A 56013-nucleotide genomic window follows, 5' to 3' on the forward strand; every position below is an offset into this window, starting at 1 on the left:
ATCCTGCGCGCCTTTACCGGCGATCTCACCATTCCGTTCACCGGCGTGGTTCTGATCGAGGCCAAGCTGCTCGGCGTGCTCGCTATGTTCGGCTCCATCCTGCTGTGGTTCATCCTGCCCTGGCTCGACAAGTCGCCGGTGCGCAGCGGCCACTATCGTCCGCTGTTCCGCAAGTTCTTCTGGTTCGGCCTGATCCCCGCGATGATCGTGCTGTTCATCTGCGGCGGCGCTCCGGCGGAAGAGCCCTATGTCATGCTCAGCCAGCTGGCGACGGCTTACTATTTCCTGCACTTCCTCGTCATCCTGCCGATCGTCGGGCAGATCGAGAAGCCGGAGCCGCTACCCTATTCGATTACCGAAGCCGTGCTCGGCTCGGACAAGAAGGCCGTGCTCGGCGAAAATGCTTCGCCGGCCGTCTAAGCGAGTACGAGAAAGATAATGACAAAGCTTCTCAGCATCCGTGTTGTCGCCATCCTGATCGGTATCGGTCTGGCGGTCACCGTCCTGTTCTGGTCGCTGGTTCCCGGGGTGATCGCATTCGTGACCGAGGGTCAGGCGGAGCATCTGCCGTACGAAGAACCGCGCGACTTCGACTTCTCGTTCGATGGTCCCTTTGGCAAATGGGATGTCCAGCAGCTTCAGCGCGGTCTGAAAGTCTATGATGAGGTCTGCTCGGCATGTCACAGCCTGAAATATGTGGCATTCCGCAACCTGTCGGAGCTTGGCTATGACGAGAGCCAGGTGAAAGCCTATGCCGCCGCTAAGCAGGTGCCCGGCATCGACCCGAACACTGGCGAGGCAACGACGCGGCCGGGTCTTCCGACCGATTATTTCCCCTCGCCCTATCCGAACAATGTCGCTGCGGCCGCTGCCAACAACAATGCGATCCCGCCCGATCTTTCGCTGATCACCAAGGCGCGCGGTGATGGGACAAATTACGTGGCTTCGCTTCTTTCGGGCTACCAGGAGCCGAGCGCCGAACTGTTGGCAGAGCATCCCGAAGCAGCTCCGGGACCGGGTCTTTATCACAACCCCTATTTCCCCAATCTCAACCTCGCGATGGCGCCGCCGATCACGATGGACGGGCAGGTGACCTATGACGACGGCACCGAAGCGACGATCGAGCAGATGTCGATCGACGTGGCAGCCTTCCTGACCTGGACGGCCGAGCCGACTCTCATCCAGCGCAAGCAGACCGGCTGGCCGGTCCTGATCTTCCTCCTGTTCGCCACCGTCCTCGCCTATCTGTCGAAAAACCAGATCTGGGCGGCGGTGAAGCCGAAGAAGAACAAGAAGTCGGACTGATCTTCGCCCAAACCACCATTCGAAGCGCCCCTCCATCCCTCGGGATGCGAGGGGCTTTTTCGTTCGGACTATCGAACGCATGACGCCTGACGAACTCAAGGCGCTGGTTCGCACGATCCCTGATTTTCCAAAAAGCGGCATCCAGTTTCGCGACATCACCACCCTTATCGGGCATGGCGCCGGATTTTCAGCCAGCGTGGACTGGCTCGCGAGCCAGGTGGCTGGAAACAGCGCCATCGCCGGGATGGAGGCGCGCGGCTTCATTTTCGGCGCCGCAGTGGCGGCTCGCCTCGGCCTGCCGTTTCTCCCCATCCGCAAGCCGGGCAAGTTACCCTGCGATGTTATCGGGGTCGATTATGAGCTCGAATACGGAATGGACCGGCTGGAGCTCGATCCTGGCGCCATATCGCCGGGCCAGACCGTCGCGATCGTCGACGACCTGCTCGCCACCGGCGGGACTGCGCGCGCCGCGACAGCCCTGTTGCGCAAGGCCGGTGCCGAAGTAGATACAGCCGCCTTCGTCATCGATCTTCCCGACCTTGGCGGCAGCCGTTCGCTCACCGACGAAGCGGTTTCCGTCCGCGCGTTGATGGCCTTTGAGGGAGAGTAGCAAGGGGCCGGCCTGGATATTTTACGCCGCTCGGGCATTCAAGGGTGACACAAAAGCGCGGCACAGGCACGACTAAGGCCGCGGAATTGCGAGGGGCATGGAACAAACACTTGTCATAGCGATGGTCGGCATCCTCGGTATCGGGGCGCAATGGCTTGCCTGGCGGACCGGATGGCCCGCCATCGTGCTCATGCTTGCCGCAGGCTTCATGGCGGGGCCGGTTCTCGGCGTTTTCGATCCCGAGCATGCTTTCGGCAGCCTGCTGGAACCGATGGTGGCAGTAGGGGTCGCACTGATCCTGTTCGAAGGCGGCCTGAGCCTCGATTTTCGCGAATTACGCCACACCGGTCGCGCGGTCATTCGCCTGGCGACAGTCGGCGTAGCCCTTGGCTGGCTGTTTGGTGCGCTCGCTGGCATCTATATTGCCGGCCTTGCCCCGGAAGTCGCGATTCTGTTCGGCGGCATTCTGGTCGTAACCGGGCCCACCGTGGTCATCCCGCTCCTCCGGCAGAGTTCGGTCAAGTCGCGTCCCGCCTCGATCCTCAAATGGGAAGCGATCGTCAACGACCCCACGGGCGCGCTGTGCGCGGTTGTCGCCTATGAGTATTTCCGCAAAGTCGCGGAAAGCCCGAATGCGACCCTGTTCGAAGTGGTGCCACCGCTCATCATTGCGGCCGTGATCGCCGGCCTGATCGGCTATGTCGCGGCGCTGGCGATTGCGTGGTCCTTCCCGCGCGGTGCCGTGCCGGAATATCTGAAGGTCCCGGTACTGCTCACGACCGTCATCTGCGTCTTCGTGATCTCCAATCTCATCGAGCACGAGGCAGGCCTTGTCGCGGTGACAGTGATGGGCGTGGCGCTCGCCAACATGAACGTCTCCAGTTTGAGGAGCATTCATCCGTTCAAGGAGAACGTGGCTGTTCTCCTGGTGTCGGGGATATTCATCCTGCTGTCCGCTTCGCTCGAGCCGGCCGATATCAGATACATGAACTGGCAAATTGGCCTCTTCCTGCTCGCGTTGCTGTTCCTCGTGCGGCCGGCGACCATCCTCCTCAGCCTGCTGGGCACCAGCATTCCGTGGAACGAGCGGCTCTTCCTCGCCTGGATTGCGCCACGCGGTATCGTGTTGGTTGCCATCTCTGGCCTGTTTGCCCTGCGCCTGTCGGAGCTTGGATTCAGCGACGGAAACCTGCTGATCGGCCTCAGCTTCGCGGTCGTCGTGGTCACGATCGTGGCCCACGGTTTCACGATCGACCTTGTCGCCCGCTGGCTGAAGGTAAAAGGCGCGACACGCCCAGGCATATTGATCGTCGGCAGTACACCATGGACGATTGCGCTGGCCGAACAGATGCGCGATCTGAAAGCCCCGGTGCTGATCGTCGATGCCAGCTGGCAACGTCTCGGCCTCGCGCGGCAGAAGGGCGTGCCATTCTATCACGGCGAAATCCTCAATGAGGCAACCGAGCACAATCTTGAACTAGCGCCCTACCAGAACCTTGTCGCGGCAACCGAAAACGAGGCGTATAATGCGCTCGTTTGCAATGAATTTGCCCATGAGATCGGCCGTGACAAGGTATTCCAGCTCGGCGAATCCGCGGATGGCGACGACAAGCACGCGCTGCCCATCGGGTTGCGGGGTCGCGCCCTGTTCGAATCCGGCTTCGGCGTGGAAGACGTCAACCAGCGCCGTGCCCAAGGCTGGGTATTCCGCAAGACGAAGCTGTCCGACGAGTTTGATTTCGAGGCCGCACGCGAGCGACTGCCGGACGCAGCCAATATGCTGCTGCTGATGCGTGAAGACGGCACGATCCGCTTTTTCACTCACGCCGCGAGGCCCGAGCCGCGTGCAGGCGACACGATCATCAGCTTTTCCCCGCCGCAGGACCGCAGCCCTGAAGATGCGGCTGCCAAGCGGGCAAACAAGAAGAAAAAGCCGCGCGAAGACGGCAAGGAGGCTCCGGCATGAGGACTGTAATGGCCATCAAGCAATGGTTCGGCTTGGGGCTTGGCGTGGCGATGCTCGCCGCATGCGGCGACCGGGAGCCCGATCCGGCGCCCCAGCCGACGCCTAGCGATGAACCCCGTTCCATTTTTGTCGACGGATCAGGCACGGAGCCAACCGAGACCGAGGCGGCTCTGGGACCACTTGAGACGACGATCGGCTTCCCTGACAATTCCGGACTTTCGGAAGCGGCACGGGCCGAGCTGGCCACCGTTGTCGAATCCCCGCAAGTTGCTCAGGGCGGCGCGATTATCCTGCGCGGTCACTCCGACTCGGGGGGCGGCGATGAAGCCAATCTGCGCGCATCGCAGGGACGGGCCGAAATTGTCCGCAACTTCATGGTCGAAAACGGTATTGATGAAGAGCGAATCGAGATCATCGCCTTCGGCGAACAAAACCCCGTGGCACCCAATGCGCTGCCCGACGGATCGCCCAATGAGGAGGGCCGTCGCCAAAACCGCAGGGTCGAGATCCTCGTGGAATCCTCGGGCGAGGGTGCCGAAAGCGATACCGCCAGCGGCGAACCCACCATCGCAGAAACAATCGCAGACGAGGTCGAGGCGCAGCGCGGCGAACAGGCTGAGCAGTCGCAATAACGAGGTCTCGGCAGAAGCTCCGTATTGACGAATGGCGCGCTGCGGTGGCAAGGGCCTGCTGCTTGGCGCGACCGACCACGGGCGCGCAGATGCGGGTATAGCATAGTGGTAATGCTCCAGCCTTCCAAGCTGGCTAGAGGGGTTCGATTCCCCTTACCCGCTCCACCCTTTCCGATCGCGATATGAGAAAAAGGCCGGATGCCCGAACGGCTTGCGTGCGGAACACCCGACCCCTTGCGATCCCGGAAGGGCCCGAGGGCTCTTCGCGATGATTCTACGATAGTCCGCAGCGCCGCATCGCGGCAGTCACACAGTCGGGGGACAGGGCGTCAGACAGCCAGCGGCATATTGTCGATCAGGCGCGTTCCGCCGATCCTTGCAGCGACGAACAGGCGCGCATTTCCATTATCCCGATCGAGAGGAGCCAGGCTGTCCGCGTCTCGGATTTCGGCATAATCGACGCTGTCGAAGCCGGCGACGTGAAGGGTCTCGCGCAGATTCCCCAGGGGGCGCTCCACCCCTCCGCCTTCTGCGAGAATTGCGATCGCATCGCGCATCGCCTTGGGCAAGGCAGCCGCTCGCGCGCGGTGGTCCGGCGAAAGATAAGCGTTCCGGCTGCTCATCGCGAGACCGTCCTCCTCGCGCACGATCGGCATCCCGAGGATCGCATCGACATGGGGACGCACGAAGTCGAGATCTCGCGCCATCCGCCGGATCACTGCCAGCTGTTGCCAGTCCTTCTCGCCGAACACCGCGATGTCCGGGCGAACCTGATTGAACAGCTTGCACACGACAGTCGCGACACCATCGAAATGGCCGGGCCGGTTGGCGCCGCACAGCCCGTCGCTCACGCCGGCCACCGAGATGTTGGTTGCATAGCCTTCGGGATAGACTTCGCTAGGCTGCGGTGCCCACAACAGGTCCACACCTTCAGCGATCAACAGCCGGCTATCGCGGTCAAGCTGGCGCGGATAGGCGTCGAGATCCTCTCCCGCGCCGAATTGGCGTGGATTGACGAAAATCGACACGGCGACGTGATCGGCCCGTTGCCGGGCGAAGCGCACGAGCGTCAGATGCCCTTCGTGGAGCGCCCCCATGGTCGGGACGAGAGCAAGAGACCCCTTGCTGCGCAAGGTCGGCGTGGTTTGCCGCAGCTCGGCGAGAGTCGAAATGGTCTTCACGGAAAGGCTCCGGCCAGGGGAGAAGGGACGGTGCCGTGCTTGTGGCTCCGTCCCTTCTCCCCTGCAAGACCCTAGATTTCAGCGCGCCTCGGGCGCTGCTGCGGCCGCATCCACCGGCAGGCCGCCGAGCTGGTAGACGAGGTCGCTGTAGGCATTGAGATAGGCGAGTACGATGATCTGCCCGATGGCGGTATTCTCGTAACTGCCGAAGCCACCCGCTCCGCCGCCTCCGCGGCCGAACAGACCCCCTCCGGCTGCCCAGCCAAGGTCCTTCTTGCGGAAATAGCCTTCCACCAGCGCTTCCTCCACGGTGGTCCGGGCGTTCACAACCGACAAGGTGACGTTTGCTTCCCCTTTCTTGACCGAGATGCCGCCCGCCAGCGCGCCCGCGGCACGGCCGAAAAGACCGCCCACGACGCCTCCGAGCACGCCGCCGCCACCCCCCGAATTGCTGTTCGCGCTGACGATGTCAGGCTGGAGGAAATAATCCGCGGCCTTCACCTGTCCGCCGCCGAGATTGGAGCCTTCCTGCAGTTCCCCCTGCTCCGCGAGGGCACGTTCCATCGCGCGGCTCTGCATGGACCGTCCACGATTGACTAGGGTGAAGCACCCGGAGCGCTGGACGAATACGCGCAGGATTGCCTCTGGGCTGCCAAGATTGAATTCGCGCCACCACTGGTTATCCGGCTCGACGATTGCGACGGTGCCAAGATTACGCGTGCATCGCGGGATCTCCATCGTCGCGCGATCCTGTGCCTGCCGACCTGACGAACGGCCCTGCGCATCGGCCGGCTCGGCTGCGATAGCGAAGCCGGAGATCAATGCCATTGCTGCGAGTGCATGGGCTTTCATACGAACCCCCTTTCCATCTTCGAATGATGCGGCTGGCCGTTGCCAGTGCCGCTCTGCAAGATGCGCCCCTGCCGCCGGGGATAGCATGATCGGTCCGAATGGCTTGTATGTCTGCGCCATGTGTAAAATACACTCGGCCAGATAGCGCCCCCGCGTTGCGGGGCACCGGCAGACTGGTTAGGGACGAAAGACCGATAACAGACCGCAGGTATCCAGCTTTCCATGTCGCGCACGCCGCACCGAATTGTTTTCGCCAATGAGAAGGGCGGCACGGGCAAGTCGACCACCGCGGTCCACGTCGCGGTTGCGCTGGCCTTTCGTGGCGCGCAGGTCGCGGCGTTCGATCTCGACCACCGGCAACGCACCATGTGCCGCTATTTCGAGAACCGGGCTGATACCATGGACCGGCGCGAGATCGCCGTGCCGACCGCGGATTGCCATGTCGTCGACGGGATCGACGAGAGCCAGTTCGAGGCCTTTGTGAAAGGACATGCCCAGGGTGCCGACGTCGTCGTCATCGACACGCCCGGGCGTGATGACCCGCTGGCCCGCCATGCAGCGACCACCGCTGATACTCTGGTCACGCCGATGAACGACAGCTTCGTCGATTTCGACCTAATCGGCCAGGTCGAGGGCGAGAGCTTCAAGGTGAAGCGCCTGTCCTTCTATGCCGAGCTAATCTGGGAGGCACGGCTGAAGCGGAGCCGCGCCACCATCGATGATGCGCGCCCCCAGATGGACTGGGTGGTGGTGCGCAACCGCACCGGCCATACGGAGGCGCGCAACATGGCACGGATCGAGCAGGCACTGGGCGAGCTGTCGCGCCGCGTCGGCTTTCGCGTTGCCAAGGGTCTTTCCGAACGCGTGATCTATCGCGAGCTCTTCCCATCCGGCCTTACGCTGCTGGACAAGGGCCATTTGGGTGATCTCGGCACGAGCCACCTGGTCGCCCGGCAGGAGCTGCGCTCGCTCATCGCCAGCCTCAACCTGCCCGGCGCGGCCTTTCCTCAGCCAGCCGAAAGCGCAGCCTGATGCTGCGTCTGATCGCCCTGGCGCTGCTGTTGAGCGTGCTCTGCCGCTGGCTTCTGGGTCGCTGGCCGTGGGAATATCTGCGCGGTCCGGATTCGCGCTCGCAAGCGCTTTTCCGGGCGCGCAAGCTGCTGGGCGTGGGAGCGCGTGCAGACGCCAGGGAAATTCGGGATGCGCATCGGCGCATGACAGCGATGATCCATCCCGATAGGGGTGGCAACAATGCCCAGATGCAGGACCTTAACGCTGCACGCGACCTGTTGCTGAACGATCTGCCATACGAACCGCCGGAGCATCCCAATGAGCCATGAATTCGACCCCACAGTCCTGCGGGAATACGACATCAGGGGCATCATCGGCGAAACGCTCGGTCCCGACGATGCCCGCGCGATCGGCCGCACCTTCGGCTCCATGCTTGCCGAAGCGGGCGGCAACCGCGTTGCAGTCGGCTATGACGGGCGCGTATCGTCGCCGATCCTCGAACATGCGCTGGTCGAGGGGCTTACCGCGGCGGGTTGCGATGCTGTGCGGGTCGGCATGGGTCCAACTCCCATGCTATACTACGCCGAAGCATCGGATGACGAAATCGATGGCGGTATTCAGATAACCGGCAGCCACAACCCCGCCAATTACAATGGCTTCAAAATGGTATTCCAGGGGCGTCCGTTCTTCGGATTGGACATCCAGGAGCTTGGCCGCCGCTCTGCTGCGGGGAATTGGGCCGACGGGACCGGCGCGGTCGAAACCCGCGACGTGATGGACGCCTATATCGCCAAGATGGTGTCTGCTCTCGAAGGGGTGGACACCGCCCGCCTCGCATCGCTGCGGGTTGGCTGGGATGCGGGCAATGGCGCCGCCGGCCCGGCGCTCGAACAACTTGTCGAGCGGCTGCCGGGCGAGCATCACCTGCTGTTCACAGAAGTCGATGGCAATTTTCCCAATCATCATCCCGATCCGACGGTCGAGGCCAATCTCGAGGACCTGCGCAAACTTGTCGCGGAAAAGTCGCTCGATTTCGGTATCGCTTTCGATGGCGATGGCGACCGGATCGGGGCGATCGACGGCGAGGGACGGGTGATCTGGGGCGATCAATTGCTGATGATCTACGCCGAGGATCTGCTGGCCAGGCGTGATGACGCGCCCGTAATCATTGCCGATGTGAAGGCCAGTCGGGCCCTCTTTGACCACGTCGCGGCCTGTGGCGGCACTCCGCAGATGTGGAAGACCGGCCATTCGCTAATCAAATCCAAAATGAAGGAAACGGGCTCGCCGCTGGCCGGCGAGATGAGCGGGCATGTGTTTTTCGCCGATGAATATTTCGGCTTCGACGACGCGCTTTATGCCGGCGTTCGGCTGCTCGCCGCTTCGGCGCGGCTCGGTAAGTCCGTGACCGAGCTACGTGGTGCAATGCCCGACATGATCAACACGCCCGAAATGCGTTTCCAGGTCGATGAGAGACGCAAGTTCGCAGCAATAGAAGAGGTGAAGGAGCGGCTCAAGGACAGCCCTGACGAGGTCGACGGCACTGATGGCGTGCGCGTGACGAACGCCGATGGCTGGTGGCTGCTGCGCGCCTCGAACACACAGGACGTGCTGGTCGCGCGTGCGGAAAGCGAGACGCAACAGGGGCTTGGCAGGCTGATGGAGCAGATCGACGAGCAGCTCGCGCTCAGCGGCCTCGAACGGGGCGAGAGCGTCGGGCACTAGGCTGGGATCAGGGGAGATGTCGATGAAGAGATTCGTGATGGCCGGTGCGGCTGGCTTGATGTTGCTGGCGTCCGCACCTGCGAGCGCTCAGGCGGAAGACACGGCTGCGGGCGAGGACCTGACGGGCGAGCAGCTCGCGGAATTTGGTGCTCTGATGGGCCAGGTCTTCCAGACCGAACCTCTCACGGCCACGCAGGAGGCCCGGCTCCCGCAGGCGCGAGCGCTTGTCGAAACGATGATGCCCGACGGCTTTTACGGCCAGATGATGGGCGACGTCATGGACAAGATGATGCGTCCGATGATGACCATGTTTTCTACGCCCGATTTCATCCTTGCGGCGCGCCTCTCGCTCGAAGACGGCGCTCTCGACGACCTCGAGGAGAGCGAAAAGGCCGAGCTGCTCGAAATGCTCGATCCCGCCCATGATCGCCGTGTTGACGCCATCATCAATGTGCTGACGGGGCAGATGGCGGGCATGTTCGAGGTAATGGAAGACCCGATGCGCGACGGGCTGTCGAAGGCTTATGCCGTACGGTTCGACCAAGACCAGTTGGCCGATATCGGTGCCTTCTTTGCGACTCCGACGGGCGAGATCTACGCTCGCGAGCAGATGGCGTTGTTCGCCGATCCGCAAGTCATGCAGGCGAGCATGCAGGCGCTGCCGGCAATGATGAGCGGATTCGGCGATATGGAAGCCACGATGAAGGAAGCGATGGCTTCCTTGCCCAAAGAGCGATCATACGAGGACCTCGACACGGCGCAAAGGCGACGGATGGCGCAATTGCTGGGTCTTGATGTCGACAGCCTCGCAGAGGTGGTGCTCCCGCCGAAGCCCGTCGAGAGTGAGGGCGTCGACGCGGGCATGTAGCCCGGGCTACGGCAGCGCGCGGAACGCTTGCGGACGTGTCGCGCTCTAGCCTCATGGTACAGCCTGTTGTCCCTACCGAAATCGCCGACTGGTTTGCCGGTCGGGGTTGGCGCGTGCGGCGCCACCAAATCGAAATGCTCGGTGCGAGCGAGGCGGGCCGGCACGCCCTGCTGGTGGCGGATACCGGGGCAGGCAAAACGCTGGCTGGGTTCCTGCCGACGCTGGCTGCTTTCGCGCCGTCGACGCTCGACGGTGCCGAGCCACCCGAAGGACTGCACACGCTCTATGTCTCGCCGCTCAAGGCATTGGCGCATGATGTGCAGCGCAATCTGCTGACCCCGATCGAGGAAATCGGCCTGCCGATTCGGGTCGAAACGCGCAGCGGTGATACGCCCTCCGATCGCAAGAAGCGCCAGCGCACCCGGCCACCGAATGTTCTGCTGACGACGCCCGAGAGCCTCTCGCTGCTGCTGAGCTACCCGGACAGCTTCGAGCTGTTTGCGGGGCTTCGGCGGATCGTGATCGACGAGGTGCATGCCTTCGCCATAGGCAAGCGGGGAGATCTGCTCGCGCTGGCCCTATCGCGGCTCCAGGCGATCGCACCTGGGCTGCAGCGTGCCGCGCTGTCTGCAACGGTGGCTGAGCCGGAGAAGTTTCGCGAATGGCTTGCGCCACTGACGACCGGAGACACTGCCGAAATCGAAGCGGTCGAGCTTGTCGAGGGCGAACCGGGTGCACCGGCGGAGGTCGAAATCCTGCTGCCCGTGGAAGAGCGCGTCCCTTGGGGCGGGCACGCGGCGACCTGGGCAATCCCCCAACTCTACGAGCAGATCAAGGCGAACCGCACTTCGCTGATCTTCACCAACACCCGTTTTCTGGCGGAGTATATTTTCCAGCACCTGTGGGACGTGAATGAGGACAATCTACCCATCGGGGTTCATCACGGGTCGCTGTCGCGCGAAGCGAGGCGCAAGGTGGAAGGTGCGATGGCACGCGGCGAGCTGCGGGCGCTGGTCGCCACCGCCAGCCTCGATCTGGGTGTCGACTGGGGCGATATCGATCTTGTTGTGCAGATGGGCGCGCCCAAGGGCTCGAGCCGCCTGTTGCAGCGGATCGGCCGAGCCAACCACCGGCTGGACCAGCCAAGCCGCGCGCTACTGGTGCCGGGCAACCGCTTCGAGTTTCTCGAAGCGACCGCCGCGCGCGAGGCGGTCGACGAAGGCAAGCGCGATGGCGAGGATTTTCGCCCCGGCGGACTCGATGTGCTGGCTCAGCATGTCATGGCCTGCGCCTGCGCCGCGCCCTTTCAGGAGAACGCATTGCTCGCCGAAATCCGCTCGAGCATTGCCTATGCCTGGGTAGACGAGGAAGTCTGGCAGCGCGTGCTCTCATTTGTCGAAACCGGCGGCTATGCGCTGAAGGCCTATGACAAATTCAAGCGCATCGTGCGCGACAAAGAGGGCGTTTGGCGGCTCACCCATCCCGAACAGGCGCAGCGGCACCGCATGAATGCGGGCATCATCATCGACAGCGAAATGCTCGAGGTGCGGATCAATTCGGGCCGCGGGCGGGGTGGGCGAAGCCTCGGCAAGATCGAAGAACGCTTCGCCTCATCACTCAGCCCGGGGGATACATTCGCCTTTGCCGGCATGAGCCTCGAGGTGGTGAAGCTGCAGGACATGGAAGTGCTGGTCAGGGCGGCCACGTCGAACGCGATGATCCCCAGCTATGGCGGCGCGCGCATGCCGCTGACCACGCATCTGGCCGATCGCGTGCGCGAGATGCTGGTCGACCGCTCTGGCTGGGCGCGCTTTCCCGACGACGTGCGAGAATGGCTGGAGGTTCAGGACTGGCGCAGCCAGATGCCGGGGCCCGGGAAGTTGCTGGTCGAGAGCTTTCCCCACGCCAAGCGGCACTACAGCGTCTATTACACCTTCGAGGGCTGGAACGCGAACCAGAGCCTCGGCATGCTGATCACGCGGCGAATGGAGGATCGCGGTCTGATGCCTGGCGGCTTCGTGGCGAATGACTACAGCCTCGCCGTGTGGGGGCTGAAACCTGTCACCGATCCTGCGCCCCTGTTGTCGCCCGACATATTGCAGGATGAATTTATCGAGTGGGTGCAGAATTCGCACCTTCTGCGCCGCGCGTTCCGCGAGGTCGCTGTCATCGGCGGCCTTGTCGAGCGCCAGCATCCGGGCAAGCGCAAGACCGGCAAGCAGGTGACCTTCTCGACCGACCTGATCTACGATGTCCTGCGCAAATACGAGCCGGACCATGTGTTGCTGGAGGCCGCCTGGGCGGATGCGCGAACGCGCATGACCGACGTCGGGCGGCTCGGCAATCTGCTCGACCGGTCGGCGGAAGAGCTGGTCCATGTAGAACTTGATCGCGTCAGCCCGCTCGCCGTGCCGGTAATGGTCATGATCGGCCGTGAGGCAACACCGCAGGGGGCCGTCGATGATGAATTGCTGCTGGAGGCCGAAAGCCTCGCCGGCGCCGCGATGAGGGTCGACGGTATGGAGGCTATCGAGGACTAGCGGTACGTGGGCATATCGGGGACTGGCGGTGGGACGAAGCACCTGCGCGGCTGGGCCGGGGCAAGCTCCGCGAAGGTTTCTGGTCGATCATACTGCCCAAATTGCGAGATGTTGCCGAACAGGAAACAGTCTTTCAGGCTGCCGGTGGCCTGAAGCAGACCCAGTATCTCCAGGGTGCGGGGATATGGCACCATGCCATCCGGCTCGAATAGCAGGCTCACCTGTGCCGGACCGCTCGGGCGCGCCATCAGCATGTCATGCAGGTCACGGTCTTGGACTGGCGTGCCGTTGAACCGCACCTGTCCGCCGGGATCGATCGTAATACGATCATAGGCGGGGGACAGCGGGTCAATGTAGCCTGCAGGATAGGGTAGCGGCAGGTCGACGACCAGCGCATGCGTTCGAGCACCATAAGTGGCGAGGATAAGTGTCGCCGCAATCAGGAGGACGCCCGCATGCGGCGCCATGCCGAGCCAGCGGATCGGATCGCCGTGACGACAGCGCTTGTAGCTAACCCGAGTGCAGTGGGACCTATTCGGCATCGAAGGTCCGGTATCGTTCATTCCCGGCGAAAGCGAATGTGTCGATCCCGGCGTCCTTGATCAACGCGATGGTCCTTGCCGAGCGGTCGTAACTCGCCGCCGGGTGCGGTTCGAAGCGGATCAGGGGTTGATCGGGCAGGGCTGCCGCACTGGCCATCTGGTTCAGAAGCTCTTGGCTATTGAGGGCCTGGTCGTTCCAGAGCAGCCGGTCCCGCGTGTCAATGTGCACGGTGTTGGTCGCGGCGATGTCGAAACGGCCTTTGCCGGTGGGAAGAGGCACTTGCAACGCGTGCGTGGCCAGGGGGATCACTACGATGAACATGATGAGCAGGACGAGCATCATGTCTATGAGCGGAGTGATGTTCATCTGAGACATCGGCGAGGCTGCGACGGGTGATCGACGACGCGGATAGGCCATGTCCATCTCCTTATTGCAATGTGATAACATCACAGAGGCGCGAGGGATGCAAGCCTTAGAATGAGAGCGGCAACCCTATGCCCCAATCAAGCTCGGCAGCTGGTTCGACGACCTTCCTTTTGGCCGCACACAACAAAAAGGGGCGGATCGCTCCGCCCCTTCTCATTCTCTTATGCTTGTCTCGCGTCCTTATCCGGCAGTGCCGAAGGTGCGATAGCGTTCATTTCCGACGAAGCCGAACTTGGTTACCCCGCTCGCCTTGATGATCTGCAGCACACGTGCGGCAAGATCGTAGCTGGCGAGAGCCTCGGGTTCGAACTGGAGTTCCGGCTCAACCGCCATCTGGGTCGACTGGGTCAGCAGCGTGCGCAGCTGGCCGTCATTGATGGGGTTCCCGTTCCACAGGATCTCGTCCGTTTGCGTCAGGATGAGCTTGTTTTTCTCCGGCTCGACAATGACATCGGGCGGAGTGGGGCTGGGTGCCGGGAGGTCGATATTGACCGCGTGGGTCGCGACCGGGATCGTGATGATGAACATGATGAGGAGCACGAGCAGGACGTCGATCAACGGCGTCATGTTCATTTCCATCATCGGCGCGCCATCGTCCTTGCCGCCTGACATAGCCATACTGGGGTACTCCTGAGTCTTACTTCGCTACCGGTGTTCCAACGTTAGCCGTTGGGGTCCACGGGGTTCGAGATGAAGCCAACGGTCGGATAACCGGCCGCCTGAACATTGTAGATTGCGCCGGCCACGCAGGACCACGGCGCATTCACGTCGCCGCGAATATGCACCTGCGGGATCGCGTCGGGATCCTCCATGATCGCTTCGGGGCCACCAGCCCGCTGCACGATCGCATCGAGGCGCTCGAAAGCCTGGTCGTAGAGTTCTTCCGAAGTCACCGGCGAGATATTGTTGAAGTAGACGCGGCATTGGCCATTGCGCGCCGCTCCTTCAAAGCCGGGTTCGCCTGCGCTACGTCCTGCGGCATCGGTCGTGCTGACGGTCAGCAGCAAGTTTTCGACCTTGTCCTTCGATTCCACCGATTCGAATACGGGAATCTCGAGCTTCTCGATCGTCTGGATCGCGACCGGGACCGCGATGAGGAAGATGATCAGAAGCACCAGCATCACGTCCACGAGCGGCGTGGTGTTGATGTCCGACATCGGCGTCTCCGCGCCTCCTCCTGTCGAAATCGCCATGGTTCAAATCCTATCGTTTAATTGCGCTAAGTGATTCGATCGGCGCGGCGGGAAGCCCGATGAACTCCCCGCCGCCGGCCGAATTACTTCTTGATCGCGCCGCTGGCACCGGGGTTGGTGGTAGCGGGCTTGGTCGCGGTCGTGCTGGTCGTTGCCGGCTTCGCCGCAGCGGCCGAAGTGCGCGCAGTGGCGGTGGTGGCAACGGGCTTCACGGCGCCGTTCGAGTTGATGTTGGCGAGCAGATCGGTCGAGAAAGCGTTGAGCAGCTCGGCGATGCGCTTGTTACGGCTCTGGAGCCAGTTGTAGGCGAACACGGCCGGAACCGCGACCAGCAGGCCGATGGCGGTCATGATCAGAGCTTCACCAACCGGACCCGCGACCTTGTCGATCGAGGCAGAACCGGCGATGCCGATGTTGATCAGCGCGCGATAAATCCCGATCACGGTGCCAAGCAGGCCGACGAACGGTGCGGTTGCGCCGACGGTAGCGAGGAAGGGCAGACCGCTGGCAAGCTTCGAGTTGATCGAATCCTCCGAACGGGCGAGCGAGCCGTGCATCCAGTCATGCGCTTCGAGCTTGTCGGTCATCTTGGAGTGCTGGTCTTCGGCCAGAATGGCGTCGTCGACGAGCTGGCGCCAGGCGCTGTTCTTGTCCAGCTTGGTGGCACCTTCCTTGAGGCTGTTGGTCTTCCAGAAGTTGGACCGCACAGCCTTGTACTGGTTCATGACCTTGCGCTGTTCGAACATCTTGGTGAACAGGATGTAGAACGAGCCGACCGACATGATGACCATGACGCCGAGGATGAACCAGGCGACGAAGCCGCCCTGTTCCATGGCTTCCAGGAAGCCGAAGGAGTTCTGCGGGGCCGCATCGGCAGCGGCAGCAAGGATTTCAAAGGTCATAGCGAGTAGTCCTCTTACGTAATTCGCAGGGGCCGCCTGTGGCGACGGCTAAACCCTAGTTGAGCTGGTAAACGATCGTCGTGCGGTATGTGTCGGTGATCGGATTGCCCGCCCGGTCGAGCGCCGGGTCGAAACGAGCATACCGTGTCATGCCGTCACATGCGGCGGAATCGAGGTCGCTCGATCCGCTGGAGCTGGTCACCGAGCAGCTTGCCACGCGTCCGTCGGTTCCGACGGTCACGGTTACGCCGACATTGCCCTCGGTCCCTTCGCGCTCGGCGCGACGAGGATAGTTCTGCTGGATACGACGCGCCCAGCCCGACTGACCTTTCGGCGTCGCGCCCTTGGCCTTGGAAGGCGCAGGAGGAGGCGGCGGCGGCGCGGGAGGCGCTGCGGGTGCCGGCGGCGGAATCCGGATCGCAGGCGGTGCCGGCGGCGGAATCGTCTGCTGCGTGCGTATCGGCGGCGGTGCCGGCGCGATGCTGATCGGCGGCGGCGGGGCCACCGGCGGCGGCGGTGCCGTGTCGGGTTCAGGCGGCGGCGGAGGCTCGTCCTCCGGCTCCGGCGGCGGCGGCTCCTCGATATCGATCGTGGTCACGCGCTCCACCACCTGTTGCACCGCATTGTATGCGAGGCCGGTGATGAGGGCATAACCGAGAGCGATATGGATGAGGGCAACAATGATGATCGCGACAATGCGATTGCCGCTCATCTGTTGGTCAGCATATGCCATTCGGTCGCTTCACTCCATCGGTCGTCCCGGCCGTAGCCGGAATCTAGAGGCTTTGCGGGAGGTGCTTCGCACGTGCGACCCGCTGCCTCGTTTTTCATTCAAGACGTCGCTGCGACCCATAAGTCGAAGCGACGCAGAAGACCCGAAGTTCCCGAAAGAAACCCCAAATCCTCTCCCCCAAGCAACATTGTATCACGGCTTGGGCCCGCCTGACCCCTTACCCACGATGACCGTGCTCCGCAAACCATTTGTCGGTTAAGGGCGGATTCAGTGCGTTTGCCTGTAATATGGAAGGGAACCGACCGGTCCTGCGCGTCATTACCGACTCGGGCCTCTGCCCCACGGGCTCAAACTAGCTGGATATCTAGATGTATCGCTCCGCGCTTTTTGCCTCGCTCGCTTTCGCCGCCGCTCTTGCCGCTGTGCCGTCGGCCGCCCAGGAGCCGACCTCGCCAGCGTTGACCTATGCCGACATCGTCGACCTCGCCGATACTGCGCCGCTGGTCGTACGGGCCGAGATTCGCGATCAGGCCACGGTTGAGCCCGAGCGGTCCCCCGGCCTCGAACCGGGACACGTGCGGCTCTATGTCGAAGCGCGGACGACAGCCCTAATCGCGGGAACCGCGCCAGTGGGCGAATCTCTACGCTATCTGGTCGACTTGCCGCTTACCGAGAAGGGCAAGGCACCCAAGCTGAAAAAGCAGGATGTGCTCCTGTTTGCGCGCCCGGTTCCCTCAAGCCCCGGTACTATCCAGCTGGTCGAGCCTGACGCGCAATTCGCTTATTCCGAACCTTTTGCCGACAGCGTGCGCTCGGTGCTTGCGTCGCTCCTGTCGCCGACCGCCCCGCCGCGTGTGACGGGGGTACGCGATGCTCTGGCGGTCGAGGGCACGCTGGTCGGCGAATCGGAGACGCAGCTCTTCCTTGATACCGAGCAGGACGGCCCTGTCTCAGTTACGGTGGTCCGGCGGCCCGATCAGGCTCCGCGCTGGGGCGTTTCTTGGACCGAGATCGTCGATCAGGCGGCCCGGCCGCCACGCCGCGAGACGATCGAATGGTATCGCCTTGCATGTTTCTTGCCGGAGAGCCTGCCGGGTGAGGCAAACCTGTCGACCGACCCGCGCGCCCGGCAACTGGCCGAGCGCGACTATGCCCTGGTGCTCGAGCAACTGGGCGATTGCCCGCGTACGCGCAGCTGAACTGGCCGGGCTGCAATAGGCGAGACTGAGGGCGGTCAAGACAAACTGGTTCCAATCGAACCGGCCGCTGCGCTAGGGCTGCGCCCCATGACCAGATGCTGCGCAGATCGCCGTCGAAAACTTATCGACCGAGGCAACCCCAATGGCTGAGCCCTTGCGCATCGCCATTGCCGGCCTCGGCACCGTTGGCACCGGCGTTATCCGCCTGCTCGATGCCAATCGCGAGGTGCTCGAACGGCGTGCGGGGCGGGCTATCGAAGTCGTCGCGGTCAATGCCCGCGAGCGCGCCAAGGATCGCGGTGTCGATCTTTCGCCATTCGCCTGGGTGGACGACATGCAGGCCATGGCAGCACGCAGCGATGTCGACGTGGTGGTCGAACTGGTCGGCGGGTCGGACGGTCCGGCTCTGACGCTGGCGCGCGCCGCACTTGATGCCGGCAAGGGCTTCGTCACTGCCAACAAGGCAATGGTCGCGCATCACGGCATGGAACTCGCCGAGCTTGCCGCGATCAACTCCGCGCCCTTCGCCTTTGAGGCGGCCGTCGCGGGTGGCATTCCGGTGGTCAAGGGCCTGCGTGAGGGGACCGCGGCCAATGCGCTGACGCGTATTTATGGCATTCTCAACGGCACCTGCAATTACATCCTTTCCGAAATGGAGCGCACCGGCGCCGATTTCGACGACATGTTGCGCGCGGCGCAGGAGCAGGGCTTTGCGGAAGCCGACCCCACTTTCGATATCGAGGGAGTCGATGCGGCCCACAAGCTCGCCATCCTTGCGGCCATCGGTTTCGGGACGCGGATCGATTTCGAAGCCGTGCGCTGTGCCGGGATCACGCAGGTCACGGCAAGCGATATCGCCCAGGCCGATGCGCTGGGCTATGTCGTCCGGTTGGTCGGTATCGCCAGCATGGAGGGCGACGGGCGGCTGCTGCAGCGCGTCCGCCCCTGCCTCGTGCCGTTCCGCCATCCGCTAGCCGCGGTTACCGGCCCGACCAATGCCGTAGTGGCGGAGGGCGATTTTTCAGGCCGCCTCCTGTTCCAGGGCGCCGGGGCAGGCGATCGACCTACGGCAAGCGCGGTGGTCGCCGATCTCATCGATATTGCGCGCGGGCAGGCAGGAGCGCCTTTTTCCGTACCCGTAGATCAGCTGGGCAGCGCGGAACCCGGGGATCCCGGCGAACGCAGGGGGCGTGACTATATCCGCTTCACTGTCGCCGATCGGCCCGGTGTGCTTGCCGAGATCACCGCGGCGATGCGCGATGCCGGAGTGTCGATCGAAAGCCTTATACAGCGCGGCCGCGACCATGATGGCGGTGCGGTCCAGGTCGCCATGGTGACCCACGAGGGGCCGGAGCACTGCGTCACCGAGGCGCTCGCCCTCCTCGAAGGCTCGGCTAACCTTGCGGCTCGTCCCCTGGTGATGCCGATTCTGAAGGATTAATCTCGCCCTGCGGCACCGGCGGCAGTCCGAGTTGCTCGGCCCGCGCCTGCGAAGCGGCCTGCGGCGTCGCGGCATCGCGACCCAGCGGCGGAAGCCCGCGGGCAATGCGATCGGCGTCGGAGCCGGGAGGTGCCTCGGGCAGCGCCTCCACGTCGATGAAATAGGCGGGCGGCGGGGGGCATGGGGGGACGAAACACCCCCGTGCCGCGACAACCCCGTGATCCGGAATGCCGAAAACGTCGGGTGAACGCGGGTCACCCTTGTTCATCGTTTTCCGGGCATAGCGACGCTCTGCAGCCTCCTTGTCGTAGCCATAGCGTGCGGGATCGCCGCGCCGCCGGCACACGATGATTTCGCCGGAAATCGCGGCCGCCTCCTGCTCGGCACTGCAGTCTTCCAGAGGGCCTTCGAAATCTGCCTGATCGATGAGAATGTCGATCCGTTCTGGCGGCGTGCCTTGCTGAGGCTCCAGCGCCTCCTGCGCGGCGAGCGGGCTGGCGAAGGCGACAAGCGCGACGGAGATGAGGATCAGTCTCATCGAGGCTGTTCTCCCCGCGCAATCCGATCGGCGGCGGACCCTGGAGGCGCCTCGGGCAGGGCCGCAAGATCAACGATCACCGCGGGCCCAGGCGGCCCGCCGAACTCAGGGCAGTAAGTCAGCAGGTTGGGAACACAGGGCGGAGCTGCAAAATCGGGAGCCAGGCCAAGGCCCTTGTTCATGGTGCGCTCGGCAAATTGCCGTAAGCCATCACCGTCCGGATCGAGCCGGTGCCGGTCATGATCGGCACGGTCGCCGCACACCACGATCTCTCCGGATATAATCGCCGCATCCTGTCGACGCTGGCAGTCGCGCTCATGGTCCTTCGATAAAGGTCCGATCAGCGCTCGACTGGTTTCCTGAGCAGCCAGCTCCGCCGGAATTGCCCATAGAGCCACCGGCGCTGCGAGAAACAGTCGGCTCGACAATCACTCGCTCCCTGTTTACCGGACTTTCGCGCATACCTATGCAAGCACTCAGGCCCGCGTGCCCACCGGCTGATAGCTGCCAAAGGACTGAACCTCATATGAACTCCCATTCCGTCACCCAGCCTGAAGACAATCCGCTTGACCGGGTCCTGGTCCTCGAAATGGTCCGCGTGACCGAGGCTGCGGCGATCGCGGCGTCAAAGCTGATCGGGCGTGGCGACGAGAAAGCGGCCGATGCCGCCGCGGTCGAGGCAATGCGTAAGACCTTCGACACGCTCTACATGGATGGCACCGTCGTCATCGGCGAAGGCGAGCGCGACGAGGCACCGATGCTCTATATCGGCGAGAAGGTTGGCGGCGCGCCCGGTAAGGGTCCGAAGATCGACATTGCGCTCGATCCGCTCGAGGGCACGACCATTACCGCAAAGGCCGGTCCGAACGCGCTTGCTGTTCTGGCAGCAGCGGAAGAGGGCTGCCTGCTCAACGCGCCCGACGTCTACATGGACAAGCTGGCGGTCGGGCCCGGCTATCCCGATGGCATCATCGACCTCGCCAAGTCGCCGACCGAGAATGTCGAGGCAGTGGCGAAGGCCAAGGGCGTGAAACCTTCCGACATCATCGTCTGCGTGCTCGACCGACCGCGCCATGCCGACCTGATCGCCGAGCTTCGCGACATCGGTTGCGGCGTCGTGCTGATCGGCGACGGCGACGTTGCGGGCGTGATCGCGACGACCGACGAGGACACGACGATCGACATGTACATGGGCCAGGGCGGCGCACCCGAAGGCGTTCTCGCCGCGGCGGCTCTGCGCTGCGTGGGAGGCCAGTTCAACGGCCGCCTCGTCTTTCGCAACGATGACGAGAAAGCCCGTGCGCGCAAATGGGGGATCGAGGACCTCGACCGAATCTACACGCGCGATGATCTGGTGAAGGGCGACTGCATCTTCGCTGCGACCGGCGTGACCTCCGGCTCGCTGCTCGAAGGCGTCAAATATCTTCGCGGCGGCCGGATGACGACCGAAAGCGTGGTGATGCGCGCAAGCTCGGGCACCATCCGTTGGGTGAAGGGCGAGCATAGAAGCAGGTGATCCTTGTCGCGTGCACCTTCGACATCGGTCGAAGGCTTGCGGCTGCTCGGAGCAGCAAGGCCAGGACGGATGTCCTGACCGCAAGCAACAAGGAAATCACCTCTTCAAAACCGTGCCTCCCATGTTGCGTTTCCATGACGCTCGGGTAGGCGGTTGCCACAGCCAGCCGACGGGGATTCGTGCATGAAGATCATGGCCGCCAATTCAAACCTGCCGCTCGCCCGCGCGATTGCGGCCTATCTCGAAATGCCGCTTGTCGATGCGCAGGTGCGCCGCTTCGCCGACGAGGAAATCTTCGTCGAGATCCACGAGAACGTGCGCGGCGAAGACGTCTTCGTCGTCCAGTCGACCAGCTATCCGGCGAACGACAATCTCATGGAACTGCTGATCTGCATCGATGCGCTGAAGCGCGCCTCGGCGCGGCGGATTACAGCGGTCGTCCCCTACTTCGGCTACGCCCGACAGGACCGCAAGCCCGGCCCGCGCACACCGATATCGGCCAAGCTGGTGGCCAACCTGATCACGGAAGCCGGTGCCGATCGCGTCCTCTCGGTCGACCTTCATGCCGGCCAGATCCAGGGCTTTTTCGATATTCCGACCGACAATCTCTATGCCGCGCCGGTCATGGCGGCCGACATCCAGGCGCGCTACGGCGATCAGGATCTCATGGTTGTCTCGCCCGACGTCGGCGGCGTGGTGCGCGCCCGCGCGCTCGCCAAGCGGCTCGACAACGCCCCGCTGGCCATCGTCGACAAGCGCCGCGATCGTCCTGGCGAAAGCGAGGTGATGAACATCATCGGCGAGGTGAAGGGCCGCCACTGCATCCTGATCGACGACATCATCGATTCGGGCGGTACGCTATGCAACGCGGCGCAGGCCCTGCTCGACCAGGGCGCGAGCTCGGTCGCGGCCTATATCACGCACGGCGTGCTTTCGGGCGGCGCGGTGGCCCGCGTCGACGGGTCGGCGCTCAAGGAGCTGGTGATTACCGACACCATTCGCCCGACCGATGCGGCGCAGGATTCCGAGCGGATTCGTATTCTCACCATCGCCCCGCTGATCGGCGAGGCGGTCCGGCGCATCGCCGACGAAAGCTCGGTCAGCTCGTTGTTCGACTAGCCGACCCCGGGACTACCTGCCGCAAGGGCGTCACTTCGCGCGGCCAAAGCCTTCGGGCTCTGCCACCGGGTCGCGCCAGGGCGCAACACCGCTGGCTTCGATTGCTTCCAGTTCTTCCAGCGCCTTCAGCCGCCGCCGCTGCCGCGTCTCGATCGTCATGCGGAGGAAGGGGTGGGCACCATTGACGAGTTCGCCCGGGCGGATGCCGAAGAACCGGCGGATCTCGCGAATGAGATGCGACTGGTCGAAATAGCGCAGGCGCGCCTCCGGCTCATCCTCGGGCCGCGCCACGCCGAGAAGCGTGGCGGCCATGTCGAGCGCTCGCGCGCGGCGTTGCACCAGCTTGGGGGAAATCCCGAAATCCCGTTTTATCGTGCGCTCAACTGTGCGGCACGAAACGCCCAGAGCATCGGCGAAATCGCCGATAATGAAATCGGGCGAGGCGAGGCATTCTCGTTCGAAGCCGACAGAGATGGGATCGGGCAGCTTGCGCGAAGTGGTGGCCAGGAACCTCCGCAATTGCATCTCGACTGCCACGATCCAATCTTCGTAGGGAGCCTGCGTGGGAACCTTGCTGGTCAAGTGGCCATGGCCCACGAGGTCTTCATGGATGACGATACGATCGGTCAGCGCCGCTTGCGACGGTCCCCCCAGTACCGGTGGGGCGCCCGTGGTGAGGTGAATCGTTACGACCTTGTAGGACCCGGTGACACTGATCGGCATGGCGCGGGTCTGAGTGCCGAAGTAAAGCGTGATGCCTTCGTCGCCGGGTACGAAAGTCTGCACTCCGTCCAGCGTCTCTGCTGTCCAGGTTCCGCCCCATAACAGGCGCATGCATGCCTGATCGCCCAGCATCCTGCAGGAAACGGTAGTGTCCGCGGCGATATCCCCTTCGGCAACGCTGATCCAATAGAACCACGGTTCGATATCTTTTGCGGGTTCGCGTGCCAGGGCCAGGGGAGCTCCATCATGCGTCGTCCCCGTTTTCGACCGTATGGGCACGTGGTGTTTCATTGTCGGGGGTGCTCGGGACCATCGGCACGCCAGGGAACATCGCTCAGCCCAAGTTCCTGCATGATGGCAAGCCGCCGCATCTGCCGGATTTCCAGGTCGATCCTGAGAAGATGTGCCTCGCAAGCGGACAGTGTTCCGGGAGACATGCCGAAATAGGTCTTTATCTGCTTGGTCATATGCGCCTGGTCGAAATAGCGCAGCCGGAATTCGGCATCTTCCTCCGGCATGGCGACACCCAGCAGCGCGGCGGCCATATCCAGTGCCCGAGCCCGCCGCAGTGCGGCTTTGGGGCTAATGCCGAAGGCGGCGAAAACGGCGCGCTCCAAGGTCCGGCGGCTGACGGCGTGCCGCTGGGCGAAGTCCTCGAGGTTGAGCGACTGGTCAGCCAGGAGGTGCCGCTCGAAATCGATTATCATCGGTGGCGGCGCCTCGGCGACCAGCGGCAGGAGCACTTGCCGCGCGACAGTCTCGAAAATGTCCAGCCATCGGTCGCGGCCGTCCTCTTCGCGGAAGTATGACCCGCGCTTTTCCTGCGGGACAGCGCCGTCGAAAGGGAGCACCCGATCGACTGCATCGGCCAGCGGAATCGCTGGTTCGGTGCCATTGGTGCCCGGCCGGAACTGCATCTGGATAAAGCGGAAGGGCCCCTCGACGCGCAGCGGCATGATCCGTGTCTGCGGCCCGAAATAGAGGATCCGACTGCTCTCGGCCGCGTCGAACGATAGCGGACCATCGTCGGTTTGAAGGTGCCATCGCCCCTTAAGCAAGACCCGGATGGCAGCATTTTCCGAGAAGAAGGCGCAGGTCTGCGCTTCGCCGGTTGTTTCGACGACATCGGCAACTGCAAGGGAATGGACCCACGGCGCAAGATCGGGCGCGGGGCCGCGGCTGTAGGCGAGCGGCTTGCCGTCGGGCGTACGCCCGGTAAGCGATACCAGCCCCCGGTCGGCCATAGCCTCCGGTTCGCCTATCTGGCGCCTGGTCGCGGACCTGCCTGTCACAATGCTCCCCGTTTCATTGCGACACGAAGGGTGGAGCTATTTTGCGACCCCTTCTTGACCCCGCCGATGCACATGTCAAATGCGCACCATGCCGAATTCGCAGGACATCCGCCTCGCCAACCGCCTGGCAGACGCTGCCGGGGACGCCATTCGCCCATTGTTCCGGGGGGACTGGCGGGCCGAGCAGAAAGAGGATCATTCAGCCGTGACCGAAGCCGACCGTGCCGCCGAAGCGGCTATGCGGCAGCTGCTGGAGAGCGAGCGAGCGGATGACGGGATCATCGGCGAGGAATATGGTGCCACGCGTGAGCATGCCGCCCGGCAATGGGTGCTGGATCCGATCGACGGCACGCAGAGTTTCGTCGCAGGCCGCCCGATCTTCGGCACACTGATCGCTCTGCTGCAAGACGGTTGGCCCGTGCTCGGGATAATCGATCAGCCGATCCTCGGTGAGCGCTGGGTGGGCGTGATCGGTGAGCCGACGATGTTCAATGGCAAGCCAGTAAAGACACGAGCCTGTCGCGCATTGGAAGGCGCATCGGTCGCCACGACGAGCCCGCATGCCTTCGCCGAGGAGGATGTGGATGCCTATTTGCGCGTCGTTGCGAAGGCTTATCCCAAGCGGCCCTGGCCGGTGTATGGTGGCGATTGCTACAATTACGGCCTGCTTGCGTCGGGCCATGTCGACATCGTGATCGAGAGCGGCCTCAAACTGCACGACTTCGCCGCTCTGGTCCCGGTGGTCGAGGGGGCGGGCGGTACCATGAGCGACTGGCAGGGCCACCCGCTCGACGCCAATAGCGACGGCAGGGTGCTGGCGCTGGGCGAGCCGGCGCGGCTGGAGGAAGTGCTCGAAGCCATGGGTGGGATCGACAGTCAGTCTTCCCCTGAGGACCCTGGGCACTGACCCGCGCCACGGTCGTTTGAGCGGCATGAAAACCATATGCATTACCGGCGCGGGTGCGGGCATCGGGCGCGCCACGCTGATGCACTTTCACGGTGCGGGATGGCGCGTGATCGGGCTCGACAAGGATGCCGGCGCGCTTGCCGAACTGCGCAAGGCCCTGCCGGCGGACCGGGCGCTGTTGCTCACCTGCGACGTCGGCATGGAAGGCGAAGTAAAGCGCGCCTTTGCGCGGATCGGTGAGTGGCTGGGCGATGCGCCACTCGATTGCCTCGTCAACAACGCCGGAATTGCCGATCCCTATTGCGGACCGCTCGAAGACCTTGCGCTGGCCGACTGGCAGGCTTGGATCGATGCCAGCCTCACCGCCGCCTTCCTGTGCAGCCGCGCCTCGGTCGCCCTGCTCCGCCGCGCGGACGGCGGGGCAAGCATCGTGAATATCTCGAGCACGCGCGCGGTCATGAGCGAGCCGGAATGCTTTGCCTACGCCTCGGCCAAGGGCGGACTCGACGCGCTGACCCATGCCATGGCGGTCACGCTCGGACCGGACATTCGCGTCAATGCTATCCGCCCGGGCTGGATCGAGACCGGGCCGTGGCAGAAGACGGGCGAGCAGCACGAGCCGGACCATCGTCCGATCGATCGCCGGCAACACCCGGCGGGCCGTGTTGGCACACCGCAAGACATAGCGGAGGCGGTCGAGTACCTCCATCGCGCCGGCTTCGTCACCGGCCAGCACCTCAGCGTCGATGGTGGCATGACCCGCAAGATGATCTACGAAGATTGACATGGACCTGGGGGGCAGACTTCGCGGCCGGGTGGCCCTGGTGACAGGCGCAGCGCGCGGTATGGGGCTGGAGATCGCGCGGCGCCTGGCGGCCGAGGGTGCCATCGTCTGGCTCGGGGGGCGGAACCGGGCTGCGCTTACCGAGGCGGCTTCCTCGATCGAGGGCGATGCGCGGCAGCTCGCTTTCGACATCACTGACGAGGAGGCTTGCATCGCCGCGCTCGAGCGGATCGAACGCGCCACCGGTTTCGACATCCTCGTCAACAATGCCGGCGAGCGCGACCGGCGCAGCTACGCGGAAATCGAGCGGGCCGACATGGAACGGTTGCTGCGGACGAATCTCGTCGCGCCTTTCGACCTTGCGCGCAGGGCCGTGCCGCTGATCCGGGCCCGCGGGCACGGAAGGATCGTCAATGTCACCTCGATCGCCAGCGAGATCGCGAGGGGCGACGCGTCCTATACCGCGAGCAAGGCGGGACTCGACGGCGTGACCCGCTCGCTGGCGGCGGAACTCGGGCCGGAAGGCATCACGGTCAATGCGGTAGCGCCTGGCTTCGTGCTGACCGAGGCAAATGCGGAGTGGTTCGAGGGATCGAGCGACATCGCCGATCACCTTGCGCGCCGAACTTCGCTCGGGCGATGGGCCAGGCCGGACGAGATCGCCGGTGCCGTCGCATTCCTCGTTTCGGACGACGGATCTTATGTCACGGGTCACACTCTGATCGTGGACGGGGGCTACGTCACCCATTTCTGACGGCGCTTGCATTTCGGCGCAGAATCGCTAGATGCGCGGCCTTCACCGACACGTGAATCACCGCCGGTCTGGCCGAAAGGGCTGCCAGGGCTGGTCGGACGTGTCTCTGCAAAGGAGATGAAAATGCCCAAGCTTAAGACCAAGAGCGGTGTGAAGAAGCGCTTCAAGATCACCGCGACCGGCAAGGTCAAGCATGGTGTCGCCGGCAAGCGTCACCGCCTGATCAGCCACAATGCGAAGTACATCCGCCAGAACCGCGGCACCACCGTCCTGTCCGAAAACGACTGGAAAGCGGTGAAGAAGTGGGCCCCCTACGGCCTCGACTGAGCCCGTCTGCGTTTTTAGGAGTACAACAGCATGCCACGTATTAAGCGCGGGGTTACTACCCGCACCAAGCACAAGCGGCTTCTGGACCAGGCCAAGGGCTATCGCGGTCGCCGCAAGAACACCATTCGCGTCGCGCGTCAGGCCGTCGAAAAGGCTGGCCAGTATGCCTATCGCGACCGCAAGGTTAAGAAGCGCAGCTTCCGCGCCCTGTGGATCCAGCGCATCAACGCCGCGGTCCGCGCCGAAGGCCTGACCTATTCGCAGTTCATGCACGGCACCAAGCTGGCCGGCATCGAGCTCGACCGGAAGGTCATGGCCGATCTCGCCATGAACGAAGGCGCTGCCTTCAAGGCGATCATCGAACAGGCCAAGAAAGCACTGCCGGCGTAAACCCGCCGGTAAAGCTGAAATTCTATGAAAAGGGCGTCCGCACCGGGCGCCCTTTTTGCATGGGCCTTTGGCCATCGGGCCAAGCCACGGTAGGATAGTGGCCTTGGGGGAGAGTCGCGTGTCTGGCGAATGCCACATCGAAGTACGCTTTTTCGCGCCTCCGGCGGATATCGCGCCCTGCTTCACGATGATCTATCACATGACGGTCGATGTGCCGGCGGGCGAGACGGTCACCGATTGCCTGGTGCCCGAATGGGCCAACATGCGCTTCTTTTCCGACCAAGGCGACCTCGCCGGCAGCCTCCGGCCCAATGCGGCAGGTGCGCAGCGCTTCCAGGCGACCGGGCCGAGCGCGCAGCCGACCCCGTTCGAGATCGGCCGCGCCCGCATGTGGGGGCTGGCGCTCAGTCCAATCGGCTGGGCGCGCTTCATCGGTCGGCGCGCCGCGGATTACGTGAATGTCGCGAGCGATGGCGAGGAAGAGGCAGCCTTCGCGCCCTTCGTGCCACTGTGCGACATTTTCTGCGCCGGTGCTGCCAATCCCGACGCACAGCTTGCCAAAGCGATGCAGCTACTCCGCGACACCACCAGCATGCCCCGCGATGCCGCGCGCATCGCCGCAGTGCACGACGCGATGGGCGATGCCTTCCTGACCAAGGTCGAGGATTTCGCCGCGCGCGTGCGCATGTCGAAGCGCACGCTGGAGCGAATCTGCCGCCAGCATTTCGGTTTCAGTCCGCGCGTTCTGCTGCGCCGCCAGCGTCTCGTTCGCGTGCTGACGGCCTATATGATCGAACAGCGCAGATGGACCTCGGTCATGGACCTGCACTATCACGATCAGGCTCATTTCGTACGCGAATTCAAACACTTCATGGACATGAGCCCGAGCGAATACGCCGCGATGCCACATCCGGTCATGAGCGCATTTCTGGCGGAAAGGCAGCGCGTGTGGGGATTGCCTGTCCGAAAACGGGACAATATCGCCTAGGCTGCATTCAATCCGTCGCAGTTTGCTATTGTTTGTCGCGATGATCGATCCCGGTCTTCCCGACAGCAAGCACAATGGAGCGCCGCGATGAGCCTCGCTCAGCCTGGCGATGCGGTTCGCCTGCGGTTCTTTTTGCCGCCACGCGACCTCGCACCCTTCGTCACGACGATATACCAGCTCGACATTACCGGTGCGCAAGGCGAACCCATTGAGGATGCGCTACACCCCGAATGGGCGAATATCCGGCTCATCACCGCAGGCGAAATCGAGGCCGGGATCGGCGGCGGGCCGCTCGCCCCGGTACCACGTAGTATTCTCGTCGGCCCTACCAGCCATGCCGTCCGCTTCCGGGCCCAGAGCGCTCGCAGCTGGGGAATCGGGCTTTTGCCACTTGGCTGGGCGCGGCTGGTCGATGCCCCGGCCTGCGAATATGCCGACCGCTTCGTCGATCTGGCGCAAGAACGCGACCTTGCCCGCCTTGGTGCTCTGGCCGCATGTCACGAGCGCGATGGTCAATCGGCGAAGAGCTTTCGCGATCGCCTGGTCGACGTGCTCAGAACCCTGCTGACCGCGCCGCAGCCGCGCGATGCCGAGATCGTGCGGCTGGAACATGCCCTCGTCGATCGCGAAGTGCATAATGTGGCGGCGCTGTCGGAAAAATCGGGCATCGGGACGCGCTCGCTCGAGCGGCTCAGCAAAAACGTGTTCGGCTTTCCGCCCCAACTCCTCCTGCGCCGCCAGCGATTCTTGCGCAGCCTTGCCCAATTCATGCTCGACCCCTCGCTCAAGTGGATCGATGCGCTCGACAGCCACTATCACGATCAGGCGCATTTCGTCCGCGACTTCAAGCAATTCATGGGAACGAGCCCGAGCAAATATGCGCGCCAACCCCACCCGGTGCTGGGTGCCGCCGTCCATGCCCGCAAGGCGATTGCGGGTGAGGCGGTGCAAGTGCTTCACCGGCCGCCGGCCGCCTGAACCTTGCCTGCCGTCTTGAAACGTAGCAGACCCAGCCACTTGATGGGCCGCGCCGCGGCCCGGCGGGGCACTTTCTGACAATGGCGATGGCGGATGCCGATTCACTCACGACGGATTTCGTTTCGGACCGTCTGGTGCTGCGCCTGGTGGCCCCGCCCGCCGATCTCGCGCCCTTCGTCGCGGGACTTTACCGCATGATCGTGCCACCTGGCGCGTCGGTCGAGGACTGGTTGCCACCCGAGGAAGCCAATCTGCGGACCGGAACTGCTACCGAATATTCCGCGGCAATCGGGGATGGGGAGATGGCCGACGTCCCTGCCGCCATTATCTCGGGCCCGACCGACCGGGTGACGCACCTGCGCATCAGCGAAGGCAGTTTCTGGGGCATGGGCCTGACGCCAACCGGATGGGCGCAGCTTGTGGACATGCCGGTCGACAGCTGCGTGAACCGGTTTCAGGACGTGCGCACCGCCGGTATCCCTGACGCGCTGTGCGATATGCTGGACCACCTGCGCGACATCGGCGACGATATCGTCCGGGCGGCAAGCCTCGTCAATGCGACCTTGCGACGGATGCTGGCCCAACGGCCACCGGCAGACGAGAGAATTCTGGCAATCCACCGCGCTCTTCTCACAGATCACGAATCGAGCGTGGCCGCCATTGCCGAGCGCCACGACATGAATGCACGCACTTTCATCCGTTTCTCGCAGAAGCGGTTCGGCTTTCCTCCGCGCATTCTGTTGCGCCGCCAGCGGTTCCTGCGCAGCCTTGGCAAGTTCATGCTCGACCCGTCGCTGAGCTGGATCAATGCGCTCGATACCGCCTATTGGGACCAGGCGCATTTCATTCGCGATTTCCGCGCGACCATGGGCATGACGCCGAGCGACTATGCCCGGCGCGAACACCCTATCGTGGCAGCGGCGGTGGCAGTGACGCACCGCCGCAGCGGCATTACCATGCAGGGCCTTTACGATCCGGCCCGGCCGATCCAGTCCGAAACTGGGCTTTAGCATTTGGCCGCTTCCCGCTAGAGGCAGCCGCGCAAGACACAGCCGAGGATTCAATGACCGAGTTGGCGATGTTGCGGGACAATGCTCTCGCACGGATAGACGATGCGTCCGATGCGGCCGCGCTGGAGGTGCTGCGCGTAGAGTATCTGGGCAAGCAGGGTTCGATCTCGGGCCTGATGAAGACGCTCGGCAAGATGACGCCGGAAGAGCGTCAGACCGAAGCGCCCAGGATTCAGGGTCTGCGCACCGAGGTCGCCGATGCGATCGCGGCGAAGAAGGCGGAGCTCGACGATGCCGAACTCGAAGCCCGGCTTACGCGCGAGGTGCTCGACCTGACCCTGCCCGCGCCGCAAGCGCCGCAAGGCTCGGTTCACCCGGTCAGCCAGGTGATGGACGAGTTGGCCGAAATCTTCGCCGACCTCGGTTTCTCGGTCGCCACCGGGCCGGAGATCGAGGACGACTGGCACAATTTCACCGCGCTCAACATGGCCGAAACGCACCCGGCGCGCGCGATGCATGATACGTTCTATTTCCCTGATGTGGACAGCGACGGCCGCCGCATGCTGCTCCGCACGCATACCTCGCCGGTGCAAATCCGTTCGATGGCCGAGCAGGGCGCGCCCATTCGCATCATCGCGCCGGGCCGCGTCTACCGCTCGGACAGCGATGCGACGCACACGCCGATGTTCCACCAGGTGGAAGGTCTGGTGATCGGCAAGGGCATCCACCTCGGCCACCTCAAGTGGACGCTGGAGACCTTCCTCAAGGCCTTCTTCGAGCGCGACGATATCGTGCTGCGCCTGCGCCCTAGCTATTTCCCCTTCACCGAACCCTCGGTCGAGGTCGATGTGGGGTGGCAGGACGTGAACGGTCGCCGCGTGCTCGGCGGGGACGGCGATGCGCCGGGCCATGGCTGGATGGAACTGCTCGGCAGCGGCATGGTCAATCGCCGCGTGCTTGAATTCGCGGGCGTCGATCCGGACGTCTATTCGGGCTTCGCCTGGGGCCTTGGCGTGGACCGGCTCGCGATGCTGAAATACGGCATGGACGATCTGCGCGCCTTTTTCGACGGCGACTATCGCTGGGCGGAGCATTACGGCTTCTCGCCCTTCGACCAGCCCACCCTGTCTGCCGGCGTAGGAGCGCGCGCATGAAGTTCTCGCTCGAATGGCTGAAGCACTTCCTCGACACCGATGCCTCGGTGGCGGAGATAGCCGCTGCGCTCAACCGGATCGGCCATGAGGTCGAGGGCATCGAGGACCCGGCGGACAGACTGGCAGGTTTCCGCGTCGCCAAGGTGCTGACGGCCGAGAAGCATCCCGATGCCGACAAGCTGCAGGTCCTCAGCGTCGATACCGGTGACGGCCAGCCGCTGCAGGTCGTTTGCGGGGCGCCCAATGCGCGTGCGGGCATGAAGGGTGTGCTCGGCCTGCCCGGCGCGGTGGTCCCCGCTAACGGCATGGAATTGCGCAAGAGCGCGATCCGCGGCGTCGAAAGCAACGGCATGATGTGCTCGGTGCGCGAACTCGAACTCGGCGACGAGCATGACGGCATCATCGAATTGCCCGAGGATGCGCCGGTCGGGGAAAGCTTCGCCGACTATAGCGATGCGTCGCCCGTGTTCGACGTGGCGATCACCCCCAATCGTCCGGACTGCATGGGCGTGATGGGCATCGCACGCGATCTCGCGGCGGCGGGCCTCGGCACGTTCAAGCCGGTCGAGGTACCGGCGATCGATGGCAATGGCGCGTGCCCGGTCGAGATCCGCACCGACGATCCCGACGGCTGTCCGGCTTTCTATGGCCGTGTCATTCGCGGAGTCGACAACAGCAAGCCCTCACCGGAATGGATGCAGCGCCGGCTGAAGGCTGCGGGCCAGCGACCGATCAGCGCGCTGGTGGATTGCACCAACTATCTTATGCTCGCCTGCGGGCGTCCGGCGCATGTCTACGACGTCGCCAAGCTGTCCGGCCCTGTCGTCGCGCGCCGAGCGCAGGATGGCGAGACGATGCAGGCGCTCAATGAAAAGACCTACACGCTCGATGACACGATGACGGTTATCGCCGACGATGCTGGTGTCCATGATATCGGCGGGATCATGGGCGGCGAGCATTCCGGTGCGAGTGAGGGCACGACCGACGTCCTGCTCGAGATCGCCTATTTCGATCCCGAGCGCATCGGCGTGACCGGTCGCAAGCTCGGCCTCGCGTCGGACGCGCGTACGCGGTTCGAGCGCGGTGTCGATCCGGCCTTCCTGGACGATGGCCTTGCGCTTCTGACCGACCTGATCGTGCAGACCTGCGGCGGTACGCCGAGCGAAGCAATTCGCGCGGGCGAGCCACCGGTGGAGCCGATGGTCGTGCCGTTCGATCCCGGACTGACTCTGCGCCTGGGTGGTGTCGAGGTGGCCGAGGACGAGCAGCGCCGCATTCTGACCGAACTCGACTTCGCGGTGGGCCCCGACTGGCAGGTCACCTGCCCGCCGCGCCGTCACGACATCGAAGGCCCTGCGGATCTGGTCGAGGAAGTGGTGCGCATCCACGGGCTCGACAATGTTGAGAGCGTGGCCCTCCCACGTGCCGATGGCGTCGCGCAGCCGACCGCTTCGCCGCAGCAGAAGCTCGAGCGCAAGCTGCGCCGCGCAGCTGCTGCGCGTGGGCTGAACGAGGCAGTGACCTGGTCCTTCCTACCCAGCGCCGACGCCGAGCACTTCGCGGACGGCGCGCAGCTTTGGGTGCTCGACAATCCGATCAGCGAGGACATGAAGGCGATGCGCCCCTCGCTCATTCCCGGCCTGCTCGCCGCGGCCAAGCGCAATGCCGATCGCGGCGCGCCGGGCACGCGCCTGTTCGAAATCGGACGTCGCTATTTCCGCGGCAAGGGCGGCGCGAGCGACGAGAAGCCAACGCTTGGCGTAGTGCTCGCGGGCGAGAAGACCCCGCGCGGCTGGGCGCAGGGCAAGGCTACTGGCTTAGACGCCTATGACGCCAAGGCCGAAGCGCTCGCCCTGCTCGATGCCGCCGGTGCGCCGGTCGACAACCTCATGGTCATGGGTGAGGCGGGCGATCAGTTCCACCCCGGCCAGTCCGCCACGCTGCGGCTCGGCCCGAAGACCGTGCTCGCCCGCTTCGGCGCGCTGCACCCGCGCACGCTCAAGGCCTTCGACGTGGACGGCCCGGTCGTCGCGGTCGAAATTTTCCTCGACGCTATCCCGGCGAAAAAAGGCGGCGGCAGTTTCGCGCGCCCGACCTACACGCCGCCCGCATTGCAGGCGATCACTCGCGACTTCGCCTTTCTCGTCCCCGCCGATCTTGCTGCTGCCGACCTCGTGCGCGCGGTGAAGGGCGCGGACAAGCAAGCTATCGTCTCGGCGCGCGTGTTCGACGTTTTCGCCGGGCAAGGCGTGCCCGAAGGCAAGAAGTCGGTCGCGGTAGAGGTCGTGCTTCAGCCGGGCGAGAAAAGCTTCACCGACGAGGAGATCAAGGCGATCTCGGACAAAGTGGTGGCCGCTGCCGCCAAGCAGGGCGCGGAGTTGCGCGGATGAAGACGGCTTTCGTAACCGGAGCGACCGCGGGCATTGGTGAAGCGACTGTCCGTGCGCTCGTGGCCAAAGGCTGGCGCTGCGTGGCGACGGGACGCCGCAAGGAACGGCTCGATGCGCTGGTCGCGGAGCTGGGGGCAGAGGCAATCCACCCTTGCGTCTTCGACGTGCGCGACGAGGTTGCGATGGATGCCGCCATTGCTGCATTGCCCGAGGACTTCGCCGGGATCGACCTGTTGGTGAACAACGCGGGTCTCGCGCAAGGCCTCTCGCCCGCGCAGGAGGCGAACCTCGACGACTGGCAAACCATGATCGACACCAATGTGACGGCCATGGTCAAGCTGACCCGCAAGCTGCTGCCCGTTCTGATCGAGCGCAAGGGCGCGATCATTGCGATCGGCTCGGTCGCGGGGAGTTATGTCTATCCGGGCGGTAATGTGTATGCAGGCTCCAAGGCCTTCGCGAACCACTTCACGCTGGCCCTGCGCGCCGATCTCCATGGCACCGGCGTGCGCGTGACCAGCATCGAGCCGGGCATGGTCGAGACCGAATTCACGCTGGTCCGCACCGGCAGCCAGCAGGCGAGCGACGACCTTTATCGCGGGTCCGACCCGATGACCGGCAAGGACATTGCGAACACTATCCTGTGGGTGGCCGAACTGCCCCCGCACCTCAACATCAACCGCATCGAGCTGATGCCGGTGAGCCAGGATTTCGCCGGCTTCCGCGTCGCGCGCGACTGAGTATTACATGACTTCCAATCGCCGTACCTTCGCGATCATCTCGCACCCCGACGCGGGCAAGACGACGCTCACCGAAAAGCTGCTGCTGCAGGGCGGGGCCATCCACCTCGCGGGCGAGGTCAAGGCGCGCGGGGCGGCGCGGCGGGCGCGATCGGACTGGATGAAGATCGAGCAGCAGCGCGGTATCTCGGTCACCTCCAGCGTTATGACCTTCGAGAAAGAGATCGACGGCGAACTCATCACCTTCAACCTGCTCGACACGCCGGGCCACGAGGATTTCTCGGAAGACACCTACCGCACGCTGACTGCGGTCGATTCCGCCATCATGGTGATCGACGTCGCCAAGGGGATCGAGAGCCAGACGCGCAAGCTGTTCGAGGTTTGCCGCCTGCGCAACGTGCCGATCATCACCTTCGTCAACAAGGTCGACCGGGAAGGACGCCCGCTGTTCGAGATCCTCGACGAAGTGGCTGACGCGCTCGCGCTCGACGTCAGCCCGCAGAACGCGCCGCTCGGCATGGGCGGGCTGTTCACGGGGGTACTCGATTTCGAGACCGACACGGTCACGCGGCCCGAAGGCGGGAGCAAAGAATTTCTCGGCAAGCGGGAGCCGCTGGGCGACCTGCCGGAGGAACTCGAAGAAGAGATCGAGCTGACCAAGATCGGCTATCCCGAATTCGACCTCGAAGCCTATCGCAATGGCGATCTGACGCCGGTGTTTTTCGGCTCCGCGCTCAAGAATTTCGGCGTCGAGGAGCTGATCGAGGCGATTGCCAAGTGGGCCCCTCCGCCGCGCCCGCAGCCCGCCGGCGAAGAGCAGATCAGCCCCGAGCGCGACGAGGTCACCGGCTTCATCTTCAAGGTGCAGGCCAACATGGACCCCAACCACCGCGACCGGATCGCTTTCATGCGGCAGGTTTCGGGCACCTTCAAACGCGGCATGAAGCTGACGCCATCGGGCCTCGGGAAGCCCATCGCGGTCCACTCGCCGATCCTCTTCTTCGCGCAGGATCGCGAGATCGCCGACACCGCGCTGGCGGGCGACATTATCGGTATCCCCAACCACGGCACGCTGCGCGTCGGGGATACGCTGTCCGAGAAAAACGATGTACGTTTCACCGGCCTGCCGAACTTCGCGCCGGAGATCTTGCGCCGCGTCGTACTGGCCGATCCGACGAAGACCAAGCAGCTCAGGAAAGCGCTCGATGATTTGTCCGAAGAGGGCGTGATCCAGGTCTTCTACCCGGAGATCGGGGCACAACACATAGTCGGCGTGGTTGGTCAGCTGCAGCTGGAAGTGCTGATTTCGCGCATGGAGGCGGAGTACAAGGTGAAGGCCAATCTCGAGCCGTCACCCTTCGCCACCGCGCGCTGGGTCAAGGGCGACGACAAGGCGCTGGATGAGTTCGAGAAATTCAATCGCGCCAACCTTGCCCGCGACCGGGATGGCGATCTCGTCTTCATGGCCAAGAGCCCGTGGGACGTGAATTACCAGGAAGAGAAGAATCCGGACCTGACCTTCTCGGCGACAAAAGAACGGTAGGTTGAATCAATAGTGGAGCCGTTGCAAAGCGCCCCGATGACTATTCCCGGCCCAACCTCCCAGACCTTCATCTCGCAGCGACTGCGGCTCAACTATCTCGACTGGGGCAATCGCGGAAAGCCGCCGCTGGTCCTGGTTCACGGTGGGCGTGACCATGCGCGCAGCTGGGACTGGGTCGCGGAAGAGCTGTGCCAGGATTGGCACGTCGTCGCGATGGACCACCGCGGGCATGGCGACTCCGACTGGGTTTCCGACGGCAATTACTCCTCCAGCGACATGGTCTACGATCTCGCGCAGCTAGTGCATCAGCTCGGCGTCGGTCCGGTGACCATCGTTAGCCATTCCATGGGCGGCAATGTGTCGCTGCGCTACGCCGGGACCTTCCCGAACATGGTCACGAAGATCGTGGCGATCGAAGGTCTGGGTCCAAGTCCGAAGCGACAGAAGGAGATGAGGGCGAAGCCCTATCCCGAACGCTTGAACGAATGGATCGGCAAGAAACGCGCCGCCTCCGCCCGCACGCCGCGCAAGTACGAGAGCATCGAGGCAGCCTTCGCGCGGATGATCGATGAGAACAGCTACCTCACCGAGGAGCAGGCGCGGCATCTTACGCTTCATGGCGTCAATCGTAACGAGGATGGAACCTATAGCTGGAAGTTCGACCCGCATCTCAATGTCTGGCCGGTCGAAGACATCGCCGATGAATTCCTCCACCAGACCTGGGCGGCGATCACGGCGCCGACGCTGTTACTCTATGGCGCGGACAGCTGGGCTTCCAATCCCAAGGGCGACGGCAGGCTTGAACACTTTGCCAATGCCGAGGTGATCGAGTTCGACAATGCCGGCCACTGGTTGCACCATGACCAGTTCGACCGGTTCATGGCGACACTGAGGGATTTCCTTTGACGGCGGCACATATCGTGCAGCGAAAGCGTTGACCGGGGGTGCAGCTTACCTTCGCCAGCTACAACATTCACAAGGCGGTCGGCCTCGACCGCAAGCGCGATCCCGAGCGTATCCTCTCGGTCCTGCACGAGATCGATGCCGATGTCATCGCCTTACAGGAGGCGGATCGGCGCATCGGCGACCGGGCAACGGTGCTTCCGCGTGCCGCCCTCGACGACACGAAATGGCGTGTCATCGAGGTGGCGCGGCGGCCGCGGAGCATCGGCTGGCACGGCAATGCGCTGCTGGTCAGGCGAGATGTCGAGATCGTCGCGTCTCATGCACTCGATATTCCGACACTCGAGCCGCGCGGCGCGGCGTGCGGCGAAATCGTGATCGAGGGTCAATTGCTTCGGATCATCGGGACGCATCTCGACCTGTCCGGCCTGCGCAGGCGCGACCAGATCCGATCGCTCCTCACCTACATCCGGGTCTGCGAGCGCGATCTGCCCTCGGTCATTCTCGGCGATTTCAACCAGTGGGGCAGAAATACGGGTGCGATGCGGGAATTCGGGGAGGAGTGGCAGCTATTAACGCCGGGGCGCAGCTATCCCAGCCGTCAGCCGATCGCGACGCTGGATCGCATTGCCGTGACGCGTCACTGGGAATGCGTCGATAGCAAGGTCCACCACACCTCGCTGGCGGCCGTGGCATCAGACCATCTTCCCGTCGTTGCGCAGCTCAAGCTGCACACGAAATAGGCTGCTGACTATAAATCAGGCAAACTAAGGGCTCGTCAGTCGCGCAGACGACGAATGGTTCGTTCTTGCGGCACTTTGGCACACTTCATGCTGCACCTGCGAAAGCCGGCAACGGGGCCGGCTGACACAAGCAGGGGGTGAACGCTTGAAATTCATCATCGCCGTCATCAAGCCATACAAGCTCGACGAGGTGCGCGAAGCGCTCGGCGCAGTGGGCGTGGCCGGTATGACCGTATCGGAAGTGAAGGGTTTCGGTCGGCAAAAAGGCCAGACCGAGATTTACCGCGGCGCCGAGTATTCGACCAACATGCTGCCGAAAGTGAAGCTGGAGATTGCCACCAGCGACGATCTCGCCCCGCAAGTCGTCGAGACGATCCAGCAGACCGCCAGCAGCGAAGCGATCGGCGACGGGAAGATTTTCGTTCTCGACCTCGCCAGCGCGACCCGCATCCGCACCGGCGAAACCGGCGATACGGCCCTGTGACGATGAAGGATACCAAGATGCTCCGTACCCTTACCCGCGCCGGCGCCACGGCTGCCGCGCTGCTCGTGCCTGCTGCAGCCTATGCGCAGGAAGCTGCAGAGGCTGCCGCCGCCGTGCCTAATCCCGGCAACAATGCCTGGATGATGACCGCCACGGTGCTGGTCATGCTCATGATCCTGCCCGGTCTTGCCCTGTTCTATGGCGGCCTCACCCGCTCGAAGAACATGCTGTCCACCATGACCCAGATCGGCGCGACCGCGTCGCTCGCCATGCTCGTTTGGGTAATGTGGGGCTATTCCACGGCATTCGGCCCCGAAGGCAACGCATTCTTCAGCTGGGGCAACCTGTTCCTTGCGCAGACTGACGCATCCAGCACGGCCGCGACCTTCACCGACGAGGTGATCAGCGAATTCGTCTTCATCAGCTTCCAGATGACCTTTGCGGCCATCACCGCCGCGCTGATCCTCGGCGCGACGGCGGAGCGCATGAAGTTCAATGCCGTCATGCTGTTCGTACCGCTGTGGCTGACGGTCGTCTATTTCCCGATAGCCCACATGGTCTGGGCAGGGGGCGGCCTGCTGTTCGAGGACGGCGCACTCGACTTCGCTGGCGGCACAGTCGTGCACATCAACGCCGGTGTTTCGGGCCTCGTGCTCGCCTATCTGCTGGGCAAGCGCCGCGGCTATCCCGCGGAGCCCATGCCCCCGCACAGCCTGACGCTGACCATGGTCGGAACCGGCTTGCTGTGGGTGGGCTGGTTCGGTTTCAACGCCGGCAGTGCGCTGGAAGCCGATGCATCGGCAGGTCTCGCGATGATCAACACCTTTGTCGCGACCGCGGCCGGTGCGCTGACCTGGATGGTGATCGAGCGGATGGCTGGTCACAAGGGAAGTGCGCTGGGCTTCTGCTCGGGCGTAATCGCCGGCTTGGTCGCGGTGACCCCCGCAGCCGGAAACAGCGGCCCGTTCGGTGCGATCCTGCTGGGCATCGTCAGCGCTGCCGTGTGCTATCTCTTCGTCGCCAAAATCAAGGCAAAGCTCGGCTACGACGATAGCCTCGACGCCTTCGGCATCCACGGCATCGGCGGGATTGTCGGCGCGATCGGCACCGCGATCGTGTACCAGCCCTTCCTGGCCGGACCGGGAGACGGTTCGGTGGCGCTGGGCGCACAGCTCTGGGTCCAGATTTTCAGCGTCCTCGTCACCATCGCCTGGGCCGGTATCGGCACGCTCATCGTGGGCTTCATCGTCAAGGCGGTGGTCGGCCTCCGGGTGACCGAAGAAGCCGAAGTCGATGGGCTCGACATCACCGAACACGGGGAGCGCGCATATAACTGAACGCTGACCCAAACCGTTCGGCGGGGGCGCCGACACTCTCTCCTCTCTCTCAAACGGCGCCCTCGCCCACCCATGTTCCTCCTGCGAACATCCAACCTCTCGAAGGGCCGGGCACTCCCCGGCCCTCTTTTTTCGCTGAATTGCTGATGTGACTCGAATGCTACGCGCAATGACCAAAATATTTCACAAGCATTGTCAGCCCTTGCAATTTTGTGACTCCGGCGGGATTTGTGCTCGTGTTGACAGGGCGCAAAGCCCTGCGTGGAGGAGAGAAATCATGAAAAACCTACACCAGAGGCGCACCGCGCGACTGGCGGCCTTGCTGGCCGGTTGCGGGCTTTCCGCACTGGCAGCCCCGGTGGCCGCGCAGGTCGCGGAACAGGTCGAAGGCGACACCGACGTCATCATCGTGACCGCGACCAAACGGGACTCCACCATCCAGGACGTGCCGTTCTCGATCAACGCGCAGACCCAAGAAGACATCCAGAAATCGGGCGCGGGTAATCTCGAAGACCTGTCGCGCAGCGTCGCTGGCCTCTCGGTCCAGAATCTCGGGCCGGGCCAGAGCCAGGTCTCGGTTCGCGGCGTTTCGGCCGGCCAGGTCGTGCGCGACCAGCCGGGCGTGAAGGAACAGGTCGGCGTCTATCTCGACGAAAGCGTGATCTCGCTGTCGCTCTTTACGCCCGATCTCGACCTGTTCGATCTCAATCGCGTCGAGACGTTGCGCGGTCCGCAGGGCACGCTGTTCGGTTCGGGCAGCGTCGGCGGCACCATCCGCTACATTACCAACCAGCCGCTGGTCGGCGTGACCGAGGGTCTGATCGAGGGCAATGTCAATCTCGTCGATGGCGACGATATCGGCTGGCACGGCAAGGGCATGATCAATCTGCCGCTGGGCCAGCGCGCGGCGCTTCGTGCGGTCGGCTACTACACGCAATATGGCGGTTTCATCAACGCGATCGGCCCCGCAGGCGGCGAGGACGTCAATACCGGCGAACGCTATGGCGGGCGGCTGGCGCTGACCATCGATACGGGCGAAGGCTTCAGCCTGACGCCGCGCATCGTCTATCAGAAGATCACTGCCGACGGTTTCAACCGGCAGGAAATCTTCAACCTTTACGCCAATCCTTTCCGTACCAATCCCACCACGTTCGACGAGCGCGAGCAGTATCTGAAGCTGCGCGAAGCCTTCGAGGATGAGACGCTTATCGCCGATCTCGTCGCCGAGGCAGAATTGGGCCCGGTTACGCTGACATCGGTCAGCTCCTACACCAATCGCGACATCTTGGTGAGCCGCGATGCGAGCGCGCTAACCGGCTCCGTGTCGGTCGATCTCGGCTATCCGAATGCGGCCGTCAATCTGCCGTCGAACCTGCGCGATACGACCGACGTCAACGCCATCACGCAGGAATTGCGGTTCTCCAGCAACGACACGGGGCCGTTCCAGTGGGTCGTCGGCGGCTTCTATTCGAGCACCGATCGCTTCTATCGCCAGCGCCTGCCCACGCCGGGGTATGCCGCGGCGACCGACGCAGTGCTCGGGGCCGGGACCTCGGCCGCGGTCGCCAATGGCTTCCCCAATCTCGATTCGCCCTACAATGCCGACCTGCCCTACGAGCTGGAGCAGATCGCCATCTTCGGCGAAGCGACCTATGCGCTCACCGATGCCTTCGACGTTACGGTCGGCGCGCGTTATTACGATTTCGAGGAAAGCCGGCGGTTCGTGTCGGGCGGGCTGTTCGCCAATGGCGACAACGTAGCCGATACGACGTCCTCCGACGGGGTCAGCCCGCGCGTTTTGCTGAGCTACGACGTGAACGATACGGTGACCCTCAATGCGCAGGCGTCGAAGGGCTTCCGGCTCGGCGGGGTAAACGATCCGCTGAACATTACCCTCTGCTCGGACGAGGACGAGGCACTGTTCGGATCGTTCCAGAGCTATGACGACGAGAGCCTGTGGAACTACGAAGTCGGCGCCAAGGCGCAAGGGCGCGGGTTTTACGCCAATGTTGCGGCTTTCTACAACGACATCAGCGACCTGCAGGTGACGCTGGATGCAGGCAGCTGCTCCTCGCGCATCGTGTTCAACGTACCCGATGCGCATTCGATGGGTGCGGAGGCCGAAATCGGCTTTTCGCCCTCGCCGGGGCTGGACTTCGTCTTCGCGGGCAGTCTGATCGAAGCGGAATTCGACTCGACGCTTCCGGGCGAGCTGGCCGTGGCGACGGGCATTCGCGAAGGCAACCGTCTGCCCTCGGTCCCGAAGTTACAGTTCAGCGCTTCGGGTAGTTACGAATTCCCGGTCGCGGCAAATGCCGATGCCTATATCGCGGCATCGTGGAGCCATGTCGGCAATCGCTTCACCCAGCCTGCCGACCAGGAAAACAACCCCCGCACCTTCGTGGCGGGCCTGCCGTTTGGTGGGGCTCCGGCCGACGCATCGACCACGGTCGATCTGCTGTTGCCGTCCTACAATCTCGTCAATTTGAATGCGGGTGTCGATCTGACCTCGGGCCTGTCGCTGGTGGTCTATGTCAACAACCTGCTCGACGAGAACGCGTTGCTGAGCTTCGATCGCGAACGCGGAGGGCGAGCACGTCTGGGATATAGCGTCAGTACGCCGCGGACGATCGGCGTGACAGTCCGCCAGAGCTTCTAGGGGCATCGCAAAAATCAGAGGGGCCGGGGAGCGATCTCCGGCCCCTTTTTCATGTCCCGATCAGGCAGCCAGCGCGTTCTCGACGAAGTCGGCGCAACGTTCGCCGATCATGATGCTAGGCGCATTGGTGTTGCCGCTGACGAGGCGCGGCATGATGCTGGCATCGGCGATGTAGAGCCCGTCGATCCCGCGCGCCTTCAGGGTCGGATCGACCACCGCGTCGGCATCGGCACCCATGCGGCAGGTGCCGACCGGGTGATACACCGTGTCGGCACGGCTGCGGATCAGATCGTCGAGCTGCTCGTCATTGTCGAGGTCGATGGCGTAACGGTCCTTCGGTTCGTAGCGCGCAAGGCTGGGCGAGGATGCGATCCGGTGCGACAGGCGCACCCCTGCACGCAGCGTCGCGATATCGCGATCGTCATCGAGGAAGTTGGGATCGATGCGCGGCGCATGGCTCGCATCGCGGCTGTCGAGGCGCACCGTGCCGCGGCTTTCAGGCCGCAGCACGCAGGCGTGAAGGGAGAAACCGTGACCCTTTACCTTCTCGCGACCGTGATCCTCCAGCATGGCGGGCACGAAATGCCACTGCACATCCGGCGCCGGGGCGTCGGGCATGACCTTCCAGAATCCCCCAGCCTCGGCATAGGGCGTGGTCATGATGCCGGTGCGCTTGCGGCGGTGCTCGACGATGGCCTTGGCCATGCGCACGGACCCCGCCAGGCTGTCGCCGATGAAGTCCTTGCTCTGCGTTTCCCAACTGGAAACATAGTCGATGTGGTCCTGCAGGTCCGATCCGACGGCAGGCTTGTCGAGCTTCACTTCGATTCCGTGCTCGCGCAGGTGTTCGGCGGGGCCGATCCCCGACAGCATCAGGATCTGAGGAGAATTGAACGCGCCCGCCGACAGCACCACTGCCCCGCGCGCTCTCACGGTCCGCTCTTTCCCGCCCACCGTATAGGTTACGCCGGTAACGCGGCCATCCTCGATCTCCAGCCGCTGGACCGTGACGCCGATACGCACGTCGAGGTTCTTCGACTTGCGCCTTGGCTCGACATAGGCGCGCGAGGCGGACCAGCGCTCGCCGTCCTTCTGCGTCACCTGGTACATGCCGAAGCCCGCCTGCGTTTCGCCGTTGAAATCGGCGTTGCGCGGCAATTGCAGCTGTGCTGCAGCTTCGACGAACGCGAGGCTTCCGGGGTTGGGCCATTTCTGGTCGCTCACCCATAGCGGGCCATCGTCGCCGTGGTATTCGTTCTCGCCGCGGACATTGTGCTCGGCGCGTTTGAAATAGGGCAGCACGTCGTCGTAGCTCCAGCCGGAGCAGCCAAGCGAGGCCCAATTGTCGTAATCCCAGCTATTGCCGCGGATATAGACCATTGCGTTGATCGCCGAAGAGCCGCCGAGCCCGCGACCGCGCGGTTGATAGCCGGTGCGACCGTTCAGCCCCTTCTGCGGCACCGTTTCGTAGCGATAATTCGATTTATCGGTAAGGAAGGGCATGAAGCCCGGCGTCTTGATCAGGAAGGTGTCGTTGCGTCCACCCGCCTCCAGCAGGCACACGCGCTTGCCCGTATCGGCCAGCCGCCCCGAGACCGCACTGCCCGCACTGCCGCCGCCGACGACGATGACGTCGAATTCATCCATGATATCTCCTCTCGAATCGAGAGGTTAGGCAGCCTCGGCCTCCCCCGCAATCGGGTTTTCGGATGAAACGGATTTTCCTTCCGGGGCCTGTCGCGCGAGCCAGCGCGCGCGGATCTGGTCGGACGTTTCGCGGCTGCCGTCATGCGTCCAGCCGGGTTCGCGCAGGAGATAGCCGAGCTTGCTGCCCCACGGCGCGCGCCACATGTCCTGCGCAATGCCGACCCATTCGTGAAATACGGCCCATAGCAGGTTGAAGCTGCCGAGCTGCCTGACGATGCCGTAGCGGATCTTTTCGTCCTTCACCTCCGGCTCGAAGGTGCCGAACAGCTTGTCCCAGATGATGAATACGCCCGCGTAATTGCGGTCGAGGTAGCGCGGATTGGTCGCGTGATGCACGCGATGGTGGCTCGGTGTGTTCATCACCGCCTCGAACCAGCGCGGCATCTTGTCGATCGCCTCGGTATGGATCCAGAACTGGTAGATAAGGTTGAACCCGCCTGCGAGCGCGATCATGCCGGGGTGGAAACCAAGCAGCACCAGCGGCAGGGCGAAGGCGAAGCCCAGCGTCATGAAGCCAGTCCAGGTCTGGCGGAGCGCCGTGCTGAGATTGTAATGCTGGCTGGAATGGTGGTTTACATGGCTCGCCCAGAACCAGCGCACGCGGTGGCCGAAGCGGTGAACCCAGTAATATTTGAGATCGTCGAGCACGAAGCACAGCGCGAAGGCCCACCAGCTCCAGCCGATGTCGAACAGGCGAAATTGCCACACCCACAGGAACAGCGCGAAGAACAGCCCGCCAAAGATCAGCCCGCTGACTGTGCTGCCGAGACCGAAGGCGAGGCTCGTCAGCGTGTCGCGCGGCTCGTAGGCCTCACGCCGCTTGCGTGCGGCCCAGATCATTTCAATCAGGACCAGCGCGACGAAGCCGGGCACGGCCAGTTCGGTGGGCGAGAAATCGGGCATGACTAAGCAGTCTTTATCGCTTCTATCGCCTGCATCCAAGCTGAAGCATCCGCCAGCGAAAGCCTGGCCTTGCCGTATCGCTTTTCTGCCGTGTCGATGACGAGTGCCCCATCGTCGAGCTTCGCATGGGCCTGCGCGGTCAGCAGGCGACCGGCAAAATGCGAACCATGGGGTCGCAGCAACAGGATCCGTCCCTGGGCGTCGCGAAGCAGCGCGCCGTGCCCGTGGCTGTCGCGTCCAATAGCGACCGGCTCGAAGCCGCTGACGGCCTCTTCGGCGGCCTCGACTGCAGCATCATCGTCCTCCAATCGTGGTGTCGGGCCAAGCTTGAGCTGCCATGCGAGCGCGGAGAGCACCAGGATGGCGGCAAGCGATCCGAGGAATTGGAAAAAGGCGGGCGGAAGGTCCATGGCGAATGGCGATTTGGCATGGCGCGCAAATTGCGGCAAGCAGGCCGCATCAAGGAGATGCCGAGCATGAAATTCACCGCCCTTCTCGCTGCAACCGCCATCGCTACCGCCACCCCGCTGGTCGCTCAGTCAACCGATCCCATCGCGGCGGTCGAGGCCGAACGCGAACGCACCCAGCGCGTGGCGCGCGAAATCTGGGAACTCGCTGAGCTCGGCTATCTCGAAACGCAATCGAGCGGCCTGCTGGTGGACGAGTTGCAGGGCGAGGGCTTTGCCATCCGTCCCGGGGTGGCCGGCATTCCGACGGCTTTCGTCGCGGAGTGGGGCAGCGGCGGACCGGTCATCGGCTTGCTGGCCGAATTCGACGCGTTGCCGGGCATCAACCAGTCCACTTCGCCCAATCGCGACCCGATCGAGGGCAAGAACGCCGGGCACGCCTGCGGACACAATCTGTTCGGTGCGGGCTCGCTGACGGCGGCCATCGCCATCAAGAACTGGCTCGAGGCCACGGGCACGCCGGGACGCGTGCGCCTCTATGGCACGCCTGCCGAAGAAGGTGGCTCGGGCAAGGTCTACATGGCCCGAGCGGGCCTTTTCGACGATGCCGATTTCGTGATCGACTGGCACCCTGCGGACCGGAACTCCGCCGCCTCGCGCATGAGCCTTGCCAATCGCTCGGGCAAGTTTCGGTTCCGCGGCATTTCGGCCCATGCGGCAGGCGCGCCGGAGCGCGGGCGCAGTGCGCTCGACGGGGTCGAGGCGATGAACATGATGGTCAACATGATGCGCGAGCACACGACGATGGATACGCGCATCCACTATGTCATCACCGAGGGCGGTGCCGCACCGAACGTGGTGCCCGATTTCGCCGAAGTATTTTACTACGTCCGCCATTCCGACGCCGACGAAGTGCGGGCGCTCTGGCCTCGGCTCGAGGCGGCGGCCAAGGGAGCTGCCATGGGCACCGGCACCGAGGTGGATTGGGAGATCATTCATGGCAACAATCCGACGCTACCGCTCGAGTCGCTGCAACTGATGATGACCGAAAAGCTGCGTCAGCTGGAACCGCTCGACTATTCGGCCGAGGAACTGGCATGGGCCCGCGAAATCCGCGAGAGCCTTGGCGAGGACGCGCCTGAGCTGTCGCAGGCGAAGGAGATCGAGGATTACGAGGTGAAGACTGGCTACGGCTCGACCGATGTCGGTGATGTTTCGCGCGCGGTGCCGACGGTCAGCGTGCGGACTGCCACCTGGGTGCCGGGAACCGCTGCGCATAGCTGGCAGGCAGTCGCGGCGAGCGGGCACAGCTATGGTGCGAAAGGCACCCAGCATGCGGCCAAGGCGATGATCCTCGCGGCGGTTGAACTCTATACAAACCCCGACCTTCGCGAGCGGGCGAAAGCAGAGTTCACCCAGGCGCGCGGCGAGGACTATGTGTACGAATCGCTGCTCGGCGACCGCGACCCGCCGCTCGACTACCGTCGCTGATCAGTCGGAAGACTGCCCGGTGAGCATGTCGATCGTCGGGCGGACCGGGGCGATCGAATAGCCGCCCGCTTCGGCGCAGGCCGCGATTTCATCGGGATCCCGGCCGCGTTTTGCTTCGGCCATGGCCCAGAGCAGGGTCGAGCGCGTGCCCGAGCGGCAGAAGCCGAGTACCGGGCCATCGGCACTGGCGATTGCATTCTCCAGCGCATCGACCTGTTCTAGGCTGAAGCCCGCATGCGTGACCGGAATGGCGACGTAGCGGAGACCCGCTGCCCGGGCCGCCGATTCGATCTCTGCCCCTGCCGGCTGGTCCGCCGATTCATCGTCGGGGCGGTTGTTCACGATCAGGGTGATGCCCATGGCCGCGGCCTGCGACACGTCCGCCGGATTAATCTGCGGGCTGGCATAGAAGCCGTCGTCGATCTTGCGGAAATCGGTCATGCTGCGTCTCCCGTGGCGGCTGCGCGCGTCGCTTCACGGCGGCGACGCTGGACGATGTTCAGGATCTCGACGCCGACCGAGAAGCCCATGGCGGCATAGATATAGCCTTTCGGCACATGGAAGCCGAAGCCGTCGGCGATCAGCACCAGTCCGATCATCACCAGGAAGGCGAGCGCCAGCATGACCAGTGTCGGGTTCTTCTCGATGAACTTGGCGAGCGGATCGGCCGCGACCATCATGATGCCCACGGTGATGACCACCGCCGTGACCATGATCGGAATATCGTCCGTCATGCCGACCGCGGTGAGGATCGAATCGACCGAGAAGACGAGGTCGATGGCCACGATCTGCGCGATGACCGCGCCGAAGGTCGCGGTCGCCGCGGCGGCCACGCCGGGGGTCTTGTCGAGCAGATCGCCCGAATCGTCCTCCGGCTCCATGGAATGGTGAATTTCCTTGGTGGCCTTCCAGAGAAGGAACAGGCCGCCGACCAGGAGGATGAGGTCACGGCCCGAGAATGCAGTCTCGAAGCTGGCCTTGTTGGTTCCCTCGACCGGCGGGCCAACGATGCCGAGATCGAAGATCGGGGTCTGCAGCGTCACCAGCCAGCCGATCAGCATCAACATGCCGATCCGCATGATCAGTGCCAGCGCGAGGCCGATGCGCCGCGCCTTTTGTTGCTGGTGCTCCGGCAGCTTGTTCGACAGAATCGCGATGAAGATGAGATTATCGACCCCCAGCACCACTTCGAGCGCGATGAGAGTGAGCAGGGCCAGCCACGCGGCCGGATCGGTGAGCAGGGCCATGATGTCCATGCGGCGGCCTTTGCCAAGCACCGCGACCGCACGCAAGCGAAAGGACCCGTCTGGCTCCCTTGCGAAAATGTCACAATTTCAGGCCAGAAGGGCGAACAGAGCTAAATCATTCGCAAGAAGCGATGTTTGTCGCTATGGTCGAGGTAATTGCGGGTCGACGCGCGGGTGGCGCTCGGCGCGCCACCGGTGCGCACAGCAGTCCACGCGCCGGTGACTGAAGGAACACGGGCTGCACGAAGGTACTGTTCGGATTATGGGTTACGACAAAGGGCGCCGTCGCGGTCGAGATAAGCGCGATGGTTTCGGGGAGGACAGTTTCGATCCGTTCGGCGGTCCGCCGGCAGATTTCGCTCCGCACGATTCGTTTCGCGACAATCGCGGTGGCGGTGATCGCTACGGCGGCGGAGGCGGCGGCGACCGCTTCGGTGGCGGCAATCGCGGCGGCGGTGGCGGCGGCTTCGGCGGCGGCAACCGTGGCGGCGGCGGTGGTGGCGGTGGCGGTTTCAACCGCATGCCCGCCCAGGTCGTCGGCACCGGCAAGGGCACGGTGAAGTTCTTCAACAGCCAGAAAGGCTTCGGCTTCATCCAGCAGGAAACCGGCGGTGAAGACGTTTTCGTCCACATCAGTGCTGTCGAGCGCGCAGGTCTCGAAGGCCTCGCCGAAGGGCAGGAGCTGGAATTCAACCTCGTCGATCGCGGCGGAAAGGTTTCGGCGCAGGACCTGCAGGTCGTCGGCGATGTGATCGAAGTCGAGCAGCGCAGCGCCGCTCCGCGCCGCGAGCTGACCGGCGAGAAGGCGACGGGAACGGTGAAGTTCTTCAATTCGATGAAGGGCTTCGGCTTCCTTACCCGCGACGACGGCCAGCCGGATGCATTCGTGCACATCAGCGCAGTCGAGCGTTCGGGCCTGTCGGGTATCGACGAGGGCCAGCGCTACGAGTTCGACCTTGAGGTCGACCGACGCGGCAAATATTCGGCGGTCAATCTCGTTCCGGTCCAGGAGTGAGCCATGCCGACCGCGACCGGGTTTGACCCGGACCGCGCAAGGCAATAGATCGCTGGCAATCACGCAGATGGCGGTTCCGCAAGGGCCGCCATTTGTCTTTCAATTCACCTCACGCTTGCTGGAGGCCCCATGTCGATTACCCCGTTGATGCCCGTCTATCCCCGTTGCGGCGTTCGCCCCGTGCGCGGCGAGCATTGCCACCTGATCGACGAAGACGGTACGCGCTATCTCGATTTCGCCAGCGGGATCGCGGTGAACCTTCTCGGGCACAGCCACGAAGGCCTTATCGGCGCGATCCAGAGGCAGGCGGAAACGCTGATGCATGTCTCCAACCTCTACGGCAGCCCGCAGGGTGAGGCCTTGGCGCAACGGCTGGTCGACAAGACATTTGCCGACACGGTCTTCTTCACCAATTCCGGTGCCGAGGCAGTGGAATGTGCGATCAAGACGGCGCGCGCCTATCACCAGCACGAAGGGGGCGATCCGAACCGCACCGAGCTGATCACCTTCACCAACGCCTTTCACGGCCGGACGATGGCCACGATCAGCGCATCCAACCAGGAAAAGATGCACAAGGGTTTCTACCCGATGCTCGCTGGCTTCCAATATGCCGAATTCGATAATCTCGACCACGCCAGATCGCTGATGAGCGACAAGACCGCCGGCTTCCTGGTCGAACCGATTCAGGGTGAAGGCGGCATCCGCCCGGGCTCGGAGGAGTTCATTCGTGGCCTGCGCCAACTGGCCGACGAAAACGATCTCATGCTGGTGTTCGATGAGGTCCAGTGTGGCGTAGCCCGTACCGGCAAGCTGTATGCCTATGAGCATTACGGCATCGAACCCGACATCATGGCGACCGCCAAGGGCATCGGCGGAGGCTTCCCGCTCGGGGCCTGCCTTGCGACGGAAAAGGCTGCGCGTGGCATGGGCTTCGGCACCCACGGCTCTACCTACGGTGGAAACCCGCTGGCCATGGCGGCCGGAATGGCCGTGATGGACGCAGTTGCCAACGATGAATTCCTGGCGGAGGTTACCGAGAAAGGCGATCGCCTGCGGGCGCGGCTGGAACAGTTCATCGGCAATTATCCCGACCTGTTCGAGCTGGTGCGGGGCAAGGGCCTCATGCTTGGCATCAAGATGAAAGTCGAAAGTCGGCCTTTCTTCGTGCACCTGCGCGACAACCACCAGCTGCTGACGGTGGCCGCGGGTGACAAGACGCTGCGTGTTCTGCCGCCGCTTGTTGCTGGGGATGCGGAATTCGACGAATTTCTCGAAAAGCTCTCGGCCGGCGCTGCAAGCTTCGACGTCGCCGCTGCTGCCTGATGGCGGGAGGGGCCCATACGCCAGTCCTCGCTCCGACGGTGAGGCATTTTCTCGATCTGTCGGATGCGGGCGGGGATGCGCTGGCAGCCATGCTGGCCGATGCGCAGGACCGGAAGGCCGCTCGCCGCGCCTGGCCCAAGGGCAAGGCCGACGCAGACGCCCCGCTGGCCGGGCATGTCCTCGGCATGATCTTCGAGAAGAACTCGACTCGCACGCGGGTCAGTTTCGATGTCGGCATGCGGCAATTGGGCGGGACCACGCTGATCCTCGATTCGGGCACCAGCCAACTTGGCCGCGGCGAGAGCATCGCCGATACTGCCCGCGTTCTCAGCCGGATGGTCGATGCGATCATGATCCGCACCGATGATCATGCAAAGGCCGAGGAGCTGGCGCACAATGCCAGCGTACCGGTAATCAACGGCCTGACCGACCGCTCCCACCCATGTCAGATCGTCGCCGACCTGTTGACGATGGTCGAGCATGGAAAGGCGCTCCCGGGGCTCGAACTCGCCTGGCTGGGTGACGGCAACAACGTCCTGCATTCGCTTCTTGAAGCGGCGGGTATCTTCAAGTTCAACGTGCGGGTCGGCACGCCTCAGGGCTATGGACCCGAGCCGGCTTTCGTCGCGATGGCACGCGAGGCTGGCTCGCGTGTCCTGCTCACGCAAGATGCGCATGAGGCTGCATCGGGTGCCGACATCGTCGTGACTGATACGTGGGTCTCGATGGGCCAGGAGCATGTGCACAACAAGCTCGCGGCCATGGCGCCGTTCCAGGTGGATGCCGACCTTATGGCGCAGGCGAAACCCGACGCGCGTTTCCTGCATTGCCTGCCCGCCCATGTCGGCGACGAGGTGAGCGAAGCGGTTTTCGAGAGCGAACAATCGCTCGTATTCGACGAAGCCGAGAACCGGATCCATGCGCAGAAGTCGATCCTGCTTTGGTGTTTCGGCAAGCTCTGACTGCCCTGTAAATAACGTCGTCCGTCCCCATATGGGTCCGATGAACCAGACGAACCCCGTTCCCGAACACAATCCTCAGGAAGTCTACGCCGACAAGCTGCTCGGTTTCACCATCCCGTCACGCAATGCACGCGGACGGATGGTCCGGCTGGACGAACCGCTGGATGCCATACTTGCTGCGCATGATTATCCCGCTCCGATCAGGCACCTGCTGGCCGAAGCGCTCGTTCTCACGACGCTGATGGGTGGCCTGTTGAAAGGCGATGGTTCGCAAGTAACGATGCAGGCCCAGACCGAGGCTGGTGCCGTCAATCTGCTCGTCTGCGACTACAAGGACGGTGATCTTCGTGGCTACGTCGATTTCGACCAAGGCAAGCTCGCGGAACTAGGGGCCAATCCCAGCCTTTTCGCGCTCTTCGGCAAGGGGTACCTCGCGATCACCTTCGACGTGGCGGGCAAGCAGGGGCGGTATCAGGGCATCGTGCCGCTGGAGGGCGACAGCCTGTCACAAGCGTGCGAGAGCTATTTCTTTCAGTCCGAGCAAGTCCCGACACTGATCCGCTGCGCGGTGCGAAGCGATGGCCAGGGGTGCGTGGCGGCCGGCATGCTGGTCCAGCATCTTCCCGACGGCGAGGAAGGACGCGAGCGCCTGCACACGCGGCTCGATCATCCCGAGTGGGAGCATGTGGCGATAATGTCCGGATCGCTGCGTCACGAGGAACTGCTGGACCCGACGCTGTCGCTGGAGGCGATGGTCTGGCGGCTGTTTCACGAAGAAAGCGAAGTGCGCATCCAGCCGGGCGCTGACATCAGCCGCGGCTGCCGCTGCACGATCGGGCATTACGAACAGGTTCTGGCGCGGTTTCCGGAGGAAGATCGCCAGGACATGCGCAACAGCGAGGGGCTGATCCTGGTGGATTGTGCCTTTTGTTCCAAGCAGTTTGCCATCGCAGCCTGACGCTTTGTCGATCCGGCAACTCCGTTCAAGGTTTTGGGTGTATCAGGAACGAATCACCGGCGTGACGGTATGTACCGGCGCGAAAGGACATTATGCGTAATACGAATGCCTTGATCCTTGGCCTCGGAGCCACAGTCGCGATGGTCGCGGCGCCCGCGCTTGCACAGGGCGCTCTGGCCATGCTCGATACGCTCGACAAGGGTGGCTGGGAAGTTCGCTATCGTGACGGTTCGACCGCGCGCAAGGTCTGTGTCAGCACGGGTCGCGAACTGCTCCAGCTCCGTCATCGGCAGGGGACATGCAATCGCTTCGTCGTGGAAGACGGGGCCAACGAGGTCACGGTCCAGTACACGTGCCGCGGCAACGGCTATGGCCGTACGAGCATTCGCAAGGAGCGCTCGAACCTCGTGCAGATTGACAGCCAAGGCATAGCGGACGGCAAGCCCTTCCAGTTCTCGGCCGAAGGCCGCCGCACGGGCGCGTGCAACTGAGGATTGCCGTGGCCTGGCAACAGGCCTAGCTGCATGGCGCATGGCATCGCACGAGACTGACCTTCGCAAGCCGGCCGTGATCCTTTTATCCGGCGGCCTCGATTCCATGGTGACCGCCGCTTTGGCGCGCGAGCGGGGCTTTCCCCTCCATGCCCTGACGATCGATTATGGCCAGCGCCATGTGAGGGAACTGCAATCCGCGCGAGCGATCGCCGAGAAGCTGGGGGTCGAGCGCCACATCGAGCTGCCGCTGGACCTGCGCCGTTTCGGTGGTTCCGCACTCACCGATGACATCGCGGTCCCCAAGGAAGGGGTCGGGAACGACATTCCCGTCACCTATGTTCCGGCGCGCAATCTCGTGTTCCTGTCGCTGACCACGGCATTTGCCGAGGCATCCGGATCTCGCGACATTTTCATTGGCGTCAACGCGCTCGATTATTCAGGCTATCCAGACTGTCGCCCCGAATTCATCGCCAGTTTCGCCGAAACGGCCCGCCTGGGGACGAAGCAGGGGGTCGAAGGCGCGCCTTTCGCGATCCATGCCCCGCTGCAGGAGATGTCGAAAGCCGACATCGCGCGCGAGTGCTTCCGGCTTGGGCTCGACCCGGCATGGAGTTGGTCATGCTATGATCCTATGCCCGATGGCAGGGCGTGCGGGACCTGCGATTCCTGTCGCCTGCGCCGAAAGGGCTTTGAGGAAGCTGGCCTTGTCGATACCACCGTCTATGCAGAGGAAATGCCTGGCGTGACGGAGTAAGGATTTGGCAGACAGACCAACGACTGAGGACGTGCGCGCGGAGACCGAGGCAACCGACAAGGTACCAGCCTATAGCTGGTATGCCTTGAGCGTGCTGGTGCTGGTCTATGTTCTTAATTTCATCGACCGCCAGATTCTTTCGATCCTCGCGAACGACATCAAGGAAGACCTCGGAGTCGCCGACGATTATCTCGGCTTTCTCTATGGCACGGCGTTCGCGGTCTTCTACGCCCTGTTCGGGATTCCGCTCGGTAAGCTGGCCGATAGCTGGAAGCGCGTTCGGCTCATGGCAATCGGCTTGACCTTGTGGTCTGCGATGACGGCAGCTTCGGGATTTGCGAAGAATGCAACGATGCTGACGGTCGCACGCATCGGTGTCGGCGTGGGCGAGGCGACAGCCAGCCCTTCCGCATACTCGCTGATTTCGGACTGGTTTCCGGCCCGGCTCCGCGCCACCGCGCTCGCGATCTATTCCTCGGGACTGTACATCGGCGGCGGCATTTCGATCTGGATCGGGGCGCTGGTGGTCGAAAACTGGAATGCGGCCTATCCCGATGGCGGACCGCTCGGCCTCGTGGGATGGCAGGCCGCATTTCTCAGTGTCGGGATCCCTGGGCTGTTGCTCGCGATCTGGGTGCTGACCCTGCGCGAGCCTATTCGCGGCGCGATCGACGGCATGCCGACGCAGGAAAACCCTCGGCCGTTCAAGGGCTTTCTGGAAGAGCTGGTCGAGGTCATACCGCCGTTTACACTGATCGGCGCCGCACGTCGGGGGGCCGCAGGTATCCTGCTCAATCTCGGGGGCGCGCTTGTTTTCGCTCTTCTGGCTGTGTTCCTGTCGCGAATGACCTCGGGCGCGACGGCCTCCATCATTCCGGGCATTTCGGATCAGTGGCTGTTTCTTGGCGTGGGCTATTACGCTGTCTTCAGCTGGGCGACGGCCTTGCGCTCGCGCGATTATCCGACCTTTGCGCTAACGTGGGGATCTCCGGCATTTCTGACGGTCATCCTTGGCTACGGGACCGTCGCTTTCATGGCCTATGCCGCCTCCTATTGGGGGGCGCCTTACGCCGAACGCGGATTGGGCGCGGACAAGACCGATCTTGGCTGGTTCCTCGGGATGCCCGCTGCCCTGGCAGGGTTCCTAGGCGTGATCTTGGGCGGGCGGATGGCCGACAAGCTGCTCGAGCGGTTCGACAATGGCCGCGTCATGGTGATCCTGTTTGGTCTTGTCGCATCGGTGCCGCCGATAATTGTGGCCTACACGACGCCGAGTCTCGTCGTGTTCTATGTCGCGAGCTTCATCGCGCAAATGACATCCGCCTCTGCGCTCGGCGGGGCTGCAGCAAGCAGCCAGGCCCTGGTCCTGCCACGGATGCGGGGGATGGCGACCGCAATCTTCTTCCTTTCGACCACCCTCATCGGCCTCGGGATCGGGCCGTTCCTCGCGGGCTATGTGTCCGCGGTCAGCGAAGGAGGTCTCAGCACCGGCATGCTGGCTACGCTCGTTGCGGCGCCTTTCGGTCTGATCCTGCTGGTCATCGCGCTGAAACTGGTTCCGGCCGCTTCCGCGAGCGTTGTTGAGCGCGCGAAAGCTGCCGGGGAAGCCATCGACTGAGGTACTGTCAGGCCGGCTGCAAAACTCCGCAGGCGACGCGCGAGCCGGCATCGCCGGCAGGATCGGTCACGTAATCGTCGGGGCCGGCATGAATGACGACGGCTGCCCCGTCCGCGTCGAAAATCTGTGACAGAACCGTATCTGCCGATCCGTCGAGATCGATTTGCGCGCTGGCCGTCCGGTTGGCGCCGACCACGAGATTGGGCAGGTCGCCGAGATGCTTGCCACCCGTCGACAGCGATCCGTGGGTGTTGTTTCCAGGATTGAGGTGACCGCCGGCACTGGCGAAGTCCGGTGCCCTGCACTCGCCGGTCGTATGAAGATGGAAGCCATGTTCGCCTGGCTGAAGCCCGACGGCCGCGACAGTGACGGTGACGGTATCGTTGTTCCGCAGCAGCTGGACCGTGCCTGCGGGTAGCCCCTGTGCGGTTCGAAGGGTCGCGCTTCCGACCCGCTCTTCGGGCAGGTCGTCAATCGTGGTGCAGGCACCCATCATGGTTGTGGCAGAAAGCAGGACAGCGGCAAGGCGGTAGGTCATTGAAAGGCTCCATTGCAGAAGAAGTCGTCCACACAACGAAAAAGGGGCCGGATTGCTCCGGCCCCTCGTTCTTCTTTCGCTATGGAAGCGTCGCTTACATGCCCGAACCCGGACCGTAAGTGATTTCCACACGACGGTTCTGCAGTTCGCGAACACCGTCGGCGGTCGGAACGCGCAGCTGCGATTCACC

Annotated in this window: 58 protein-coding genes and 1 tRNA gene (2 of these 59 cut by a window edge); 40 read left to right on the forward strand and 19 right to left on the reverse strand. The window is 63.6% G+C overall.

Going from position 1 to position 56013, the window contains the following annotated elements:
- The 6 genes from P8Q88_RS08295 to P8Q88_RS08320 all read left to right on the forward strand — a co-directional run.
- A protein-coding gene (locus P8Q88_RS08295; RefSeq protein ID WP_278323380.1) for a cytochrome b crosses the window boundary here: on the forward strand, positions 1–420 show its 3' portion. Its footprint begins 897 nt before the window's first position; only the last 420 of its 1317 coding nucleotides appear in the window; the start codon falls outside the window, past its left edge; it ends in the stop codon at positions 418–420.
- Positions 421–438: 18 nt separating this feature from the next.
- Positions 439–1305, forward strand: a complete 867-nt coding sequence (locus P8Q88_RS08300) for a cytochrome c1 (RefSeq protein WP_278323381.1) — start codon at positions 439–441, stop codon at positions 1303–1305.
- A 79-nt stretch (positions 1306–1384) separates the two neighbouring features.
- Complete coding sequence (locus P8Q88_RS08305) at positions 1385–1915, forward strand: adenine phosphoribosyltransferase (protein WP_278323382.1); 531 nt, start codon at positions 1385–1387, stop codon at positions 1913–1915.
- Positions 1916–2012: 97 nt separating this feature from the next.
- On the forward strand, positions 2013–3881 hold the full coding sequence (locus tag P8Q88_RS08310) for a cation:proton antiporter (protein WP_278323383.1): 1869 nt from the start codon (positions 2013–2015) through the stop codon (positions 3879–3881).
- Positions 3878–4513, forward strand: coding sequence for an OmpA family protein (locus P8Q88_RS08315; RefSeq protein ID WP_278323384.1), 636 nt, complete (start codon positions 3878–3880; stop codon positions 4511–4513). The genes P8Q88_RS08310 and P8Q88_RS08315 overlap by 4 nt, the downstream gene beginning before the upstream one ends.
- A 91-nt stretch (positions 4514–4604) precedes the next feature.
- Positions 4605–4678, forward strand: a tRNA-Gly gene (locus P8Q88_RS08320).
- A 164-nt stretch (positions 4679–4842) separates the two neighbouring features.
- Here the strand turns inward: P8Q88_RS08320 and panC are convergent.
- Both panC and P8Q88_RS08330 read right to left on the reverse strand, forming a co-directional pair.
- Entirely contained in the window at positions 4843–5694 is an 852-nt protein-coding gene (panC, locus tag P8Q88_RS08325; RefSeq protein ID WP_278323385.1) for a pantoate--beta-alanine ligase, read from the reverse strand.
- 78 nt (positions 5695–5772) lie between these two features.
- The gene (locus tag P8Q88_RS08330) at positions 5773–6546 is read right to left on the reverse strand and encodes a CsgG/HfaB family protein (RefSeq protein ID WP_278323386.1); all 774 of its coding nucleotides are present in this window, start codon (positions 6544–6546) and stop codon (positions 5773–5775) included.
- A gap of 222 nt (positions 6547–6768) precedes the next feature.
- Here P8Q88_RS08330 and P8Q88_RS08335 point away from each other — a divergent pair, with 222 nt between their 5' ends.
- From P8Q88_RS08335 to P8Q88_RS08355, 5 genes are read left to right on the forward strand one after another with little or no spacing between them, the layout of a single operon-like run.
- Complete coding sequence (locus tag P8Q88_RS08335; RefSeq protein WP_278323387.1) at positions 6769–7578, forward strand: division plane positioning ATPase MipZ; 810 nt, start codon at positions 6769–6771, stop codon at positions 7576–7578.
- Positions 7578–7886 (forward strand): J domain-containing protein, encoded by a 309-nt coding sequence (locus P8Q88_RS08340; protein ID WP_278323388.1) that lies wholly within the window; start codon positions 7578–7580, stop codon positions 7884–7886. The genes P8Q88_RS08335 and P8Q88_RS08340 overlap by 1 nt, the downstream gene beginning before the upstream one ends.
- Positions 7876–9282 (forward strand): phosphoglucomutase/phosphomannomutase PgmG, encoded by a 1407-nt coding sequence (gene pgmG, locus P8Q88_RS08345; protein WP_278323389.1) that lies wholly within the window; start codon positions 7876–7878, stop codon positions 9280–9282. Before P8Q88_RS08340 ends, pgmG begins: the two co-directional genes overlap by 11 nt.
- Positions 9283–9304: 22 nt before the next feature.
- Positions 9305–10150, forward strand: a complete 846-nt coding sequence (locus P8Q88_RS08350; protein ID WP_278323390.1) for a DUF2059 domain-containing protein — start codon at positions 9305–9307, stop codon at positions 10148–10150.
- A 53-nt stretch (positions 10151–10203) separates the two neighbouring features.
- Positions 10204–12690 carry a ligase-associated DNA damage response DEXH box helicase gene (locus P8Q88_RS08355; RefSeq protein WP_278323391.1) on the forward strand — a complete coding sequence of 829 codons (2487 nt, stop codon included), beginning with the start codon at positions 10204–10206 and terminating at the stop codon, positions 12688–12690.
- Here the strand turns inward: P8Q88_RS08355 and P8Q88_RS08360 are convergent.
- The 6 genes from P8Q88_RS08360 to P8Q88_RS08385 form a co-directional block, all read right to left on the reverse strand.
- Positions 12687–13232: an ExbD/TolR family protein gene (locus tag P8Q88_RS08360; protein ID WP_278323392.1), complete on the reverse strand. Its 546-nt coding sequence runs from the start codon at positions 13230–13232 to the stop codon at positions 12687–12689. The two genes, P8Q88_RS08355 and P8Q88_RS08360, sit on opposite strands and share 4 nt — an antisense overlap.
- A complete protein-coding gene (locus P8Q88_RS08365) occupies positions 13222–13650 on the reverse strand; it encodes an ExbD/TolR family protein (RefSeq protein WP_278323393.1) in 429 nt (142 codons plus the stop codon). The genes P8Q88_RS08360 and P8Q88_RS08365 overlap by 11 nt, the downstream gene beginning before the upstream one ends.
- 189 nt (positions 13651–13839) lie before the next feature.
- Positions 13840–14277, reverse strand: a complete 438-nt coding sequence (locus tag P8Q88_RS08370; RefSeq protein WP_278323394.1) for an ExbD/TolR family protein — start codon at positions 14275–14277, stop codon at positions 13840–13842.
- Between the two features lie 44 nt (positions 14278–14321).
- Positions 14322–14852, reverse strand: a complete 531-nt coding sequence (locus P8Q88_RS08375) for an ExbD/TolR family protein (RefSeq protein ID WP_278323395.1) — start codon at positions 14850–14852, stop codon at positions 14322–14324.
- 83 nt (positions 14853–14935) lie between these two features.
- Positions 14936–15754 carry a MotA/TolQ/ExbB proton channel family protein gene (locus tag P8Q88_RS08380; protein WP_278323396.1) on the reverse strand — a complete coding sequence of 273 codons (819 nt, stop codon included), beginning with the start codon at positions 15752–15754 and terminating at the stop codon, positions 14936–14938.
- Between the two features lie 55 nt (positions 15755–15809).
- Positions 15810–16487 (reverse strand): TonB family protein, encoded by a 678-nt coding sequence (locus tag P8Q88_RS08385; RefSeq protein ID WP_278323397.1) that lies wholly within the window; start codon positions 16485–16487, stop codon positions 15810–15812.
- Between the two features lie 368 nt (positions 16488–16855).
- Between P8Q88_RS08385 and P8Q88_RS08390 the strand changes: the two genes are divergently transcribed.
- A complete protein-coding gene (locus P8Q88_RS08390; RefSeq protein WP_278323398.1) occupies positions 16856–17686 on the forward strand; it encodes a hypothetical protein in 831 nt (276 codons plus the stop codon).
- Between the two features lie 142 nt (positions 17687–17828).
- Entirely contained in the window at positions 17829–19127 is a 1299-nt protein-coding gene (locus P8Q88_RS08395; RefSeq protein ID WP_278323399.1) for a homoserine dehydrogenase, read from the forward strand.
- Here P8Q88_RS08395 and P8Q88_RS08400 read toward each other — a convergent pair.
- Positions 19081–19665, reverse strand: a complete 585-nt coding sequence (locus tag P8Q88_RS08400) for a hypothetical protein (protein WP_278323400.1) — start codon at positions 19663–19665, stop codon at positions 19081–19083. The genes P8Q88_RS08395 and P8Q88_RS08400 overlap by 47 nt on opposite strands.
- Entirely contained in the window at positions 19662–20093 is a 432-nt protein-coding gene (locus P8Q88_RS08405) for a hypothetical protein (protein ID WP_278323401.1), read from the reverse strand. Before P8Q88_RS08405 ends, P8Q88_RS08400 begins: the two co-directional genes overlap by 4 nt.
- Positions 20094–20191: 98 nt before the next feature.
- On the opposite strand from P8Q88_RS08405, the gene glpX reads away from it, so the two are divergent.
- Positions 20192–21181 carry a class II fructose-bisphosphatase gene (glpX, locus tag P8Q88_RS08410; protein ID WP_278323402.1) on the forward strand — a complete coding sequence of 330 codons (990 nt, stop codon included), beginning with the start codon at positions 20192–20194 and terminating at the stop codon, positions 21179–21181.
- Between the two features lie 183 nt (positions 21182–21364).
- Positions 21365–22300 (forward strand): ribose-phosphate pyrophosphokinase, encoded by a 936-nt coding sequence (locus tag P8Q88_RS08415; protein ID WP_278323403.1) that lies wholly within the window; start codon positions 21365–21367, stop codon positions 22298–22300.
- A 30-nt stretch (positions 22301–22330) separates the two neighbouring features.
- Here the strand turns inward: P8Q88_RS08415 and P8Q88_RS08420 are convergent, their stop codons facing one another.
- Positions 22331–23302 carry a helix-turn-helix transcriptional regulator gene (locus P8Q88_RS08420; RefSeq protein WP_278323404.1) on the reverse strand — a complete coding sequence of 324 codons (972 nt, stop codon included), beginning with the start codon at positions 23300–23302 and terminating at the stop codon, positions 22331–22333.
- 8 nt (positions 23303–23310) lie between these two features.
- On the reverse strand, positions 23311–24267 hold the full coding sequence (locus P8Q88_RS08425) for a helix-turn-helix transcriptional regulator (RefSeq protein WP_278323405.1): 957 nt from the start codon (positions 24265–24267) through the stop codon (positions 23311–23313).
- Between the two features lie 136 nt (positions 24268–24403).
- Between P8Q88_RS08425 and P8Q88_RS08430 the strand changes: the two genes are divergently transcribed.
- From P8Q88_RS08430 to P8Q88_RS08510, 17 genes are all read left to right on the forward strand, one after another.
- Positions 24404–25222, forward strand: a complete 819-nt coding sequence (locus P8Q88_RS08430) for an inositol monophosphatase family protein (protein ID WP_446532551.1) — start codon at positions 24404–24406, stop codon at positions 25220–25222.
- A gap of 25 nt (positions 25223–25247) precedes the next feature.
- The gene (locus P8Q88_RS08435; RefSeq protein ID WP_278323407.1) at positions 25248–26006 is read left to right on the forward strand and encodes an SDR family NAD(P)-dependent oxidoreductase; all 759 of its coding nucleotides are present in this window, start codon (positions 25248–25250) and stop codon (positions 26004–26006) included.
- 1 nt (position 26007) lies between these two features.
- Positions 26008–26760, forward strand: a complete 753-nt coding sequence (locus P8Q88_RS08440; RefSeq protein WP_278323408.1) for an SDR family oxidoreductase — start codon at positions 26008–26010, stop codon at positions 26758–26760.
- 123 nt (positions 26761–26883) lie between these two features.
- Positions 26884–27087 carry a 50S ribosomal protein L35 gene (gene rpmI, locus P8Q88_RS08445; protein WP_278323409.1) on the forward strand — a complete coding sequence of 68 codons (204 nt, stop codon included), beginning with the start codon at positions 26884–26886 and terminating at the stop codon, positions 27085–27087.
- Positions 27088–27117: 30 nt separating this feature from the next.
- Entirely contained in the window at positions 27118–27477 is a 360-nt protein-coding gene (rplT, locus tag P8Q88_RS08450; protein WP_278323410.1) for a 50S ribosomal protein L20, read from the forward strand.
- Positions 27478–27595: 118 nt separating this feature from the next.
- Positions 27596–28465, forward strand: a complete 870-nt coding sequence (locus P8Q88_RS08455) for a helix-turn-helix domain-containing protein (RefSeq protein WP_278323411.1) — start codon at positions 27596–27598, stop codon at positions 28463–28465.
- Between the two features lie 87 nt (positions 28466–28552).
- Complete coding sequence (locus P8Q88_RS08460) at positions 28553–29443, forward strand: helix-turn-helix domain-containing protein (protein WP_278323412.1); 891 nt, start codon at positions 28553–28555, stop codon at positions 29441–29443.
- Positions 29444–29529: 86 nt separating this feature from the next.
- On the forward strand, positions 29530–30453 hold the full coding sequence (locus P8Q88_RS08465) for a helix-turn-helix domain-containing protein (protein ID WP_278323413.1): 924 nt from the start codon (positions 29530–29532) through the stop codon (positions 30451–30453).
- Between the two features lie 53 nt (positions 30454–30506).
- Positions 30507–31607: a phenylalanine--tRNA ligase subunit alpha gene (gene pheS / locus P8Q88_RS08470; protein ID WP_278323414.1), complete on the forward strand. Its 1101-nt coding sequence runs from the start codon at positions 30507–30509 to the stop codon at positions 31605–31607.
- On the forward strand, positions 31604–33997 hold the full coding sequence (gene pheT / locus P8Q88_RS08475; RefSeq protein WP_278323415.1) for a phenylalanine--tRNA ligase subunit beta: 2394 nt from the start codon (positions 31604–31606) through the stop codon (positions 33995–33997). The genes pheS and pheT overlap by 4 nt, the downstream gene beginning before the upstream one ends.
- Positions 33994–34737, forward strand: coding sequence for an SDR family NAD(P)-dependent oxidoreductase (locus tag P8Q88_RS08480; protein WP_278323416.1), 744 nt, complete (start codon positions 33994–33996; stop codon positions 34735–34737). The genes pheT and P8Q88_RS08480 overlap by 4 nt, the downstream gene beginning before the upstream one ends.
- A gap of 7 nt (positions 34738–34744) precedes the next feature.
- Entirely contained in the window at positions 34745–36280 is a 1536-nt protein-coding gene (locus P8Q88_RS08485) for a peptide chain release factor 3 (protein WP_278323417.1), read from the forward strand.
- A 36-nt stretch (positions 36281–36316) separates the two neighbouring features.
- Positions 36317–37186: an alpha/beta fold hydrolase gene (locus P8Q88_RS08490; protein ID WP_278323418.1), complete on the forward strand. Its 870-nt coding sequence runs from the start codon at positions 36317–36319 to the stop codon at positions 37184–37186.
- Between the two features lie 38 nt (positions 37187–37224).
- Positions 37225–37926 (forward strand): endonuclease/exonuclease/phosphatase family protein, encoded by a 702-nt coding sequence (locus tag P8Q88_RS08495; protein WP_278323419.1) that lies wholly within the window; start codon positions 37225–37227, stop codon positions 37924–37926.
- A 145-nt stretch (positions 37927–38071) separates the two neighbouring features.
- On the forward strand, positions 38072–38410 hold the full coding sequence (locus P8Q88_RS08500; protein ID WP_278323420.1) for a P-II family nitrogen regulator: 339 nt from the start codon (positions 38072–38074) through the stop codon (positions 38408–38410).
- Positions 38411–38427: 17 nt separating this feature from the next.
- A complete protein-coding gene (locus P8Q88_RS08505; protein WP_278323421.1) occupies positions 38428–39747 on the forward strand; it encodes an ammonium transporter in 1320 nt (439 codons plus the stop codon).
- Positions 39748–40024: 277 nt separating this feature from the next.
- The gene (locus P8Q88_RS08510; protein ID WP_278323422.1) at positions 40025–42406 is read left to right on the forward strand and encodes a TonB-dependent receptor; all 2382 of its coding nucleotides are present in this window, start codon (positions 40025–40027) and stop codon (positions 42404–42406) included.
- A gap of 60 nt (positions 42407–42466) precedes the next feature.
- On the opposite strand, the gene P8Q88_RS08515 is transcribed toward P8Q88_RS08510, so the two are convergent.
- Genes P8Q88_RS08515 through P8Q88_RS08525 form a run of 3 tightly spaced genes read right to left on the reverse strand, consistent with a single transcriptional unit; the run spans position 42467 to position 45426 of the window.
- Complete coding sequence (locus tag P8Q88_RS08515; protein ID WP_278323423.1) at positions 42467–44053, reverse strand: GMC family oxidoreductase; 1587 nt, start codon at positions 44051–44053, stop codon at positions 42467–42469.
- Positions 44054–44077: 24 nt separating this feature from the next.
- On the reverse strand, positions 44078–45016 hold the full coding sequence (locus tag P8Q88_RS08520) for a sterol desaturase family protein (protein ID WP_278323424.1): 939 nt from the start codon (positions 45014–45016) through the stop codon (positions 44078–44080).
- A gap of 2 nt (positions 45017–45018) precedes the next feature.
- Entirely contained in the window at positions 45019–45426 is a 408-nt protein-coding gene (locus P8Q88_RS08525; RefSeq protein ID WP_278323425.1) for a hypothetical protein, read from the reverse strand.
- 66 nt (positions 45427–45492) lie between these two features.
- Here P8Q88_RS08525 and P8Q88_RS08530 point away from each other — a divergent pair, with 66 nt between their 5' ends.
- Positions 45493–46914: an amidohydrolase gene (locus tag P8Q88_RS08530; protein WP_278323426.1), complete on the forward strand. Its 1422-nt coding sequence runs from the start codon at positions 45493–45495 to the stop codon at positions 46912–46914.
- Here P8Q88_RS08530 and P8Q88_RS08535 read toward each other — a convergent pair whose 3' ends face one another.
- On the reverse strand, positions 46915–47355 hold the full coding sequence (locus tag P8Q88_RS08535) for a protein tyrosine phosphatase family protein (protein WP_278323427.1): 441 nt from the start codon (positions 47353–47355) through the stop codon (positions 46915–46917).
- Positions 47352–48170: a TerC family protein gene (locus tag P8Q88_RS08540; protein ID WP_278323428.1), complete on the reverse strand. Its 819-nt coding sequence runs from the start codon at positions 48168–48170 to the stop codon at positions 47352–47354. The genes P8Q88_RS08535 and P8Q88_RS08540 overlap by 4 nt, the downstream gene beginning before the upstream one ends.
- 253 nt (positions 48171–48423) lie before the next feature.
- Between P8Q88_RS08540 and P8Q88_RS08545 the strand changes: the two genes are divergently transcribed.
- The 7 genes from P8Q88_RS08545 (at position 48424) to P8Q88_RS08575 (ending at position 55285) form a co-directional block, all read left to right on the forward strand.
- Positions 48424–49176: a cold-shock protein gene (locus P8Q88_RS08545; protein ID WP_278323429.1), complete on the forward strand. Its 753-nt coding sequence runs from the start codon at positions 48424–48426 to the stop codon at positions 49174–49176.
- Between the two features lie 129 nt (positions 49177–49305).
- On the forward strand, positions 49306–50499 hold the full coding sequence (locus tag P8Q88_RS08550; RefSeq protein WP_278323430.1) for an aspartate aminotransferase family protein: 1194 nt from the start codon (positions 49306–49308) through the stop codon (positions 50497–50499).
- Positions 50499–51461, forward strand: a complete 963-nt coding sequence (gene argF, locus P8Q88_RS08555; RefSeq protein WP_278323431.1) for an ornithine carbamoyltransferase — start codon at positions 50499–50501, stop codon at positions 51459–51461. Before P8Q88_RS08550 ends, argF begins: the two co-directional genes overlap by 1 nt.
- 40 nt (positions 51462–51501) lie before the next feature.
- The gene (gene hslO, locus P8Q88_RS08560; RefSeq protein ID WP_278323432.1) at positions 51502–52419 is read left to right on the forward strand and encodes an Hsp33 family molecular chaperone HslO; all 918 of its coding nucleotides are present in this window, start codon (positions 51502–51504) and stop codon (positions 52417–52419) included.
- 92 nt (positions 52420–52511) lie between these two features.
- Positions 52512–52910 (forward strand): DUF3617 domain-containing protein, encoded by a 399-nt coding sequence (locus tag P8Q88_RS08565; RefSeq protein WP_278323433.1) that lies wholly within the window; start codon positions 52512–52514, stop codon positions 52908–52910.
- Between the two features lie 40 nt (positions 52911–52950).
- Positions 52951–53667, forward strand: coding sequence for a 7-cyano-7-deazaguanine synthase QueC (gene queC, locus P8Q88_RS08570; RefSeq protein WP_278323434.1), 717 nt, complete (start codon positions 52951–52953; stop codon positions 53665–53667).
- Positions 53668–53671: 4 nt separating this feature from the next.
- Positions 53672–55285 (forward strand): MFS transporter, encoded by a 1614-nt coding sequence (locus tag P8Q88_RS08575; RefSeq protein WP_278323435.1) that lies wholly within the window; start codon positions 53672–53674, stop codon positions 55283–55285.
- A 7-nt stretch (positions 55286–55292) separates the two neighbouring features.
- On the opposite strand, the gene P8Q88_RS08580 is transcribed toward P8Q88_RS08575, so the two are convergent.
- Both P8Q88_RS08580 and P8Q88_RS08585 read right to left on the reverse strand, forming a co-directional pair.
- Positions 55293–55823, reverse strand: a complete 531-nt coding sequence (locus P8Q88_RS08580; protein WP_278323436.1) for a superoxide dismutase family protein — start codon at positions 55821–55823, stop codon at positions 55293–55295.
- Positions 55824–55917: 94 nt separating this feature from the next.
- Positions 55918–56013: the 3' end of an OmpA family protein gene (locus tag P8Q88_RS08585; RefSeq protein ID WP_278323438.1), read on the reverse strand. It continues 1017 nt past the right edge of the window; only the last 96 of its 1113 coding nucleotides appear in the window; the start codon falls outside the window, past its right edge; its stop codon occupies positions 55918–55920.

The sequence above is a fragment of the Qipengyuania marincola genome (assembly GCF_029688625.1).
Taxonomy (GTDB): Bacteria; Pseudomonadota; Alphaproteobacteria; order Sphingomonadales; family Sphingomonadaceae; genus Qipengyuania.

Excerpts from the sequence above, each read along its gene's own strand:
- P8Q88_RS08340 (WP_278323388.1), top strand. The coding sequence starts at position 7,578 with ATGCTGCGTCTGATCGCCCTGGCGCTGCTGTTGAGCGTGCTCTGCCGC.
- P8Q88_RS08480 (WP_278323416.1), top strand. The coding sequence starts at position 33,994 with ATGAAGACGGCTTTCGTAACCGGAGCGACCGCGGGCATTGGTGAAGCG.
- P8Q88_RS08515 (WP_278323423.1), bottom strand. The coding sequence starts at position 44,053 with ATGGATGAATTCGACGTCATCGTCGTCGGCGGCGGCAGTGCGGGCAGT.
- P8Q88_RS08330 (WP_278323386.1), bottom strand. The coding sequence starts at position 6,546 with ATGAAAGCCCATGCACTCGCAGCAATGGCATTGATCTCCGGCTTCGCT.
- P8Q88_RS08370 (WP_278323394.1), bottom strand. The coding sequence starts at position 14,277 with ATGGCTATGTCAGGCGGCAAGGACGATGGCGCGCCGATGATGGAAATG.
- P8Q88_RS08300 (WP_278323381.1), top strand. The coding sequence starts at position 439 with ATGACAAAGCTTCTCAGCATCCGTGTTGTCGCCATCCTGATCGGTATC.
- P8Q88_RS08310 (WP_278323383.1), top strand. The coding sequence starts at position 2,013 with ATGGAACAAACACTTGTCATAGCGATGGTCGGCATCCTCGGTATCGGG.
- P8Q88_RS08545 (WP_278323429.1), top strand. The coding sequence starts at position 48,424 with ATGGGTTACGACAAAGGGCGCCGTCGCGGTCGAGATAAGCGCGATGGT.
- P8Q88_RS08525 (WP_278323425.1), bottom strand. The coding sequence starts at position 45,426 with ATGGACCTTCCGCCCGCCTTTTTCCAATTCCTCGGATCGCTTGCCGCC.
- P8Q88_RS08385 (WP_278323397.1), bottom strand. The coding sequence starts at position 16,487 with ATGGCATATGCTGACCAACAGATGAGCGGCAATCGCATTGTCGCGATC.
- P8Q88_RS08425 (WP_278323405.1), bottom strand. The coding sequence starts at position 24,267 with ATGGCCGACCGGGGGCTGGTATCGCTTACCGGGCGTACGCCCGACGGC.
- P8Q88_RS08565 (WP_278323433.1), top strand. The coding sequence starts at position 52,512 with ATGCGTAATACGAATGCCTTGATCCTTGGCCTCGGAGCCACAGTCGCG.
- P8Q88_RS08315 (WP_278323384.1), top strand. The coding sequence starts at position 3,878 with ATGAGGACTGTAATGGCCATCAAGCAATGGTTCGGCTTGGGGCTTGGC.
- pheT (WP_278323415.1), top strand. The coding sequence starts at position 31,604 with ATGAAGTTCTCGCTCGAATGGCTGAAGCACTTCCTCGACACCGATGCC.
- P8Q88_RS08395 (WP_278323399.1), top strand. The coding sequence starts at position 17,829 with ATGGCTGAGCCCTTGCGCATCGCCATTGCCGGCCTCGGCACCGTTGGC.
- P8Q88_RS08540 (WP_278323428.1), bottom strand. The coding sequence starts at position 48,170 with ATGGACATCATGGCCCTGCTCACCGATCCGGCCGCGTGGCTGGCCCTG.
- P8Q88_RS08510 (WP_278323422.1), top strand. The coding sequence starts at position 40,025 with ATGAAAAACCTACACCAGAGGCGCACCGCGCGACTGGCGGCCTTGCTG.
- rplT (WP_278323410.1), top strand. The coding sequence starts at position 27,118 with ATGCCACGTATTAAGCGCGGGGTTACTACCCGCACCAAGCACAAGCGG.
- P8Q88_RS08535 (WP_278323427.1), bottom strand. The coding sequence starts at position 47,355 with ATGACCGATTTCCGCAAGATCGACGACGGCTTCTATGCCAGCCCGCAG.
- pheS (WP_278323414.1), top strand. The coding sequence starts at position 30,507 with ATGACCGAGTTGGCGATGTTGCGGGACAATGCTCTCGCACGGATAGAC.
- argF (WP_278323431.1), top strand. The coding sequence starts at position 50,499 with ATGGCGGGAGGGGCCCATACGCCAGTCCTCGCTCCGACGGTGAGGCAT.
- P8Q88_RS08435 (WP_278323407.1), top strand. The coding sequence starts at position 25,248 with ATGAAAACCATATGCATTACCGGCGCGGGTGCGGGCATCGGGCGCGCC.
- P8Q88_RS08520 (WP_278323424.1), bottom strand. The coding sequence starts at position 45,016 with ATGCCCGATTTCTCGCCCACCGAACTGGCCGTGCCCGGCTTCGTCGCG.
- P8Q88_RS08460 (WP_278323412.1), top strand. The coding sequence starts at position 28,553 with ATGAGCCTCGCTCAGCCTGGCGATGCGGTTCGCCTGCGGTTCTTTTTG.
- P8Q88_RS08580 (WP_278323436.1), bottom strand. The coding sequence starts at position 55,823 with ATGACCTACCGCCTTGCCGCTGTCCTGCTTTCTGCCACAACCATGATG.
- P8Q88_RS08505 (WP_278323421.1), top strand. The coding sequence starts at position 38,428 with ATGCTCCGTACCCTTACCCGCGCCGGCGCCACGGCTGCCGCGCTGCTC.
- glpX (WP_278323402.1), top strand. The coding sequence starts at position 20,192 with ATGAACTCCCATTCCGTCACCCAGCCTGAAGACAATCCGCTTGACCGG.
- P8Q88_RS08530 (WP_278323426.1), top strand. The coding sequence starts at position 45,493 with ATGAAATTCACCGCCCTTCTCGCTGCAACCGCCATCGCTACCGCCACC.
- P8Q88_RS08350 (WP_278323390.1), top strand. The coding sequence starts at position 9,305 with ATGAAGAGATTCGTGATGGCCGGTGCGGCTGGCTTGATGTTGCTGGCG.
- P8Q88_RS08440 (WP_278323408.1), top strand. The coding sequence starts at position 26,008 with ATGGACCTGGGGGGCAGACTTCGCGGCCGGGTGGCCCTGGTGACAGGC.
- P8Q88_RS08465 (WP_278323413.1), top strand. The coding sequence starts at position 29,530 with ATGGCGGATGCCGATTCACTCACGACGGATTTCGTTTCGGACCGTCTG.
- P8Q88_RS08380 (WP_278323396.1), bottom strand. The coding sequence starts at position 15,754 with ATGACCTTTGAAATCCTTGCTGCCGCTGCCGATGCGGCCCCGCAGAAC.
- P8Q88_RS08390 (WP_278323398.1), top strand. The coding sequence starts at position 16,856 with ATGTATCGCTCCGCGCTTTTTGCCTCGCTCGCTTTCGCCGCCGCTCTT.
- pgmG (WP_278323389.1), top strand. The coding sequence starts at position 7,876 with ATGAGCCATGAATTCGACCCCACAGTCCTGCGGGAATACGACATCAGG.
- P8Q88_RS08430 (WP_446532551.1), top strand. The coding sequence starts at position 24,404 with ATGCCGAATTCGCAGGACATCCGCCTCGCCAACCGCCTGGCAGACGCT.
- P8Q88_RS08335 (WP_278323387.1), top strand. The coding sequence starts at position 6,769 with ATGTCGCGCACGCCGCACCGAATTGTTTTCGCCAATGAGAAGGGCGGC.
- P8Q88_RS08375 (WP_278323395.1), bottom strand. The coding sequence starts at position 14,852 with ATGGCGATTTCGACAGGAGGAGGCGCGGAGACGCCGATGTCGGACATC.
- P8Q88_RS08360 (WP_278323392.1), bottom strand. The coding sequence starts at position 13,232 with ATGCCGAATAGGTCCCACTGCACTCGGGTTAGCTACAAGCGCTGTCGT.
- P8Q88_RS08485 (WP_278323417.1), top strand. The coding sequence starts at position 34,745 with ATGACTTCCAATCGCCGTACCTTCGCGATCATCTCGCACCCCGACGCG.
- P8Q88_RS08305 (WP_278323382.1), top strand. The coding sequence starts at position 1,385 with ATGACGCCTGACGAACTCAAGGCGCTGGTTCGCACGATCCCTGATTTT.
- hslO (WP_278323432.1), top strand. The coding sequence starts at position 51,502 with ATGAACCAGACGAACCCCGTTCCCGAACACAATCCTCAGGAAGTCTAC.
- P8Q88_RS08400 (WP_278323400.1), bottom strand. The coding sequence starts at position 19,665 with ATGAGACTGATCCTCATCTCCGTCGCGCTTGTCGCCTTCGCCAGCCCG.
- P8Q88_RS08415 (WP_278323403.1), top strand. The coding sequence starts at position 21,365 with ATGAAGATCATGGCCGCCAATTCAAACCTGCCGCTCGCCCGCGCGATT.
- P8Q88_RS08490 (WP_278323418.1), top strand. The coding sequence starts at position 36,317 with ATGACTATTCCCGGCCCAACCTCCCAGACCTTCATCTCGCAGCGACTG.
- rpmI (WP_278323409.1), top strand. The coding sequence starts at position 26,884 with ATGCCCAAGCTTAAGACCAAGAGCGGTGTGAAGAAGCGCTTCAAGATC.
- P8Q88_RS08365 (WP_278323393.1), bottom strand. The coding sequence starts at position 13,650 with ATGGCCTATCCGCGTCGTCGATCACCCGTCGCAGCCTCGCCGATGTCT.
- queC (WP_278323434.1), top strand. The coding sequence starts at position 52,951 with ATGGCATCGCACGAGACTGACCTTCGCAAGCCGGCCGTGATCCTTTTA.
- P8Q88_RS08355 (WP_278323391.1), top strand. The coding sequence starts at position 10,204 with ATGGTACAGCCTGTTGTCCCTACCGAAATCGCCGACTGGTTTGCCGGT.
- P8Q88_RS08550 (WP_278323430.1), top strand. The coding sequence starts at position 49,306 with ATGTCGATTACCCCGTTGATGCCCGTCTATCCCCGTTGCGGCGTTCGC.